This is a genomic window from Leucobacter luti (assembly GCF_004217175.1).
GTDB lineage: Bacteria > Actinomycetota > Actinomycetes > Actinomycetales > Microbacteriaceae > Leucobacter > Leucobacter luti.
Genome location: NZ_SHKI01000002.1, coordinates 637164 through 694834, shown reverse-complemented (window position 1 = coordinate 694834; position 57671 = coordinate 637164). Strand labels below are relative to the sequence as shown.

41 protein-coding genes, 1 tRNA gene and 1 pseudogene (2 of these 43 cut by a window edge) are annotated in these 57671 nt (G+C 70.8%); 20 read left to right on the top strand and 23 right to left on the bottom strand.

Annotated elements, in window-relative coordinates; translation table 11 throughout:
* The 3 genes and pseudogenes from EV139_RS16040 to EV139_RS02855 all read left to right on the top strand — a co-directional run.
* Nucleotides 1–20: pseudogene (locus tag EV139_RS16040) on the top strand (DMT family transporter); its annotated part reaches 433 nt to the left of the window's first position; the annotation flags it as partial.
* A 180-nt stretch (nucleotides 21–200) separates the two neighbouring features.
* Nucleotides 201–899 carry an ABC transporter ATP-binding protein gene (locus tag EV139_RS02860; protein ID WP_241988945.1) on the top strand — a complete coding sequence of 233 codons (699 nt, stop codon included), beginning with the start codon at nucleotides 201–203 and terminating at the stop codon, nucleotides 897–899.
* The gene (locus EV139_RS02855; protein ID WP_130452783.1) at nucleotides 896–2164 is read left to right on the top strand and encodes an ABC transporter permease; all 1269 of its coding nucleotides are present in this window, start codon (nucleotides 896–898) and stop codon (nucleotides 2162–2164) included. The genes EV139_RS02860 and EV139_RS02855 overlap by 4 nt, the downstream gene beginning before the upstream one ends.
* A gap of 36 nt (nucleotides 2165–2200) precedes the next feature.
* Here EV139_RS02855 and EV139_RS02850 read toward each other — a convergent pair whose 3' ends face one another.
* Nucleotides 2201–3235: an AraC family transcriptional regulator gene (locus EV139_RS02850; RefSeq protein WP_198677421.1), complete on the bottom strand. Its 1035-nt coding sequence runs from the start codon at nucleotides 3233–3235 to the stop codon at nucleotides 2201–2203.
* 49 nt (nucleotides 3236–3284) lie between these two features.
* On the opposite strand from EV139_RS02850, the gene EV139_RS02845 reads away from it, so the two are divergent.
* Entirely contained in the window at nucleotides 3285–5687 is a 2403-nt protein-coding gene (locus tag EV139_RS02845) for an SDR family NAD(P)-dependent oxidoreductase (protein WP_130452781.1), read from the top strand.
* Nucleotides 5688–5713: 26 nt separating this feature from the next.
* Here EV139_RS02845 and EV139_RS02840 read toward each other — a convergent pair.
* The 5 genes from EV139_RS02840 to EV139_RS02820 form a co-directional block, all read right to left on the bottom strand.
* Nucleotides 5714–5788, bottom strand: a tRNA-Gln gene (locus EV139_RS02840).
* 113 nt (nucleotides 5789–5901) lie between these two features.
* A complete protein-coding gene (locus EV139_RS02835) occupies nucleotides 5902–6357 on the bottom strand; it encodes a hypothetical protein (protein ID WP_130452780.1) in 456 nt (151 codons plus the stop codon).
* 110 nt (nucleotides 6358–6467) lie between these two features.
* Nucleotides 6468–7457 carry a universal stress protein gene (locus tag EV139_RS02830; protein ID WP_130452779.1) on the bottom strand — a complete coding sequence of 330 codons (990 nt, stop codon included), beginning with the start codon at nucleotides 7455–7457 and terminating at the stop codon, nucleotides 6468–6470.
* Nucleotides 7457–9025 carry an amino acid permease gene (locus tag EV139_RS02825; protein ID WP_130452778.1) on the bottom strand — a complete coding sequence of 523 codons (1569 nt, stop codon included), beginning with the start codon at nucleotides 9023–9025 and terminating at the stop codon, nucleotides 7457–7459. Before EV139_RS02825 ends, EV139_RS02830 begins: the two co-directional genes overlap by 1 nt.
* A gap of 187 nt (nucleotides 9026–9212) precedes the next feature.
* A complete protein-coding gene (locus EV139_RS02820; protein ID WP_130452777.1) occupies nucleotides 9213–10811 on the bottom strand; it encodes an aminotransferase class I/II-fold pyridoxal phosphate-dependent enzyme in 1599 nt (532 codons plus the stop codon).
* A gap of 121 nt (nucleotides 10812–10932) precedes the next feature.
* Here EV139_RS02820 and EV139_RS02815 point away from each other — a divergent pair, with 121 nt between their 5' ends.
* Nucleotides 10933–11856, top strand: a complete 924-nt coding sequence (locus EV139_RS02815; protein WP_130452776.1) for a LysR family transcriptional regulator — start codon at nucleotides 10933–10935, stop codon at nucleotides 11854–11856.
* A gap of 201 nt (nucleotides 11857–12057) precedes the next feature.
* On the opposite strand, the gene EV139_RS02810 is transcribed toward EV139_RS02815, so the two are convergent.
* From EV139_RS02810 to EV139_RS02795, 4 genes are all read right to left on the bottom strand, one after another.
* The gene (locus EV139_RS02810) at nucleotides 12058–13158 is read right to left on the bottom strand and encodes a Ppx/GppA phosphatase family protein (protein ID WP_130452775.1); all 1101 of its coding nucleotides are present in this window, start codon (nucleotides 13156–13158) and stop codon (nucleotides 12058–12060) included.
* An 18-nt stretch (nucleotides 13159–13176) separates the two neighbouring features.
* Nucleotides 13177–14040 (bottom strand): deoxyribose-phosphate aldolase, encoded by an 864-nt coding sequence (gene deoC / locus EV139_RS02805; RefSeq protein ID WP_130452774.1) that lies wholly within the window; start codon nucleotides 14038–14040, stop codon nucleotides 13177–13179.
* 152 nt (nucleotides 14041–14192) lie between these two features.
* Nucleotides 14193–16793: a DEAD/DEAH box helicase gene (locus EV139_RS02800; RefSeq protein WP_130452773.1), complete on the bottom strand. Its 2601-nt coding sequence runs from the start codon at nucleotides 16791–16793 to the stop codon at nucleotides 14193–14195.
* Nucleotides 16790–18223 carry a DUF2130 domain-containing protein gene (locus tag EV139_RS02795; protein WP_130452772.1) on the bottom strand — a complete coding sequence of 478 codons (1434 nt, stop codon included), beginning with the start codon at nucleotides 18221–18223 and terminating at the stop codon, nucleotides 16790–16792. Before EV139_RS02795 ends, EV139_RS02800 begins: the two co-directional genes overlap by 4 nt.
* Before the next feature lie 154 nt (nucleotides 18224–18377).
* Here EV139_RS02795 and EV139_RS02790 point away from each other — a divergent pair, with 154 nt between their 5' ends.
* The 3 genes from EV139_RS02790 to EV139_RS02780 are packed head-to-tail and all read left to right on the top strand — an operon-like array spanning nucleotide 18378 to nucleotide 22543.
* Nucleotides 18378–19460 (top strand): NADH:flavin oxidoreductase/NADH oxidase, encoded by a 1083-nt coding sequence (locus EV139_RS02790; protein ID WP_130452771.1) that lies wholly within the window; start codon nucleotides 18378–18380, stop codon nucleotides 19458–19460.
* Between the two features lie 42 nt (nucleotides 19461–19502).
* Nucleotides 19503–20786 carry a winged helix DNA-binding domain-containing protein gene (locus tag EV139_RS02785; protein WP_130452770.1) on the top strand — a complete coding sequence of 428 codons (1284 nt, stop codon included), beginning with the start codon at nucleotides 19503–19505 and terminating at the stop codon, nucleotides 20784–20786.
* Between the two features lie 26 nt (nucleotides 20787–20812).
* A complete protein-coding gene (locus EV139_RS02780) occupies nucleotides 20813–22543 on the top strand; it encodes a cation:proton antiporter (RefSeq protein WP_130452769.1) in 1731 nt (576 codons plus the stop codon).
* An 887-nt stretch (nucleotides 22544–23430) separates the two neighbouring features.
* Here EV139_RS02780 and EV139_RS02775 read toward each other — a convergent pair.
* The gene (locus EV139_RS02775) at nucleotides 23431–24081 is read right to left on the bottom strand and encodes an isochorismatase family protein (protein ID WP_130452768.1); all 651 of its coding nucleotides are present in this window, start codon (nucleotides 24079–24081) and stop codon (nucleotides 23431–23433) included.
* Between the two features lie 56 nt (nucleotides 24082–24137).
* Nucleotides 24138–24626 carry an Lrp/AsnC family transcriptional regulator gene (locus tag EV139_RS02770; protein WP_130452767.1) on the bottom strand — a complete coding sequence of 163 codons (489 nt, stop codon included), beginning with the start codon at nucleotides 24624–24626 and terminating at the stop codon, nucleotides 24138–24140.
* A 192-nt stretch (nucleotides 24627–24818) separates the two neighbouring features.
* Between EV139_RS02770 and ald the strand changes: the two genes are divergently transcribed.
* The 6 genes from ald to EV139_RS02740 all read left to right on the top strand — a co-directional run bounded on the left by ald (nucleotide 24819) and on the right by EV139_RS02740 (nucleotide 31670).
* Nucleotides 24819–25946 carry an alanine dehydrogenase gene (ald, locus tag EV139_RS02765; RefSeq protein WP_130452766.1) on the top strand — a complete coding sequence of 376 codons (1128 nt, stop codon included), beginning with the start codon at nucleotides 24819–24821 and terminating at the stop codon, nucleotides 25944–25946.
* Between the two features lie 23 nt (nucleotides 25947–25969).
* Nucleotides 25970–26476, top strand: coding sequence for a hypothetical protein (locus EV139_RS02760; protein WP_130452765.1), 507 nt, complete (start codon nucleotides 25970–25972; stop codon nucleotides 26474–26476).
* A gap of 14 nt (nucleotides 26477–26490) precedes the next feature.
* Nucleotides 26491–28083: a helix-turn-helix domain-containing protein gene (locus EV139_RS02755; RefSeq protein ID WP_130452764.1), complete on the top strand. Its 1593-nt coding sequence runs from the start codon at nucleotides 26491–26493 to the stop codon at nucleotides 28081–28083.
* Nucleotides 28084–28419: 336 nt separating this feature from the next.
* Complete coding sequence (locus EV139_RS02750) at nucleotides 28420–29919, top strand: APC family permease (RefSeq protein ID WP_130452763.1); 1500 nt, start codon at nucleotides 28420–28422, stop codon at nucleotides 29917–29919.
* Entirely contained in the window at nucleotides 29916–30527 is a 612-nt protein-coding gene (locus EV139_RS02745) for a DUF3156 family protein (RefSeq protein ID WP_130452762.1), read from the top strand. The genes EV139_RS02750 and EV139_RS02745 overlap by 4 nt, the downstream gene beginning before the upstream one ends.
* A 21-nt stretch (nucleotides 30528–30548) precedes the next feature.
* Nucleotides 30549–31670 (top strand): Zn-dependent alcohol dehydrogenase, encoded by a 1122-nt coding sequence (locus EV139_RS02740; RefSeq protein ID WP_130452761.1) that lies wholly within the window; start codon nucleotides 30549–30551, stop codon nucleotides 31668–31670.
* A gap of 122 nt (nucleotides 31671–31792) precedes the next feature.
* Here EV139_RS02740 and EV139_RS02735 read toward each other — a convergent pair whose 3' ends face one another.
* Genes EV139_RS02735 through EV139_RS02725 form a run of 3 tightly spaced genes read right to left on the bottom strand, consistent with a single transcriptional unit; the run spans nucleotide 31793 to nucleotide 37856 of the window.
* Nucleotides 31793–33025, bottom strand: a complete 1233-nt coding sequence (locus EV139_RS02735; RefSeq protein WP_130452760.1) for a pyridoxal phosphate-dependent aminotransferase — start codon at nucleotides 33023–33025, stop codon at nucleotides 31793–31795.
* A complete protein-coding gene (locus EV139_RS02730) occupies nucleotides 33022–34164 on the bottom strand; it encodes a DUF998 domain-containing protein (protein WP_130452759.1) in 1143 nt (380 codons plus the stop codon). The genes EV139_RS02735 and EV139_RS02730 overlap by 4 nt, the downstream gene beginning before the upstream one ends.
* Nucleotides 34161–37856, bottom strand: a complete 3696-nt coding sequence (locus EV139_RS02725) for a TM0106 family RecB-like putative nuclease (RefSeq protein WP_241988944.1) — start codon at nucleotides 37854–37856, stop codon at nucleotides 34161–34163. Before EV139_RS02725 ends, EV139_RS02730 begins: the two co-directional genes overlap by 4 nt.
* Nucleotides 37857–38314: 458 nt before the next feature.
* Between EV139_RS02725 and EV139_RS02720 the strand changes: the two genes are divergently transcribed.
* From EV139_RS02720 to EV139_RS02710, 3 genes are all read left to right on the top strand, one after another.
* Nucleotides 38315–39922, top strand: a complete 1608-nt coding sequence (locus EV139_RS02720) for a DEAD/DEAH box helicase (RefSeq protein ID WP_198677420.1) — start codon at nucleotides 38315–38317, stop codon at nucleotides 39920–39922.
* A 279-nt stretch (nucleotides 39923–40201) separates the two neighbouring features.
* Nucleotides 40202–41431, top strand: a complete 1230-nt coding sequence (locus tag EV139_RS02715) for an MFS transporter (RefSeq protein ID WP_130452756.1) — start codon at nucleotides 40202–40204, stop codon at nucleotides 41429–41431.
* A 77-nt stretch (nucleotides 41432–41508) separates the two neighbouring features.
* Nucleotides 41509–42567 (top strand): DUF4349 domain-containing protein, encoded by a 1059-nt coding sequence (locus tag EV139_RS02710; protein ID WP_130452755.1) that lies wholly within the window; start codon nucleotides 41509–41511, stop codon nucleotides 42565–42567.
* Nucleotides 42568–42690: 123 nt separating this feature from the next.
* On the opposite strand, the gene EV139_RS02705 is transcribed toward EV139_RS02710, so the two are convergent.
* From EV139_RS02705 to EV139_RS02695, 3 genes are all read right to left on the bottom strand, one after another.
* A complete protein-coding gene (locus tag EV139_RS02705) occupies nucleotides 42691–44079 on the bottom strand; it encodes a flavin monoamine oxidase family protein (protein ID WP_130452754.1) in 1389 nt (462 codons plus the stop codon).
* On the bottom strand, nucleotides 44072–44428 hold the full coding sequence (locus tag EV139_RS02700; protein WP_130452753.1) for a putative antibiotic biosynthesis monooxygenase: 357 nt from the start codon (nucleotides 44426–44428) through the stop codon (nucleotides 44072–44074). Before EV139_RS02700 ends, EV139_RS02705 begins: the two co-directional genes overlap by 8 nt.
* A 195-nt stretch (nucleotides 44429–44623) precedes the next feature.
* Entirely contained in the window at nucleotides 44624–46144 is a 1521-nt protein-coding gene (locus tag EV139_RS02695) for an APC family permease (RefSeq protein WP_130452752.1), read from the bottom strand.
* Between the two features lie 392 nt (nucleotides 46145–46536).
* Here EV139_RS02695 and EV139_RS02690 point away from each other — a divergent pair, with 392 nt between their 5' ends.
* On the top strand, nucleotides 46537–47895 hold the full coding sequence (locus tag EV139_RS02690; RefSeq protein WP_130452751.1) for an NAD-dependent succinate-semialdehyde dehydrogenase: 1359 nt from the start codon (nucleotides 46537–46539) through the stop codon (nucleotides 47893–47895).
* A gap of 142 nt (nucleotides 47896–48037) precedes the next feature.
* On the opposite strand, the gene EV139_RS02685 is transcribed toward EV139_RS02690, so the two are convergent.
* On the bottom strand, nucleotides 48038–49942 hold the full coding sequence (locus EV139_RS02685) for an FAD-dependent monooxygenase (protein ID WP_130452750.1): 1905 nt from the start codon (nucleotides 49940–49942) through the stop codon (nucleotides 48038–48040).
* Nucleotides 49943–50082: 140 nt separating this feature from the next.
* Between EV139_RS02685 and EV139_RS02680 the strand changes: the two genes are divergently transcribed.
* Together EV139_RS02680 and EV139_RS02675 are read left to right on the top strand one after the other, a co-directional pair.
* Nucleotides 50083–50802 carry an IclR family transcriptional regulator gene (locus tag EV139_RS02680; RefSeq protein WP_130452749.1) on the top strand — a complete coding sequence of 240 codons (720 nt, stop codon included), beginning with the start codon at nucleotides 50083–50085 and terminating at the stop codon, nucleotides 50800–50802.
* Nucleotides 50803–50979: 177 nt separating this feature from the next.
* Entirely contained in the window at nucleotides 50980–52764 is a 1785-nt protein-coding gene (locus EV139_RS02675) for a thiamine pyrophosphate-binding protein (protein WP_130452748.1), read from the top strand.
* Between the two features lie 131 nt (nucleotides 52765–52895).
* On the opposite strand, the gene EV139_RS02670 is transcribed toward EV139_RS02675, so the two are convergent.
* The 4 genes from EV139_RS02670 to EV139_RS02655 all read right to left on the bottom strand — a co-directional run.
* A complete protein-coding gene (locus tag EV139_RS02670) occupies nucleotides 52896–54026 on the bottom strand; it encodes a hypothetical protein (RefSeq protein ID WP_130452747.1) in 1131 nt (376 codons plus the stop codon).
* A 960-nt stretch (nucleotides 54027–54986) separates the two neighbouring features.
* Nucleotides 54987–56663 (bottom strand): dipeptide ABC transporter ATP-binding protein, encoded by a 1677-nt coding sequence (locus EV139_RS02665; RefSeq protein WP_130452746.1) that lies wholly within the window; start codon nucleotides 56661–56663, stop codon nucleotides 54987–54989.
* Entirely contained in the window at nucleotides 56660–57526 is an 867-nt protein-coding gene (locus tag EV139_RS02660) for an ABC transporter permease (RefSeq protein ID WP_130452745.1), read from the bottom strand. The genes EV139_RS02665 and EV139_RS02660 overlap by 4 nt, the downstream gene beginning before the upstream one ends.
* Nucleotides 57523–57671, bottom strand: the 3' end of a protein-coding gene (locus EV139_RS02655; protein ID WP_130452744.1) for an ABC transporter permease. 808 nt of this gene lie beyond the right edge of the window; 149 of the gene's 957 nt are visible here — the last part of the coding sequence; its start codon lies off the right edge, out of view; it ends in the stop codon at nucleotides 57523–57525. Before EV139_RS02655 ends, EV139_RS02660 begins: the two co-directional genes overlap by 4 nt.

Below are 57671 nucleotides of genomic sequence, written 5' to 3'. Positions count from 1 at the left end.
GCAACCGGGTACGCACCTGATTTTTTCCCGTACGTCGGGCACCTCTCGAACCTCCCGGTCGCGGCGTCACTTCGACGGCCCACCGCGTCGATTCAGCGGTTCGGCCACCCGGGTGAGGCCGCCGTGCCGATCGAGTTTCCCCCAGCTTCGACGTACGATCGTGGCATCACGGAGGGATGGCTGACCCGAAAGGACACGCTGTGGCAGCATTCGAGCTCCGTGCGCTCACCAAGGTCTACGGCTCCGGAAGCTCCGCCTTCCGCGCGCTCCGCGGGGTGTCGCTCACCACGCACCCGGCCGAGTCGCTCGCGATCGTCGGCGAGAGCGGATCCGGCAAATCAACGCTCCTCAACATGATGGGCCTCCTCGATGCGCCCACGAGCGGCACGGTCTCCCTCGACGGGGTGGACCTCACGAGACTCAGGGCCGGGGCGGCCGATCGACTCCGAAACCGCGAGTTCGGTTTCGTGTTTCAGAGCTTTCACCTCGACCCGCGGATGAGCGCCGTCGAAAACGTCACGGTGCCGCTCAGAATCGCGGGGGCGTCGCGTGGCGCGCGGGCCCGCGCCACCGCGGCCCTCGACGCCGTGGGGCTCGCGGATCGGGCCGGCACGCGGGCCGACACGCTCTCCGGCGGGCAGCAGCAGCGCGTGGCAATCGCCCGCGCACTCGTCACCGAGCCGCGCGTGCTGTTCGCGGACGAACCGACGGGAGCGCTCGACAGCGAGACCGGTGAGGCGATCACCGAGACACTCTTCGCGCTCCACCGCGGCACGGGGGCATCGCTGATCATCGTGACGCACAGTTCGGCCCTCGCCGCGCGGTGCGACCGAGTGGTGACGATCCGGGACGGGGCGATCCTCTCGGACACCGCACCCGAGGCGGAGGCGATGGCGTGACCGCGCGCGAGCTCACCACGCAGGCGCTCCGTAACGCCTTCCGCCGCCCCGGGCGGGCGCTACTCTCGATTCTTGCCATTATGATCGGCGCGTTCACCCTCACCGTCACGGGCGGCCTGGGCGCGGGCATCACCGGGTACATCGCGGACCAGGTCGAGGCGCTCGGCTCGCGAGACATCATCCTCGTCACGGGGGCACCGCCGCTCACCGCGCTCGACCGCAAATCGCTTGAGCCGTACGACGAGGCGACCGCGGCCGCTTCCCCGAGCGCTGAGTCCCGCGCACTGTCGAACCGCGATGCGCAGGTGCTTGAGGGCCTTCCGGGGGTCACCCGCGTCATCATGTCACCGGAGCTCAACCCGCAGTATTTCAAGGGGCCGAGTGGCGACCGATTCAGGTTCACCTACGGCGGGTTCGTCCCAGACAAGACGACCCGCCTCGTCGCGGGTCGTCAGCTCGACTATGCGAGCGAGGAGCCCGAGATCGTGCTCCCAGAACACGCCACCGCACCGCTCGGGTTCCCGAGCCCCGAGGCCGCGCTCGGGCGGAGCATCACCACGAGCTTCGCGGACGCGGACCACCGCGTCCACGAACTCACCGTGACCGTCGTGGGAATCCAATTGCGCTCACTGATCGGCGGCAACCAGCCCTACGCCAACGAGCCCTACGAGCGGCTGGCGGAGCGTGCCACCTTCGGCGGCGGTCCGAACGCAATGCCCGAGTGGTTCCCAATGGCAACGGTGGTGAGCAGCGACGTTGCGGCGAGCGCCGCCGCGATCCGGGCGGCCGGCCTCGCCGCCACCACCACGAGCGACACCATGGGCGACATCGAGTCGGTGACGAGTGGTGTGCTCCTCACCGTGAACGTGCTCGCCGTGATCGCGATCGTTGCGGCGCTGTTCGGCGTGGTCAACACCCTCCTCATGTCGGTGCAGGAACGCACGCGCTTGATCGGCCTGCATCGTGCCCTCGGCATGTCACGCGCGGCCGTGTTTGCGTCAGTGTCGTTGGAGGCGACCCTGCTCGGGCTCATCGGCAGCGCGCTCGCCGTGGCCCTCGGCGTGAGCGGCGGCATCTGGGCTGGACCCGCGCTGATTGAGGCCGCTGGGCTCGACCTCCCCGGTCTTGAGCTGTTCGTGTTCACCCCGGCGCAGCTCCTCACGATCGTGCTGGGCACCACCGCCGCAGCGACGGTTGCGGCGTTCGTGCCCGCCCTCCGCGCGTCACGGCTGCAACCGGTCGAGGCGCTCCGCGCCTCCGGCTAATCGGGGCCGATCCCAGGGCCGGGGCTCCGCTCGCGCTCAGCTATCTCCCCACCGGCGCTGGGCGCGGCGGAGACTTCGGTCATCGCTGAACCCGCAGGCGCGTGCAACCTGATCGGCGGACAGCTGCCCCGCGGCGAGCAACTGGCGGGCGCGTTCTCGCCGCACGCCATCGAGCAGGAGGCGATAGGTGGTGCCCCCGTCGGCGAGACGCCGGCGCAGGGTGCGCTCGCTGAGGTGAAAGTGTCGGGCCACCGCGGCGATCGGCGGGGCCTGCGCCACGCGCGCAGCGAGCAGCGCCTCGACCCGCGCGATGAATCCGTGCGACCGGTGCCGCAGCACGAGCTCCGCGTCCAGCAGCGCGGTCGTCTTCGCCCGGCAGAACGCGTCCGCAGTCGCCAGTCGACGATCGAGCACGCCACGACTCAGACGCAACCGTGACGCTGGGCGGCGGTATCCGAGATTGGCGCCGAACGTGCGGCGCGCGAGCTCAAGCTGCGTGGGCGGCGGAAATGCGAACTCAGCACTGAGTCCGGTGAGGCTGCCGGTGGCGTAGCGCAACAGGCCCGCGACGCTCGCAAACAGTTCTTCAACGACGAACCGTGAGACGCGCTCAAGCCCGGGAAGCGGCTCGGCGGTGAGCGATACCCCCGCCCGGTCCGTCTCAAGCCGCACCTCGGCCAGCGCTCCCGCGAGCGCGCGGTACCTGAGGCCGGTGCGCAGAGCGAGCCGCACGGAGTCGGCGGAGAGCATCGCGAGTCCGAGCAGGCCCCACTGGGTGATGGTTTGCCGCGCCCCGACCAGCAGGCCGAGATCCGGCACCGTGGTCTGCGCCGCGGCCACAAACGCGTGCGCCTGCGCGACCGAGATGCGCACGTCGGGGAACCCGAGCGACTCCGGGCTGATTCCTGCGCTCGCGAGCGCCGGCCCGAGGTGGTATCCGGCTCGCGTCGCAACGGTCACGGTGATACGAACCAGCTCCGCGTCGACGGCACGTCGCGCCACGGGCGCGGTGACCTCGGGATACTGGCCGCTCCGGCCCGGGCGATGGCCGAGCGCGTCCTCGTGTTGCACGGTGGACTCCTTCATTCTCGGAAGTGCACCCCCAAAGGAGGCTACAATCATGCGCCGTGCGGACGCTGACCGTCTGACCACCACCGAGCGAGGCCTCGGCCCCTCCGATCTCTCTGGTACTCCCGGCCCGTCCAAGCTCTCCGGCTCCCCCGAGCCGGTCTGCATCGTCGGCGCCGGGCCGGCCGGGCTGGCGGCGGCGCGCGCGCTCCGGGAGCACGGGGTGCCGTACCACCAGTTCGAGCAGCACGATCGGGTGGGCGGGATCTGGGACATCGACCGCCCCGGCGGTCCGATGTACGAGTCAGCCCGGTTCATCTCGAGTAAGACGCTGTCGGCGTTCACCGGCTTTGCCATGCCGAGCGACTACCCGGACTATCCCGATCATCGACAGATCCTCGCGTATTGCGAAGCCTTTGCGCACGCCGAGGGGCTGCACGACCGCATCGAGTTTGGCACCACCGTCGACCGCGTGGAGCCCGCCGACGGGGGCGGCTGGCTCGTCACCACCTCTCCAGCGGCAGGTGCCGGGCCGGCCGCGCAGACCCGGTATCGCGCGGTGATCTGCGCGAGCGGCGCGCAGTGGCAGCCGCGGATCCCCGACTCGCTCCGCTCGTTCGCGGGTGAGGTAATCCCGGCGCGGGACTACCGCGAGCCCGAGCGTTTCGCGGGGAAGCGCGTGCTGATCGTGGGCGCTGGAAACTCCGGCTGCGACATCGCCGCTGACATTGGCCCGGTTGCGGCGGGCTGCGCGATCAGCGTGCGCCGCGGGTACTGGTTCGTACCCAAGTACATCGGCGGGGTCCCGAGCGACACGCTCGACGCCGGGACCGAGTGGCTGCCCCGCCGGCTCCGGCGCGCCCTCTCCGAGCTCACACTCCGCGTGGTGGTGGGAGATCTCCGGAAATACGGGCTCCAGCGACCGGATCACCACGTCCAGGACTCACACCCGATCATCGGCACCCGGGTGCTCCAGGCACTGGGGCGGGGCGAGGTGGTTGCCCGCCCCGACATCGCCCGGATTACCGGTCGCACCGTCGAGTTCACCGACGGAGTTCGCGACACCTTCGACGCGCTGATCGCCGCAACCGGGTACGCGCCCAGCGTGCCCTACGCGGAGGAGCTCATCTCCGGCGTGGGCGAGGACGAGCTGTACCTGGGCACGTTCTCCCGTCGACACCCCGGCCTCTCAGCGATCGGGCTCGGCGAGAGCAACGCGGGCGGCTTTCCGCTGTTCGACCTCGCCGCGTCGCTCATCGCCCAGCACCTCGCCGACGGCGCACGCGACCCCGAGGCGGCGCGGCGCTTCGCCCGCCGCATCACCGACCACCACCCAGACCTGACCGGGAGGCTCACGCTCACCGATTCGCCGCGGCACCACGGCTACATCGATGCCGAGGCGTTTACTCGCGCCGTGCGGCGCACGATCACGGACATGGGCTGGCGGCGCCCTGGCTCGCCGCCGGCCCGCCCGGCCCGCCCCGCGCGTGCGCCCGGCGCGCGGGGCCCTGGCGCACGGCCCCCGGGGACCCCGGGCACCCCGGGCCCGGGTGCCCGCACGCGTCCGCCCGAGCGGCCGCCGGCCTTCGATTTTGCGGCCGCGACGATCGTGATCACCGGGGCAACCGGCGGCCTCGGGTCGCGGATCGCGCACCAGGCGGCGGCTCTCGGCGCCACGATTGTGGCCGCAGACCTCGACGGTGATCGCCTCGCCGCCCTACTCGCGGCGCTCCCCCGCGACGCCGGCCAGGAGCACCTCGCCCTCGCGGGTGCCGACCTCGGCGACGAGGGCGGCGCGGCGCGTCTCGCGCACGATGTTGCAGCGCTGCCCCGGGTGGACGCGCTCATCAGCAATGCCGGTATGTCGGTCGGTGGTGAGTTCGGCGACCGCAGCGATGCCGAGCTGGCGCGCGAGCTCCGCGTGAACCTCACGGCCCCGCTCCAGCTGCTGCGCGGGGTGCTCCCCACGCTCACCCGGTCGCCGCAGCCGCGGGTCGTGTTCATCGGCTCGCTGGGCGGCGTGATCGCGATGGGGAGCGACCCGGTCTACGCGGCAAGCAAGTTTGGCCTCCGCGGAGCGGCGCTCTCACTCGCCCTCGCGCTCCGGAAGTACCACGTGGGGGTGAGCGTGGTGCAGCCGTCGGCGATCGACACCCCGATGCTGGCGCGCGAAGCCGAGCTTGGCGCCGAGCCCTCCCAGTTCATCACGCCGCCGCAGCAGCCAGACGCCGTGGCCGCGACCGTGCTGCGCGCACTCCGCCGGCCGCGCCCCGAGCTGTACCCGCAGCGGGTCGACGGGCTCCTGGCGCGCCTGGCAATGCTCACCCCCGGCGCACTTCCCCGTGTGAGCGACTGGGCCAGCCGCCTCGGCCGCCCCGGGCTCGAGCGCTATCGCGCAGCACGAGCGCACGATACTGCGCCGCACCCAGCGCCCCGCCAACGCAACAGCCCCTGAGCTTCCGAAGAAGCTCAGGGGCTGTATGGCTGGGATACCAGGACTCGAACCTAGAATGACGGTACCAGAAACCGTAGTGTTGCCAATTACACCATATCCCAATGGCTGGATTCGGACCCTTTCGAGCCCCGCACCAAGAGATTACTTTACCCGGTCGAGTACCGGAACTCAAAACCGGGCCGGACCACCGGGATCCCGGGCGAGCCGCCGCGGCTCAGAGGTAGTCATCCGCGGTGAGCTGCCGCACCCCCGAATCGTGGAGCACGAACTGTGCACGAACCGGCGGCGCCCCGATCCCGGGCGCTCCCGGTGCCGCCATGCTGCGCGCCCACGCGCAGTCGGCGGGGGTGAATCGTTCAGCGCCGACCCGCTCGATCACCCCCACCCACGAGTCGGCACCCACCGTGGTGGCGAGCCACGCGATGCGGTGGCGCAGCACCGTGGCGAACGGCACGCGCCCCAGGTCGCTCGTGTCGCTGAGCTCGTCCGGGTCGCTCGGAACCCCCTCGAACGGCATGATCGGATCGAGGAGGCGGCGCTCGGCGTCAAACAGGAGCACCCAGAACTGGCGCTGGCTCGCCCGGCCGAGCAGGGGGTCGAGGAGCCGTTCGATCTGCTCGACGGTGTCGAAGCGCTGCTCGGGGTCGCGTGAAGGAATCGTGTGGGTCATACCGTCCACGGTGCCAGCCGCGCACCCGGATGTGGGGGCGCGGCCGGCATCTGTGGAAAACTGCGGCCTGTGAGCGACGGACGCGGCGCTCACGCGGAAGTACCGCGCGGCTACGAGGCGCCGAGTTGCTCCAGCGCCCGCTCCGCGTACTCCTCTGTTGCACGCCGCGGCACCATCACCACGGGAACTGGGGCGTGGCGCAGAATCTTCGCCGCGTGCGAGCCGAGCGAGATGCGCGCGAGCGCACCGATGCTGCTCGACCCGACGAGCAGCACCTCCGCGTCACCCCAGGGAATTGCGCGCAGCGCGGCCTCCCAGTCGGCGCCGGCCCCGAGCGCCACGTCGGCCTGCGCCGGCGGGGTTGCGAAGCCGCGGATCTCGTTCAGGAGCGCCTCGGCCCGGTCGCGGATCTCGGCCTCCCACGCGGCGATGACCTCCGCCTCGGCGTTGAACCCGATCGCGGCGCCCAGGAGCCCGCGCGGGCGCGTGTGGAAGGAGGCGATCCGGATCGCGGCGCCCGCGTCCGCCGCCACCGCGGCCGCCCCGAGCACCAGCTCCGCGGAGGTCTCCGAGCCGCTGTACGCGGCGGTGACCCGCTCAAGCCGGGCCCCCGGTGCCGCGGTAAACCCGTGCGGGGCGATGGCGACCGGGAGCTCGGCGCTCTGCAGCAAGCCCAGGCTCACCGAACCGAGCTCGATGCCCCGCGCACGGTGCGCACCGGGCGCTACCGGGTGGGCGACCGTCTCCGCGGCGTGCGCCGCACCGACGTGGTCTCCCGCAGATCCAACGACCAGCCGGATCGCGGACTCGGCCGCGCAGACCTCGAGCAGCCCACGGCGCGCGCCGGAGGACGCGTGTACCACCGTGCGCACGCGCACATCGTCCGGCACCAGCGCGCTCGCCGCGGCGAGCGCGTCACGGGCGCTCGCGGCGAGGAAGCGCTGATACTCCCCGTCCACACCTCCGCCCCCGCCGGGCCACCCCGCCGAGGTGACCGCAGCGAGTACGAGGTCGCGCGAGTACGAGCGCGCGAGCAGCACGCCGAGATTGACCGCTGCCGTGGAGCAGTGGCTCGGGGCGACGCCGACGACGATCGTCATCAGCGGTTCCCGTCGCCCCGGTCGGCAGATCCCGATCCGGATCCCGATCCGGCACCCGAGCCCGATCCGGCACCGTTAAGCGCCGCGGCGTCCGCGTCGTCGGCTTCGCTCTCCTCGCTCACGAAGCGGTACTTCCCCGGGCCGGTGAGCACGATCATGCCCGTGTCGATTTGGTGGCCGAGCACCGAGTTCTTGCGGCCCGTGAAGTAGTACCAGACGAGCACGAGGGCGGTCCAGATCGCAAACACGATAATCGTGACCGGGCGCAGGTCCTTGATGATCCACAGGCAGCCGATGATCGAGAGGATCGGCACCACGGGGTAGAACGGCACGCGGAACTTGCGATCGAGATCCGGCTCGCGGCGGCGGAGCACCATGACGGCGATCGAGACAACGAGGAACGCGGCGAGCGTGCCGATCGACGTCATCTCCGCGAGGAAGTTAATGGGCAGCACGCCGGCGAGGATCGCCACCACCACCGACACGATGATGGTGTTCGCGACGGGGGTCATGGTGCGCGGGTTGACCTTCTTGAAGATCTTCGGCGCCATGCCGTCGCGCGACATCGCGAACAGGATTCGCGTCTGCCCGTACAGCACCACGAGGGTGACGCTGAAGATCGAGATCACGGCTCCGGCGGCGACGATCGTACCGGGCCACGTGGCCCCCACGATGTTCTGCAGGATCGCGGAGAGTCCCGCGCTCTGCCCCTCGAATTCCCCGGCGGACTGCGCACCGAGCGCCGTCACCGCGACGAGCACGTAGACCGCGGTCACGATAATGAGCGCCGAGATCAGCGCGATCGGCAGGTTGCGGCGCGGGTTCTTCGCCTCGTCGCCCGCCGTGGCCACCGCGTCGAGCCCCACGAACGAGAAGAAGATGATTCCGGCGCCCGTCATGATGCCGGTGAACCCGAACGGCGCGAAGTTTGCGAAGTGATCCGCGTTCCACCCGGTGATGCCGACCGCGACGAAGAACAGCAGCACAGCGATCTTGATGAGCACCATGATCGTGTTTGCGACCACCGACTCCGAGGTGCCGCGGATCAGCAGCAGGCAGCACAGCCCGATGAGGATCACGGCGGGCAGGTTGATAAACCCGCCCTCCTCGGGGGCGTAGAGCAGCGCGTGCGGCAGCTCCCAGCCGAACAGGTTCGTCACGAGCTGGTTCACGTACTGTGACCAGCCGACCGCGACCGCCGCGGTGGACACCCCATACTCAAGCAGCAAGCACGCCGCCACCCCCATCGCGGGCAGCTCCCCCAGCGTGCTGTATGCGTACGAGTACGAGGACCCCGAGACGGGGACGCTGCTCGCGAGTTCCGCGTAGCAGAGCACCGAGAGGCCGGCCACGAGCCCGGCGATCACGAAGGACCACAGGACGGCCGGGCCCGCGATGGGCACGGCCTCGGAGAGGATGAAGAAGATACCGGTGCCGATCGTGCCACCGACACCGATCATTGTCAGCGGGAACAGCCCAATGCTGCGCTTGAGCTGGCTGCCAGATTCGCCCCCATCGCGCGGTACCGGCTTCACTCGGAAGAGCTGCTGTCTCAGTGTGCTCGTCATTTTTAGTCGTTCTCCGGACTTCATTGTCGTGCGGGCTGGAGGGCCTCGCTGGGGTGATCCGCGGTCCCGGGGGTCGGGCCGCGGAGATCCGGGGCTCCGGATCAGGCGCGGCACAGCCTGTCACTGCGCGCGCCCCGGGTTCCCCGGCGCCGCGAAATTGCAGCGCCGGGAAGCGTAAGTGCCGTGGCTACGGCTGCCGGACCACGCGGAACTGCGTGACTCCGGTGTCCACCGCACCGCGCACGTACCCGGTGGGCGATGCGGCGACGGCGTGGAGGAACGCGACCGCCTCGGCGGTGATCTCCTCGCCGGGCATCACGTTCGGGATCCCGGGCGGATACGCGGCGAGCGTGTCGGCGGAGACGCGGCCCACGGCCGCCGCCGCGGGCACAAGCTCCGTCTCGCCGAAGAAGCCCCCGCGCGGGGTGAGCCGCTGCGTGCCGGGCGCGGGCAGGGGCGGGAAGTCGGTGGCGTCCGCGTTCGCGGCGCGCTCCACAGCGGCGGCCTCGGAGTCGACCGCGGCAATGAGTGCGCTGAGCACCGCCGCCACGTCGGGCGTCTTGCCGGCACCGATCACGGCGACGAGCGAGGTGGCCGTGGACATCTCGAAGTAGAGCGCGTCTTCCTCGATCAGGCGGTTGCGCAGCCAGTGCCCGCTCACGCCGGTCGCTGACACGTCGATCGGCACGCGCAGCAGGTCGGTCTCGACGATGTCGGGGAAGCGATCAAAGTGGTCGCTCACCACGTCGAAGCGCGGGTCTGCGCGCAGCAGCTCGCGGAAGTGCTGGGCCACCTCGATCGACCGGCCGATCGCGTCCTCGCCCGTGACGAGGGCCGACCGGGCGATGTCGAGCGATGCGCGCAGAATCGCGCTCGTTGAGGTGGACGAGGTCATGCCGAACGCGCGCTCCACGAACGGCTCGAGCTTCGCCGCGAGCGGGCCGTGCCCCAGGTGCAGCATCGCCGACTGGGTGAGCGAGCCGGCCAGCTTGTGCGTGCTCGAAATGACGAGGTCGGCGCCGAGGCGCGCGGGCGATTCCGGCAGCTCGGGGTGGAACCCGAAGTGCGGACCCCACGCGCCGTCGACAATCAGCGGGGCGCCGTGGGCGTGGGCTACGTCGGCGAGACCGCGCACGTCGGAGACCGACCCGAAGTAGCTCGGCGAGATGATGTAGACGGCCGCGGCCGGGCGGCCCGCTCGCGCCGCGGCGGTCAGCGCCTCGTCGAGCGCCGCCGGCGAGACGCCGTGCGCCATGCCGTGCGCGGCGTCGACCGTGGGAAACACGTACGACGGCGTGATCCCGGCGAGGAGCACGCCGTCGCTGAAGCTCGAGTGCGCGCTGCGCTGGGCGAGTACGTGTTCGCCCAGGCCGCGCGCGGCGAGCGCGGCGGTCCGGTTCGCCTGCGACGCCCCGTTCGTGAGGAACCAGGTGCGCTTTGCGCCCCACGCGTCCGCCGCGAGATCGAGGGCCTCATCGAGGGGCGAGTGCGCTTCAAGGTCCACGCCCTCCAGCAGCATGGGGATGTCGAGCCGCAGGGCGCGCTCCCCCAGGAACGCGGCGAGCCGCTCGGCGATGCCGAGGTCGGTGCCGCCGTGGCCCGGCACCATCAGCTGCACGGGGGTGCGTGCAATGTAGCGGTCGAGCGCGTCCGCGTACGGAGTGGCCTCGTGGCGGCGCAGGCGTTCAGCCCGCTCGGCCGGAGTCTGGTCGGTTGCGGCCGCGGGGGCGGCACCGGAGTGAACGAGGTGCGCGACTTCAGTGGGCGCGGCATCGGCATAGAGCATGTCTCTATGGTGGGGCCGCACCGCGCACAAGTGAATCCCGTCCTTCCTCTGTCGTCACATACAATGTATGTGGCGGGATTCGCTTTTCGCCCACTTGATACGATATGGAATAGGTGACCCGGTGATCGATCTTCGCCAGCTTCAGGCGCTCCGCGCGGTGCACCGCACCGGCTCGGTGACGCAGGCCGCCCGAAGCCTCGGCTGGAGCCAGCCGACCGTCGACTACCACCTCCGCAACCTCGACGCGCTCGTGGGCGGTGCCCTCCTTGAGCGCAGCACGCGCGGGAGCACGCTCACCCCGGTGGGGCACCTGGTGCTCGACCGGGCGCAGGAGATCCTCACGCTCAGCGACCGGGCCCTCCGCGATGCCCGCGAGTTCACCCACATGGGACAGACGCGACTGCGGTTCGGCACGTTTCCCACCGCGGCGGCGAAGCTGCTCCCCGCGGTCGCCGGCCAGCTCAGCGACCTCAATATCGAACTCGACGCCGTACTCGAGGAGGTCGCCCCGCTCGTCGCCGACGTCAACCAGCGCGAGCTCGATGCCGCGCTCGTCTACACCGTGCCCGGCCGGGAGCTCCCGTTCCGCTCCGACATCGCCACCACCGAGGTGCTCCGGGATCCACTCCTGCTCGCGCTCCCCGAGGAACACCCGCTCGCGCACCACACTTCGATCAGCCTCGACACGCTCCTCACGCTGCACTCGGAGCGGTGGCTCCTCGGAGCAACGCAGGACGACCCGATGGACGCCGTCGTGGTCGACGCGTTCGCCGCCGCCGGCCACACGCTCGAGGTCGCGATCCGCACCGACGATTTCCAGGTCATGCTCGGCATGATCGCGGCCCGCATGGTGATTGGTCTCGTGGCCAAGCTCGCGACGGGGCCGAGCCACCCGGGCGTCGTGCTCCGCCCCATCGAGGACCCGTCGTTCGCGCGCTCCGTGCTCCTCGCCGCCCCCACGGAGGGGGCCACCGGCCAGCCCTCAACGGCGGTGCGGCAGCTCGCGGTCGCGATCCGCTCGGCGGTGACCGCGCTCGACGCCTAGGCACGCGGCCGCGCGCGGCTGGGCTGCCTGCCAGCAGCTTTCGGGGCCTTGTGGCCTGCGGGCTACCGCGCCGCGACCGTGAGGCCTGCGGCTCGCTGGGCCGCTAGCCGGCGTGGCCGCTGGGTCGCCTGGCCTGCGGGCTACTGGGCCGCTGTGCCGCTGCGCTGCGTGGCCGCGTGGCCGCGTGGCCGCGTGGCCTGCCTATCCCAGGCGGGGCAGCGCGGCCGACGGCTCTTCGGGGGTGAGCCCCGGGGCCGCGGGCGTTCCGGGGACCGCGTGGGTGCCGGGTTCCGGGGCCGCGATCGGTGCCCCGATGGTCAGCCCGGGCGTCGCGGTCCCGGACGCAGCCGCGTCCTCGACCGGCTCGGCCCCGCGTCCGTCGAGCGCGTCGATGTAGCGGAGCACGATGCCCTCGCGCAGCGCCCACGGCGAGATGGTGAGGGTGGACACATCGAACACCTTCATCGCGGTGCGCAGCACGATCGCGCCGGCCATGATCTGGTAGCCGCGCTCCGGTGTGATCCCGGGCAGGTACTCCCGCACGTTCGAGGGCATGTCGCGCAGTGTCGGCTCCCACTCGCGCAAGCCGGTGTAGTGCAGCGGGGCGAGATCGCCGGTGACCGGGTCGGCCGGGCCGCCGACGAGCCGCGCGAGCGAGCGGATCGTCTTCGAGGTGCCCACGACGCGCTTGGGCCGCGGCCGGTCGCAGAAGAGCTCGTCGCGCACGCGAGTGAACTCGGCGCGGGCGTGCTCGCGCAGCGCCGACACCGCCTCGCGGGGCGGTGGATCCTCGGCGAGGTAGTTGATCGTGGTGCGGCCGGCGCCGAGCGGCAGCGAGACCTGCACGTCGGGGTACTCGTCTGCCCCCTGCGCGATCTCGAACGAGCCGCCGCCGATGTCGAAGAGGAGAATCTCGCCCGCGGACCAGCCGAGCCAGCGGCGCACGGCGAGCATCGTGATGCGCGCCTCGTCCTCGCCGGAGAGCACGTGCAGTGAGACGCCGGTCTCGCGGGCGATGCGCGCCAGCACGACCTCGCCGTTTGCGGCCTCGCGGATCGCGCTCGTCGCGGTGCAGATCAGGTCGTCGACGCCGATCTCGTGGGCGATGCGCACCGACTCGGCGATCGCGGACACGATGAGCTGCACGCCCTCCTCCACGATTGCCCCGTCGGAGTCGAGGTAGCGCATGAGCCGCAGCACCGAGCGCTGCGAGTGGTACGGGTCGGGGCTCGCGCCCGGATGGGCGTCAACGACCAGCAGGTGGACGGTGTTCGACCCTACGTCGATGACTCCGAGGCGCATGCCCTCAGTCTAGGCCGGTCAGTACGCGGATCCCGCATCGGGATTCGCCGCGGGGTCTGCGGCTGCCCCGCCCGCCGGATCGGCCGCCGCCGGTGCCGCGGGTGCCGCCCAGCCCGCGAGGATCGCTGCGGTGCCCGAGACACCGAAGCGCGTGGCGCCCGCCGCCCACAGCTCGCGCACCGCCGCGGGCGTGCGGATCCCGCCGGACGCCTTCACTCCGAGCCTGCCGCCCACGGTCTGCGCCATGAGTGCGACGGCGTGCACGCTCGCGCCGCCGGCGGGGTCGAAGCCGGTGGACGTCTTCACGAAGTCGGCGCCCGCCGCCTCCGCTGCGCGGCAGGCGCCGACGATCTCGGCGTCGCTGAGCGCCGCCGACTCGAGGATCACCTTGAGCACGCGGCCGGGGACGGCCGCGCGCACGGCGCGAATCTCCGCCTCGACCGAGCCCCAGTCCCCCGCCCGAACGAGCCCGCGGTTGAGCACCATGTCAATCTCGGCGGCGCCGTCGGCGACCGCGGCGGCGGCCTCGGCCGCTTTCACCTCGGCGGTGTGCACGCCGCTCGGAAACCCGACGACCGTGACGATCTGGACGGGACTGCTGCGAAGCGCCTGCGTGGCCTCTTCAATGAGCGTGGGGCTGATGCAGACGCGGGCGACCCCGAGCGCACGGGCGGCCCGCAGAAACTCGTCGAGTTCGGCGGGAGTGGTGCCGGGGGCGAGGAGCGTGTGGTCGGCGGTCGCGAGGAACACGTCGGCGGTGAGCTCGGCCCGCTCCGCGGGGCGGTCGGTGGCTGCGGCGGGTGCGGGTGCGGGTGCGGCAGCGTGTGATTCGGCGTCAGCGCCGGTGCCGCGGCCTGCCGGGGAGGGTGTTGGGGCGGTCATGTGGACTCCGATCGCGTGGCTCGATACTGCTGGGTGGGTGGTGGGTCGCGCCGGTGGAATGTGTTGCCGGTGTGCGGTGTCACTGGCGGGCCAGCCGGCCGGCCCGAGGACGTCGCGGCTTGAGGACCGCGGCTGGTGCGCCGGCCGGTGCACTACCCGGCGAAGGGGCCGACGCGCTGCACGCGCACGACGGGCTCGCCCTCGGCCTCTGACGCGGCGAGGTCGACCACGCCCTCGATCGCCCAGTCGCGGTCGCCGGCGGGGTCGAGGAGCACCTGGCGGAAGCGCCAGACCCCCTCGGCCTTGGCTTCCTCGCCCCGATCGATCTCGAGGAGCGCGGCCGCACGCGCGTCGGCGCTCGTGCTGATCTCGTCGTACTCCGTGTAATAGCCGGCCAGCGCGTCGCGCCAGCGCTGCTCGCCGAAGCCGTGCGGCCCGTCGAGCTCGGCGAGCTCCCCGTAGCGCTCGAACGCGGCGGCCTGCACGCGTCGGAAGAGGGCGTTGCGCAGCATCACTCCGAACGCGCGCTCGTTCGACAGCACGGATCGCGCGGGCGGTGCGAGATCGATGCCACCCGGCGTGGTGGCGCGCTGCGCCTCGGGATCCGGGTTGGCGAGCTGCTCCCACTCGTCGATGAGGCTCGAGTCGACCTGCCGCACGAGCTCACCGAGCCACTCGATGAGCTCTTCGAGCTCCGGGCTCTTCGCTTGCTCGGGCACCGTGCGCTCGATGGCGCGGTACGCGTCGCTGAGGTAGCGCAGCACCCCGCCCTCGGCGCGACCGAGCTGGTAGAACGACACGAGGTCACGGAAGCCGAAGGCGCGCTCGATCATGTCGCGCACGATCGACTTGGGCCGCAGCTCGTAGTCGCGCGCCCACGGCACTTCCTTGAGGTACTCGTGGAAGGCCTCGTCGAGCAATTCCTTGAGCGGCTGCGGGTGCGTGATCGCCTCGAGCAGCTCCATGCGCTCCTCGTACTCGATCCCCTCGGCCTTCATCGCGGCGACCGCCTCGCCGCGGGCCCGGTGCTCCTGCGCGCGCACGATCGCCCGCGGGTCCTCAAGCGTGGCCTCGATGATCGAGATGACGTCGAGTGGGTAGGTCTCGGACTCGGGGTCGAGCAGCTCGATCGCGGCGAGCGCGAACGGGGACAGCGGCTGGTTGAGCGCGAAGTTCGCCTGGAGCTCGACGGTGAGGCGGAGCAGGCGCTGGCCGCGCTCGTCCTCGTGAATCTCAACGATGCCGCCGTTGCGCAGCGTGCGGAAGATCGAGAGTGCGGTGCGCGCGTGCGCAAACTGGGCGGCGCGCGGCTCGTGGCTGTCGAAGATCAGCATCTGCATCGTATTGAGGGCCTCGCCCTCCCACTCCTCGCCGCGACCGATCACGCCGAGCACCATCGCGTGCGTGACGCGCATGCGGCTCACGAGCGGCTCGGGCTGGGAGGCGATGAGCTTCTCAAACGTGGCCTCGCTCCACGCCACAAAGCCCTGGGGCGCCGACTTCTTCTTGACGGGCTTCGCCTTCTTGCCGCCCTTGCCGTCTGCCGCTTTTGCCGCCGCCTTCGCGACGGCCTTCGCGTTCTCAATCTCGTGCTCGGGCGCGAGCGCGATCACGTCGCCCTCGGTGTCGTACCCGGCCCGGCCGGCGCGGCCGGAGATCTGGTGGAACTCGCGGGCGGAGAGGCGGCGCATCTTCTCGCCGTCGAACTTGGTGAGCGCCGTGATCACGACCGTGCGGATCGGCACGTTGATGCCGACGCCCAGGGTGTCGGTGCCGCAGATGACGCGCAGCAGCCCGCGCTGCGCGAGCTGCTCGACGAGCCGACGGTAGCGAGGCAGCATGCCGGCGTGGTGCACACCGATGCCGGAGCGCACGAGCCGCGACAGCGTGGTGCCGAAGCCGGTGGAGAAGCGGAAGTCGCCGATCGCGGCCGCGATCTCGTCGCGGCCCGCGCGATCGACAATCTTGATCGATGCGAGCGCCTGCGCCTGCTCGACCGCGTGCGACTGGTTGAAGTGGACGAGATATGCCGGGGTCTCGCGATCAGCGATGAGCTGCTCAACCACCTCGTGCGCCGGGGCCACCTCGTAGCTGAAACTCAGCGGCACCGGTCGCTCAACGCCCGTGACGAGGGCGGTGTCGCGGCCGGTGGTGTCGCTGAGGTCGGCGGCGAGCTCGGTCACGTCGCCCAGCGTCGCCGACATGAGGAGGAACTGCGCGTCGTGCATCAGCAGCAGCGGCACCTGCCACGCCCAGCCCCGGTCTGGATCCGCGTAGTAGTGGAACTCGTCCATGATGACCTGAGTGATCCCGCCGGTCTCAGGGTTGTCGACGTTCTTGTCGCGGATCGCGAGGTTCGCGAGGATCTCGGCGGTGCAGCACAGGATCGGCGCGTCGGGATTGATCGACGAGTCCCCCGTGATCATGCCGACACGCTCGGCCCCGAAGACCGAGACGAGGTCGAAGAACTTCTCGCTGACGAGCGCCTTGATGGGTGCCGTGTAGACGGTGCGCCGCCCCTCGGCGACCGCGATGAAGTGCGCGCCGATCGCGACCAGCGACTTGCCGGTGCCGGTGGGGGTCGCGAGGATCACGTTGCTGCCGAGCGCGATGCCGAGCACCGCCTCCTCTTGAGCCGGGTACAGGCGCAGGCCGCGCTCCTCAAGCGCCCACTCCTCGAACGCGGCGAACGCGTCCTCAGCGCCGCCGGAGCCGTTCGCGTGTGCGGCGTCGAGCGCCTGATGCAGGCTCATGTGTCGGCATTCTCCTTCTGGGTGGGGGTCGTCGGTGCGTCGCCGCTCTCGAGTTCGGCGAATTTCGCCTGCATCGTCGGGTTGCCCCGCGTGAGCTTCTTCACGGTGACCCCCTGCGCTTTGTCGTTTGCGAGTCGCAGGTTGTTCTCTGACTTGAGCAGTTGCTCGCGCACCTTCTCCATCTCGCGAATGGAGGTGTCAATGCGCTTGATCGCTTCCTTGAACTGGGTGGAGGCCAGCTCGTAATTGCGCCCGAACGCGCCCTTGAACGCGTCGAGTTCGCTCTCAAAGTTCGTGATGTCGATGTTCTGCGACTTCACGAGTTCGAGCTCCGACTTGTACTTCAGCGAGTTCATCGCCGCGTTGCGCAGCAGGGTGATGAGCGGGATGAAGAACTGCGGCCGCACCACGTACATCTTCGGGTAGCGATGCGACACGTCAACGATACCGCCGTTGTACAGCTCGCTCTCCGGTTCCAGGAGCGAGACCAGCACCGCGTACTCGCACCCCTTCTCACGACGGTCCTTATCGAGCTCCTTGAGGAAGTCCTCGTTCTTGTGCTTCGTGGCGGTGCCGTCCGCCTCGTTCTTCATCTCAAACATGATCGACACGATCTCGATCCCGGCGAGATCGTGGTCGCGGAAGATGAAGTCGCCCTTGCTCCCGGTACTCGCGTCGTTGTCCTTTTCGAAGTACGCGTTCGGGAACGCCGTGGCACGGATCTGGTTGAACGTGGTCTCGCAGTGCTGCTCGAGCGTCTCGCCGATCATCTTCGTGGACAGTCGCGCCTTCATGTCGCGCAGCCGCTCGATCGCGTCGTCGCGATCCTTCAGCTGCACCTCGTAGCGCTCCTTCAGCGACCGCTCGGCGAGCTGCTTCTCAAGCTCGGAGCGGTCGAGGCCGCGCCGCAGCTCATCCCGCTCCTTCTCAACGGCCCCAACCGCCTCGGTGATCTCGAGCTTGCGCGAGAGCTCAAGCCGGTCCAGCTCGGCACGCGCGCGCTGCAACTCGGCCTCGCTCGCGGCCGCGCGCTCCTGCATCTGGGCTGCCAGCTTCGCCTCCGCGAGCTCGACGGCTGTCTGCTGCTCGCGGCGCGCCTGCTCAAGCTCGCCCGCCAGCCGGTCGCGATCCTTCTCGACGGCTCCGCGCGCCTCGGCAACCGCGAGCTGCTGCGCCGCGGCGCTCGCGTCGAGCTTGGCCTGCAACTGCTGAATCTCGGTGTCTTTGACCGCCGCGGCCTTCTGCATCTCGCCGGCGGCGTTCGCCTGTGCGAGCTCCACCGCGCTCTGCTTTTCGCGCTCCGCGAGCTGCAGCCGCTCGTGCAGCTGCGCCTCGAAGTCGCTGTCTCGCACCTGCTTCAGAATCTCCGCGTACCCGGCCTCGTCCACCGTGAATGCTTTCCCGCAGTGCGGGCACTGAATCTCGTGCATGAGCGCCTCCTTCGTGGGTCGCGGCCTGTGGCCATGACTAACCCTGGCACAGGCCACTGACATTCAGGGTGCGGCGGGCCGGGAACGCCCCCGCACGCCGCAACGCACTGTCATACCCGGCGCGCACCGCCGGGCACGGAGATACACTGGCGAAATGGCAGATCCGCACCTTTTCCGCCCGTTCGAGCTTCGAGGCGTTGCGGTGCGCAACAGGCTGTGGGTGTCGCCCATGTGTCAGTACTCAGTCGCGGCGGAGGACGGGATCCCACGCGACTGGCATCTCGTACACATCGGCGCGCTCGCCCGGGGCGGTGCCGGGCTGGTCACGGTCGAGGCGTCCGCGGTACTGCCGGAGGGCCGGATCTCGCCGCGCGACCTCGGCCTCTGGTCTGACGCGCACACCCCGGCGTTCGCCCGGCTCGCAGAGATCGCGCACGCACACGGTGCCCGGATCAGTGTGCAGCTCGGCCACGCCGGGCGCAAGGCGTCGAGCCATCCCTGGCTGCCCGGGTTCCCGTCTGGCGGACAGTCCGTCGCCGACGGCGGGTGGCAGACCGTCGGCCCGTCCGGTCTCCCGTTCGGGGACTACCCCGCGCCGCGCGCGCTCACGGGCGACGAGCTCCCCGCGATTGTGGCGGCGTTCGTCGCCGCGGCGGATCGCGCCGTCGCCGCCGGCTTCGACGCCGTCGAAGTCCATGCTGCGCACGGCTACCTCCTGCACTCGTTCCTGTCCCCGTTCTCGAACCGACGGGAGGACGAGTACGGGGGTCCGCTCGCCGGCCGCGCCCGCCTGCTGCGCGAGATCGTGCGCACGATCCGCGACCGGCACCCCGACCTCCCCGTCATGGTGCGCGTCTCGGCAACCGAGTGGGTCGACGGCGGCTTCGACCTCGCTGAGTGCGGGCAGCTCGTCGAGTGGCTCGCGGCGGACGGCGCCGACCTCATCGACGTGTCCTCCGCGGCGAACCTGCCGAGCGCCCCGATCCCGGTGGGGCCGTCGTACCAGGTGCCGCTCGCCGCAGCCCTGCGGAGCGGACCGCTCCCGGTGGGTGCGGTGGGGATGATCACCAGCGCGGCGCAGGCCGAGAGCGTGCTCGCCACGGGGCAGGCCGATATCGTCTCCCTGGGACGCCCGCTGCTCGCCGACCCGCAGCTCCCCCTCCGCTGGGCGCACGAGCTGCGCGCACCCGGCGCCGCGGATCTCGTTCCCGGCCCCTACCACCGCGCGCGCTTCTAACCGGCCCCGGCCGTTGTCCGAGGCCGGGTCTACACTGACCGCATGTCCGCGATACTGAGCCCCGCTGCGCTGCTCCCACTGCGCATGCGCGCGCTCGGGCTGCACCGCGACGCCGCCGACGCGACCGCTGCGCCCGGGCACACGGCTGCGCCCGGGCACACGGCTGCGCCCGACGCCGCTCCGGCACCCGGATCCGCAACCGCGCGCGTCGCGGCAACCGCGCGCCAAATGCTCGCGATCCAGGGCCAGGACTGGCGCTCGGCACGGTGGGCGCTCGGGGTGCGCACGCCAGGCACCACCGTCTCCGACGTGCACGCCGCGTTCTCAGCGGGCGCGATCGTGAGGTCCTGGCCAATGCGCGGCACGCTGCACATCGTCGCCGCCGAAGACATCGGCTGGCTGCAGGGCGTCACCTCACACCGCGTTCTCGCCGGGGCCCCCAAGCGCCGCGCCACGATCGGGCTCAGCGAAGCCGCGCTCGAGCGGCTCGTCGGGGTCTCGCTCGACGCGCTCCGCGGCGGCACCGCGCTCGACCGCGACGGGCTCTCAGCGGTGTGGACCGAGGCGGGTATCGAATGGCAGCCGGGGTGGCGGTACCACGTGATCTGGTGGCTCTGCCAGAACGGGCTCACCACGTTCGGCCCGGTGCGCGAGTCCGGGGAGCCGCTCCTCGTGCGCGCGGACGAGTGGATCACCGCTCCGCGAATCCTCACGGGAGACGAGGTGCTCGCGGAGTGCGCCGCGCGCTACACCGGAGCCCGCGGGCCCGTCTCCGAGCACGACCTCGCGTGGTGGACGGGGCTCACGCTGCGCGAGGCGCGCCGCGCCTTCGATCTCGCGCGCCAGGCGGGGCGGGCGGCGCCGCTGCGCCTGGGCGACGCGAGCGGCCCGCAGCTCTGGGCCACGCCAGCGGCCATCGCCGCGGCAGCTGCTGGTGTGGGTTCGGCAGGGGGCGATCCCGACGCCGCTGCGAGCGTGGCGGGCACGGCGGGCACCCCCGTCGGGCCCGGCGACACCTGGCACCTCCTCCCCGCCTTCGACGAGCACCTGCTCGGCTACACAGACCGCGCCGCGCAGCTTGATCCGGCACACTTCGATCACGTGGTCCCCGGCCGCAACGGCATGTTCATGGCGACCGTTGTCAAGAACGGTCGCGTGCTCGGCCTGTGGCGGCGCGGGTCGGGCGCGAAGGGCGCAATCACCGCGACGCCGCTCCCCGGCACTCGCCTCAACGCGCGTGCGCTTACGCCGCTCGTCGCGGACTGGAGCGACTTCCACGAGATCGGCCCACTGGCGGTTGATCTGCAGAAACGCACCGAGCCGTGATTCGCAGCGCGTGAGAAAGTAGAGCCATGGAAGTCGCGCTCATCGCTGTTATCGCCGTCATCGTGCTCGTGGGCGCTTCCATCCTGGGCGGCAGGATCGGTGTCGCGGCCCCGCTCGTGCTGGTCGTGACCGGGATCGGGATCGGGTACCTCCCGTTCGTGCCCCTCGTCGAGATCGACCCCGAGGTCGTGCTGCTCGGCGTCCTCCCTCCGCTGCTCTACGCCGCCGCGGTCAACGTGCCGCTCATCGATTTCCGGCGCAACCTGCGGCCCGTCGTCGGCCTCTCGGTACTCCTCGTGGTGATCACGGCGGTCGTGGTCGGCGCGGTGCTCCACTTCGTCGTCCCGACGATCCCGCTGCCCGTCGCGATCGCGCTCGGCGCGGTGATCAGCCCCACCGACGCCGTCGCGGCGACCTCGATCGGTAAGCGGCTCGGCATGCCGGATCGCGTGGTCGCGATCCTCGAGGGCGAGAGCCTCGTGAACGACGCGACCTCGCTCGTGCTCCTCAAGACCGCGATCGCCGCGGTCTCCGGCAGCTTCGTGTTCTGGGAGGCCGCAGGGTCGTTCGCGTTCTCGGTCACCGTCGCGATCGCGGTCGGCGGGCTCATCGGCGTCATTACGGTGTGGATCCGCTCGAAGCTCCATAACCCGGTGTACGACACGATGGTGTCGTTCGCGGTGCCGTTCGTGTCGTTCATCCCCGCCGAGGCAATGGAGGCGTCTGGCGTGCTCGCGGTCGTCGTCACCGGGCTCTACACCGGGCACCACGCCTCACGGCGCTTTAGCGCGACGGCCCGCATGAACGAGCGGCTCAACTGGCGCACCGTGCAGTTTGCGATGGAGAACGGCGTGTTCCTCGTCATGGGGCTGCAACTCCACGCGCTCGTGGAGCACGTGGGCGAGAGCCCCCTGCGCCTTGAGCACGTGCTCCTCATCTCGGTTGCGCTCGTCGCCGTCCTGATCGTCTGCCGTGCCCTATTCATGGTGCCGCTCATCGCGTCAATGCGCGGCTCGCTCGATCGCTTTGAGCAGCGCAGCAACGGGTTCACGAGACTCGCGCGGCGTGCGCAGGACTCGGTCAACACCGACGAGCGGCGCCTCCAGCGCGTTGAACGCCTGGCGAAGCGCACCCAGGCGGACCTCGAACACGAGCGCTCGCAACGGCTCGGCTGGCGCGACGGCGCCGCGCTGTCGTGGAGCGGAATGCGCGGCGTGGTCACGCTCGCGGCGGCGCAGTCGATCCCCGTGGGGATTCCGTATCGCGCGCAGATCATTCTGATCGCCTTCGGCGTCGCAGTGATCACGCTGCTGCTGCACGGGCTCACGCTGCCGCTCGTGATCCGCAAGCTCTGGCCCAATGGTTCCGGCGCGGGGGCAAGCACGAGCGAGCTGGTCTCGCTGAAGGGGGATCTGGTCGAGGCCGCAGACGCCGCGATTGACGACGCGATCGCCAACGGGGCGGAGGATCAGCCGCCCGTGCCCGAGGCCGTCGTGGAGCGTGCGCGGGCGAACGTGCGCAACGGCCTCGCACCGATCACGCTCACGCACGGGGCCACGGGCGCGATGGTGCTGCCCAGCGAGGAGACCCCCGCGCGGGCGTTCGTGCGGCTCAGCCGGGTCGCGCTCGAGGCGCAGCGCACTGCGCTCCTCGACGAGCGCGCGATCGGCCGCTACAGTTCGCAGGCGCTCCGCGCCGCCGAGCTCGCCCTCGACGCGCACGAGACGCGCCTCACCCCGCCCGGCAGCCACGCGTAGCCGGTCCCCGCCCCGCGCGCGCCGCCGCGCCCGCACCTGCCTCGGCACCGCCACGTCTCGCGCCCGCGCCCGCGCCCTTCTGGCCCGGCCACGCCCCGCCCCACCGCCGAGTGGAGCCAAACCACCCCTTCGTGCCACCCGAAGGGGGCTTGTGCGCACACTCGGCGGGCGCTGCGCCCACGCCACCCCGTGCCCCGTGCCCCGTGCCTGCGCCCGCACCCGCGCCCGCGCCGCGCCCGCGCCCGCGTAGCCACGCCCCGCCCCCACCGCCGAGTGGAGCCAAACCACCCCTTCGCGCCACCCGAAGGGGGCTTGTGCGCACACTCGGCGGGCGCTGCGCCCATGCTGCCCGGCACCCTGTGTCCCGTGCCCCTTGCTCCGTGCTCCGTGCTCCGTGCCCCGGGCTCCCACGGGGCACCCTGGGCACACCTCGCCACCTGCCCCGCACCCGCGACTGCGCCCCGCAGCCCCACCCCACCCCACCGCCGAGTGGAGGCAAACCACCCCTTCGCCACATGTGAAAGGGGGATTTGCCTCCACTCGGCGGTGGCCGGGGCGGGGTGGGAGGCAGGGCGAGGCGGGGTGGGAGGCAAGGGCGGGGCAGGGCAGGGCAGGGCGCTGACATGCATCGCCGACACGACTCGGCACAGCACGGCTGCCGCCGAGTGAAGCCAGATCTCCCCTTGGCGCCATGCGAAGGGGAGATTTACGCACACTCGGCGCGCGGGCGGCGCTGGCGCAGGCGCAGGCGCGGGCGCAGGCGCAGGCGCAGGCGCAGGCGCGGGCGCGAGCGCGGGCGGCGCGCAGGCGGCGCAGGCGCGAGCGGCGCACGCGCGGCTCGCGCTACACGCCCGCACCCACACGCCCGCACCCTCGGGGCGCGCGGCTCAGCGAATCTCGACGCCGGCCGCGGCGAGCTCGCGGAGCGCGGCGGCGGAAGTCTCGGGGGCGACGCCCGCGATCAGCCCCGTGTGGAGGCGCACCGAGATCCCGCCCGCGAGCGCGTCGAGCGCGGAGGCGCGCACACAGTAATCAGTGGCGATCCCCACCAGGTCGATCGCTTCGACGCCGCGCTCCGCGAGCACGTCGGCGAGAGAGCGCCCGTCGCCGGCCACGCCCTCGAACGCCGAGTAGGCGGGCTCACCGGCCCCCTTCCGCACGTGCACGTCGATGCGGTCGAGCGGCAGCGCCGGGTGATACTCGGCCCCCGGTGTGCCCTGCACGCAGTGCCGGGGCCAGGTGGTGACGAAGTCGGGGTCGGCGCCCGGCGCAGCGAAGTGGCCGCCGTTGTCGGTGTCGGCCTCGTGCCAGTCGCGGGAGGCCACAACGAGCCCGTAGCCGCCGAAAGACGCAACCGCATCGGAAGCCGCAGCACCCGCAGCACCACTGGACGCCCCCGCAGCGGGACCGGACGAATCAGTCGCCCCGACGAGCAACTCGGCGATTCCCGCGGCAACCGCGTTGCCACCCGCGACTCCGAGGGCGCCGCCCTCCGTGAAGTCGTTCTGCACGTCTACGATCAACAGCGCTCGAGTCATTGCCTCTCCCACATCGCGGGGGTCCCGGCAGGCGCGAGGGACCCGGTTCGTCCAGCCTACGCCGAGCGCACCGGGTTCTGGTGGTGGCTGAACACGATGCTCGTCCGCGTGGCCGAGACCGCGGGGTGCGCGGAGAGGTGCTCGACGACGAAGTCGCGGACGTGGTCGGAGTCGCGCGCAGCGAGGTGAATGATGAAGTCCTCGACCCCGCCGAGGAAGAACAGCTGCATCACCTCGGGGAGCGCGCGGAGCGCGTCGCTCATCTCGGAGATCTGCTGCCGCGCGCCCGAGCGCACCGTGACGCTGATGAGCACCTGGAGGCCGAGGCCCATCGCGCGGGGGTCAACACTGGCCGTGAAGCCGGTGATAATTCTGCGCGAAACGAGGCTCCGCACACGCGCGATGCAGGTGGAGGCCGCCACGCCGACACGCTCGGCGAGTTCGGCGTTGGTGATCCGACCGTTGGATTGCAGCTCGTCGATGATCTTGCGGTCCACCTCGTCCAGATCCATGTCTGGGCGCAGATTCTTCGATCCATCGGTCATTGGCCACCGCTCTCACTCGCAGGAATCCCATTGAAACAACTAATTCCGAAGAGAATTCACCTTTTCACTACTGATTACGAATATACTGCACAATTAGTTGATTCCACCGCATCGTACGACGTATGTTCATGTTGTAACTGCGGGAACTCATCTTTACCACTCAACATTCCGCAGATTTCTTTGGAGCATGTCATGCGCGTCGGTATTCCCACCGAGATCAAGAACAACGAGAACCGCGTCGCCATTACTCAGGCTGGCGTCTTCGAGCTGACCCGCCGCGGGCACGAGGTACTCGTGCAGGCCGGCGCAGGTCTCAACTCGGCTATCACCGACGCGGAGTACGCCGCGGCCGGTGCAAAGATCGTGGAGGGCGCAGACCAGGTGTGGGCTGACTCCGACATGATCCTCAAGGTCAAGGAGCCCATCGCTCCCGAGTACGCCAAGATGCGCAAGGGCCAGGTGCTCTTCACCTACCTGCACCTCGCGGCTGACCGCACCCTCACGGACGCCGTGCTCGCCTCGGGCACCACGGCGATCGCGTACGAGACCGTGCAGCTCGCTAACCGCGGCCTGCCGCTCCTCGCCCCGATGTCCGAGGTCGCTGGCCGCCTCTCGGTCCAGGTCGGCGCATACTCGCTGATGAAGGCAAACGGCGGCCGCGGCGTGCTGCTCGGCGGCGTCACCGCGACCCGTCGTGGCAAGGTCGTCGTCATCGGCGGCGGCGCCGCCGGCGAGCAGGCCGCGCGTATCGCGTACGGCATGGGCGCTGAGGTCACCGTCATCGACATCGCGATCCCCCGCCTCAAGCAGCTTGAGGACGAGTTCAACGGTCGCATCCAGACCCGCACCTCGAACGCGCACAACATCACCGAGGCGCTCAAGGACGCCGACCTCGTGATCGGCTCCGTGCTGATCCCGGGCGAGAAGGCCCCCAAGCTCGTCACCGACGAGATGGTTGCACAGATGAAGCCGGGCTCCGTGCTCGTCGACATCGCGATCGACCAGGGCGGCTGCTTCGAGAACTCGCGCCCCACCACCCACGACGATCCCACCTTCGCCGTGCACAACTCGATCTACTACTGCGTGGCGAACATGCCGGGCGCGGTCCCCGAGACCTCGACCGCTGCGCTCACCAACGCCACCCTCCCCTACGTCGTCGCACTCGCCGACAAGGGCTGGGTCACGGCGCTCAACGCCGATCAGGCGCTCGCAAAGGGCCTGAACGCGCACGACGGCGTGGTCACCTTCAAGGGTGTCGCCGACGCGTTCGACGGCCTGCCGTTCTCCACCGTTGAGGACGTGCTCGCAGCCAACGCGTAAGCACAGGGCGTACTCTGGATCTTATGGATCTGAAGTTCACTTTCGGAGGGGCATCACCAGATCATCACGATCACGGCGATGCCCCTTCGGGCGTTTCCCTGCCCCTCACCGCGAAGCCCGTTTCGCTCGGCCCCACGAGCAGCGTGCTCGAGATCACCGCGCGGCGCGCGGACTCGGGTATCGTCGCCGAGGCCGTCTCCGGCGATGGCGTCACCTACGCGCGCGCGGAGGTCGCGCTCCCCGCGGGCCCCGGTGCGGACGGCGCCGACGCGGCAGACACCGACAGCGCTGACGCGGGCGCGCAGACTGCCGCCGCGGCGAAGGCCGTGCGCTCCGCGATCTCGCGCGTGATCGCGGGGCTCGACGGGCCACTCGCCGACGGCGTCACCGGGCTGGTGCTAGACCTCGGGGCCGACGCCGCCGAGGTGCTCACGGCGCTGGGGATCGACCCCGCGGCGCCCGTCGTTGACGCGGCCCTGCAGCGGCGTGCCGGTATCGCGATGGGCACCCCGGTCCGCATCGCCGCGTAACGTACGCTGGAGCCGTGTCACTCAGCCTTCGCAAGCTCCTGCAGAACCCGTCGCTCCGCCTTCGCCTCGTTGTCGGCGGCGAGGATCCGGCCACCCTCGAGCTCACGCTCGATCGTGAGTTCGAGTGGCTGCACGCGACCGACATGATCGATCCGACCCCGTTTCTGGGGCCCGCCGAGGTGATCCTCACGCTCGGCTGGCAGTTCCCGGTGACGCGATCGGCGGATCCGTCGGTGCCGGAGGTGCGGGTGCCGCAGGAGCGGCTCGAGCGCATCTACGAGGACTACGCCTCGCTGATCGCCGCGCACGGGGTGATCGGGGTCGGTTTCGGCAGCGACGTGCTCCACCAGGGCATTCCGCCGCAGCTCGCCGCGGCCTGCCGCAGGCACGGCCTGATCCTGTTCGACGTCCCCTACGAGATCTCGTTCATGGACTTGCTGCAGGAGGCCGCGCGCGTGCTGCAGCGCGACCAGACGGAGCGCTACACGCGGTCACTGCGCGCCCAGAAGGCGATCGCGAACGCCGCCACCCGCCGCGATGGGCTGAGCGCCACCCTGCGGGAGACGGCGCGGCAACTCGGCTGCGGCGTGGCCCTCTACGATCCGCTGGGCCGCCCGGTCACCCTCGTCGAGGCCCCGGACGGGCCGCGGGTCACCGCGGCGGAGCTGACGCCGATCGTGCAGCGCGCGCTCGAGAGCAATCAGCGGTTCATTTCGACGCAGGTCACCCCCGAGGTTGAGGCGGTGCTCCAGATGCTCGGGGAGCCCGGTGAGCCGAGCGGCATGCTCGCGCTGACGCTCAGCCGCGGCTTCGACGACGTCTCGCGCAACGTGCTGTCGAGCGTGCTCGCCCTCGTGAGCGTCTCGCTGCAGCAGAACCAGGCGCTCGCGACGCTGCACACCACGCTGCGCGAGGCGCTGCTGCAGCTCGTGCTCTCGGGAAACGTCGCGGTAACTCGCCACCTGGTCGAGAGCGTGTGGGGGCCGCTGCCCACGCCGCCCCTGGCCACTCTGGTGGGGATCCCCCAGCACTTCAACGCCGAGCGGATCATGCCGGCGTTCGAGTCGCTGCAGGCGTCAGCTGATTTCCCGGTGTTCTTCGCGCAGTACCGGGGTGACGCCGCGGTGCTCGTGCGGGAGGCGGACGCCGAGCGGCTACTGGCGCAGCTCGCCCCGTTCGGCCTGGTCATCGGCCGGTCCCGCGCCGAACGCTGGGAGGGGCTTGAGCTGGCGCTCGACGAGGCGAAGCGCGCCGCGGACTTCGGGCTGCGGCGCGGCGCGGGCCCCGAGGGGCTCGTGACGGGCTTCACGGAACTCTGGCGCGAGGGGGTGTCGGATCTGATCGACGCCTCGGACGCGGCGCACATTGCCCGCCGGTTGCTCGGTGCGCTCGCGTCGCAGGACGCCGAGCAGGGCACGGAGCTGCTGCCAACGCTCCGCACCTGGCTGCGTCACCACGGCAGGCCGCTGCCTGCCTCGCGGGAGCTCGACGTGCACCGGCACACCCTCGCGCACCGGCTCGCGCAGATCGCTGAGCTCACCGGATCCGACCTCGACGACTTCGAGGTGCGGGCCGAGCTCGCGATCGCGCTGCGCTACCTGCAGTAGGCGCACCGCTCGGCCCACGCGCCCCGTGCTCGCGCGGCCCACGCTCCCCGCGCCCCGGCGCCCCGGCGCCCCGGCGCCCCGGCGCCCCGGCGCCCCGGCGCCCCGGCGCCCCGGCGCTTGGGACGCTCATCGACGGTCCAGCCGCGTCCCATTCCCGCCAATCTGTCGAGTTACTGCGTTGCGGATCGACTCTTTGACACCACCTCTCGCGCAGCTTTCTTCACAAAATGGTGTTTTTGCTCCCCCCTTTGGCCATTCCGGCCCATGCGGATCGCCCGAGGCCCCTGGGATGCTGACTGTGTCCCACCAACCAGCGTGGCGCAAAGGAGCTCATGCATGTCGAATCCAAAACTCAAACGGAGCCTCGGCTTCGGCGCGGCCTACGCCGCCTCGACGGGCCTGGTCGTGTCGGGTACCGCAATGGTCTCGCTCGGCAACGGCTTCGGAACCGGCGGTCTGGCCTTCGCGATCCCCGCGTTTATCGGCCTGATCATCATCACCATGGTCGCGATCTCCTACGGTGAGCTCGCTTCGATGCTGCCGGGCGGCGGCATGGTCGGCGAGTACACGCTCCCCGCGCTCGGCCGCCTCATGGCGATCATCGCGGTGCTGGGTGGCTACCTCGTGCTCGTCTCGGCAGACGGCGGCACGCAGCTGCTGGTCGCCGGCGATTCATTCGAGTCACTCACTGGCTTCCCGGCCGCCGCGTTCTCGTTCGGCCTGCTCGCGATCCTGCTCGTGCTCAACATCTCGGGCGTAGACATCTTTGCCCGCGTTCAGATCCCGGTCGTGTTCGGGATGATGGGCATCCTCGCGATCATGGGCGTCTCGGGGGTGCTCGGCATCACCGGCGCGACGCCGGTCGACAACCCGGTACTCAACACCGACTGGAGCACGCTCGCTTCGATGGGCGCGGTCGCGATCTGGCTCTACATCGGCATGGAGTTCGTGGCACCGCTCGCCGAAGAGGTCAAGAAGCCGTGGAAGACCATCCCCCTCGCGATGATCATCGGCGTGACCACGATCTTCATCGTCGACGTGCTGTTCGGCTGGGGCGCAACGCGCTACGCAGACCTTGCCGAGATGGCCAGTTCCTCGATCCCCCACGTGGTTGGCGCGACCGCGATCTTCGGCGCCACCGGTGGCCTCATCATGACCGTGGTCACGATCCTCGCCTCGTTCTCCACGGGCAACTCATACCTGGCCGCGATCCCGCGCATGCTCTACGGCCTGGCGAACGAGGGCCTGCTGCCGAAGTGGCTCTCGCGCGTGAGCCGCCGCACCCGCGTCCCGTGGGCCGGAATGCTGGTCACCGCCGGCGCAATGGCGTCGGTGCTGCTCTACTCCACGTTCACCGACGGCGGCATCGATCTGATCCTCAACCTGATCAGCATCGCCTGCACCACCTGGCTCATCAGCTACATCATCGCTCAGGTCGACGTGATCGTGCTGCGCCGCCGCTACCCCTCGGCTCGCCGTCCGTTCAAGACGCCGTTCTACCCGGTGCCGCAGGTGCTCGGTATCGCCTCGTGCGTCTACCTCATCGCGTTTATCGTGCCGGAGATGGAGCAGCGGCTCGTCGTGTGGGGCAGCGCAGGCGTGATCCTCGCCGCGATCGCACTGTTCGCGATCATCTGGCTCAAGCGCAACCGCCTGCCGCTGTTCACCCCCACGGACCTGATCCACACGCAGACGAACATCATCGTGCGCTCCGAGAGCCTGGGCGAGGGCTTTGAGGCGGCTGAGACCACCGATGACGCGAGCTCCACCGACGAGTTCGCCGCGGACGGCGTCCGCGACGCAGCCCGTGCCACCGACGGGCGGGATCCGCGATGACCAACTTCGGTTCGGTCACCACGGCACCCGCCCGCCGGGCGCGGGTCCGCACACACCCGCTCGCTGGTTCCGGCCCAATCGTTGACCGCGCTCGGCAAGCGCTGCGGTACACCGCGGCACAGTTCGGGACCGTGGTCGCCCACGACCAGACCTCCGTCACCGCGCGCGCCGCGGACGGACTCGAGGTGGTGCTCAGCTACGAGCCCGGAAACTACGTGTTCTCGCGGGTGTACGCCCTCACGATCACGGCGCAGCTGCCGGCGGCGTCAGGGGTCCCGCGCGGCGTGAAGCTCAGCCACCGCGGGGCCCCGCGGGGCGGCACCTTCGTGGCCGACCGCGGGGCCACCCCGCGGTCCGCAGCGCTGACGCGGCTCAACGAGGCCGTCGCCCCACACCTCGGCACCGTGGACATGGTGCGCGCCAGCACCTCGCACGACGGGGCGCGCACGCTCACGCTCAGCCCCATGGGCGGGGCGTACGTGTGGGTGCTCATTCCGCCAGTGTTCAAGGCGACCGCGTTTCCGGCCGGAGAGCCGGATCGACTGCTCGATCTCATCCGCGCGGCGCAGCGTCTCGGCTCGCCCGCGTCTCACTCCCCCAGCGTCTGAGCTGGTCAGAAAGGAACCGTTATGTCCACGATCCCCGTGCGCGCCGCAGTATTCGTCGGCCCGAACGCCCCGCTCGAGATCCGCGAGCTGCAGATCTCCGACCAGCCCGGCCCCAACGAGGTGCTCGTCAAGCTCGCCGCCTCGGGCGTGTGCCACAGCGACCTGCACGCGCTCGACGGCGACTGGGAGACCCCCGCCCCGCTCGTGCTCGGCCACGAGGGCGCGGGTGTGGTGCTCGCGGTCGGGTCCGAGGTGACCGACCTTGAGGTCGACGACCACGTGATCCTGTCGTGGACCCCGTCGTGCCAGAAGTGCGAGTTCTGCGTCTCCGGCAACCCCGTGCTGTGCCAGCTCGCCAACGAAACGGCGTACCAGCACGTGTTCTTCGACGGGAAGCCGCGCCTCAGCGACGGCGAACAGGACGTCAAGAGCTTCCTGGCGGTCGGCTCGTTCGGCGAGTACGCGATGGTGCCGGCCTCGGCCGCGATCCGGATCCGCAAGGACGCCCCGCTCGCTCAGGCCGCGCTCGTCGGCTGCGCCGTGACCACCGGGATCGGCGCCGTCACGAACACCGCCGGCGTTGAGCCCGGCAGCACCGTGCTGGTGGTCGGCTGTGGCGGCGTCGGCCTCAACGTGGTGCAGGGCGCGCGCCTCGCCGGCGCGAAGCAGATCATTGTCGCCGACGTGAGCAACGAGAAGCTTGAGCTCGGCCGCACCTTCGGCGCGACGCACGTGATCAACAGCCGCGAGGTCGACCTGCTCGACACCGTGCGGGAGCTCACCGGCGGTCGCGGCGTCGACTACGCGTTCGAGGCGATCGGCCTGCCGTTCACGATCGAGGCGTGCTACGAGGCGATCCGCCGCGGCGGCACGGCGGTCGTGGTGGGCCAGGTGGCTGACGGGGTGAAGATCTCAATCGACCCGTTCGTGATGAGCGACCAGGAAAAGAAGCTGATCGGGTCAAACTACGGGTCAAGCCGCCAGTCGATCGACTTCCCCAAGATCATCGACCTGTACATGGAGGGCCTCGTCGACCTCGACTCGATGGTCACGGACCGCATCACCCTCGACGGCGTCAACGACGCGTTCGCGGAGATGCGCCAGGGCCGCGGGATCCGCTCGGTGATCGAGTACGGGGCGTAGCGGGCGCCCCGATCCCGGGTTCGCGCCGGGAACTGTGCAGCGCGGCCGCCGACTCTCGGCGGCCGCGCTTCGCGCTGTCGGGGCCTCGCCGCGCTGTCGGGGCCTCGCCGCGCGGTCTGGGCCTAGCCGCGCTGGAAGCGAAGGATCCGCTCGAGCGCCTCGGCGACGGCCGGCTCGCCTGCCGCGTACGACAGCCGCACGGCGCGGTGGCCGGCGGCGGGGTCGAAGTCGGTGCCCGGCACCACCGCGACGTCTGCGCCCTCGAGGAGCGCACGCGCGTACGCTGACGAGTCGCTGAAGCGTTCGAGCTGCGGACCAAGCTCGGAGTAGTAGTAGAACGCGCCGTCAGATGGCGCCGCGACGCCCCAGCCGAGCTCGGGTTCCGCGTCGAGGATGAGGGCGCGGGCGCGGGCGAAGCCGCCAACGATCTCGTCGCGCTCAGCGTAGCTCTCGGGGGTGAATGCGCGCATGGCGAGCTCCTGCGCCGGGGCCGGCGGCGAGAGCGCAAAGTTTGAGGCGAGTGCCTCGACCGGCCCGACGAGCGCGGGCGGCAGGATCGCCCACCCGAGCCGCCACCCCGTCATCCCCCAGTACTTTGAAAATGAGTTGATCACCACCGACTCCGGATCGAGCTCCCGCAGCGTAACCCCGCGCGGGTCCGCGGCGCCCGGCTCGGGGAACGTGATGCCGTGGTAGATCTCGTCGCTGATGATCCGCACCGTGTTTGCCACGCACCAGTCGACGAGTGCCGCGATCGCCGGCCGGTCGAGCATGGTGCCGGTCGGGTTCGCCGGCGAGGCGAGGATCAGCCCGGCGAGCGGTCCGTGCTCGGCGACCGCGGCCGCCAGGAGCTCGGGCGTGGGCTGGTACCGGGTCTCGGGGCCGGTGGGGATCTCGATGACGTGCACGCCGAGGGCGGTAAGGATGTTGCGGTAGGCCGGGTAGCCCGGGCTCGCGAGCGCGACCCGGTCGCCCGGGTCGAACGCCGCGAGGAACACGAGCTGGAACGCTCCCGACGATCCGGTGGTGACCGCCACCGAGGCCGGGTCCACCTCGATGTTGTACCAGGCGCGATAGTGCCCGGCGATCGCCTCGCGCAGCGGGGTGGTGCCGAGCGGTCCCGTGTACCCGGCTGGCTGGAGCGTCCCCGGCGCGGGGCGCGCGCTCGGCTCGCCGGCGCACAGGGAGACCACGTCGTGGCCGTCGGCGCGGCGGCGCGCGATCTCGTCGGTGATGCGCATCACCTCGAAGGCGGGGATGTGCGAGCGCGCGGACGCCGCGAGCGGCGCGATGCTGGGTGCCTCCCCGAGCCTGCGGGAGGGCGGAGTCTTGAACGGGCCGCCGAGAGTGGTCATGCTTCCACGTTAGCGGGCGCGGGGACGGATGCGTCGAGGTGCCGCAGAAAGATGATGAGCCAGGCGAAGATGATCCCGGCGGCGACGAGCTCGAACGCCGCGAGGTTGTAGTACTGCACCGGCCAGAACAGCACCGCGGAGAGCGCGATCCCGATCAGCGTGACGTCGGAGAACAGCATGAACGCGCGCGAGAACCCGTCGAGCAGCCAGCGCAGGCCGATGAGGATCACGCCGAAGATGACGGCCATGCCCGTGGCGAAGGTGTTGTGCACGATGAGGTTGACGTTGACCGGGACCAGGCCCACACCGGCGAGGCACACGCCGATCCCCACGAAGCCCCACTCGACGACGGTGACGTTGCGCGTGCGGCTGCGCGGCGCGGCACTCGCCCAGGCGTCGAGCGCGGGCGCCATGAGCGAGCCGAGCGAGGCAAGCAGCAGCCCGCCCACGATGAGGGTCGAGTTGAAGATGATGCCGCTCACCCCGGCCCCCACGCCGAGCTCGCTGAAGTGGAGGCGCCACCACTCGGCCTCACTCGTGGTGAGCATGGCGACCACGATGCCGCCCGTCATGAACACCGCGAACAGGGTGGACAGCCGCGAGGTGGTGACGTCGCCGCCGGAGAGCGTCGCCGCGTACCCGGCGGCGGCGCCGAGCAGCACAACGATCATGGTGCTGGTGAAGACGTCGACGTTGAGCCCGGTGAAACCGCGCACGATGATCGAGATGGTCACGCCGACAAACAGCAGGGCGATGCCGGCGTGCACGAGCCCGATCGCGAGGATGTTGACGATGCGCTGCGCCCGCACGGCGCCTCGGGGCCAACCGGGGATCGCCGGGAGCGGGGATCGGACGTGCTCAACGGCCGCCGCCACGGCCGCGACAACGCCGGCGAAGGCGAGCCCGATGCTGCCGGGCGACACGGGGCCCCAGATCTGCACTGACCCGTGGAACGCGATGAGCCCGATCGCGGCGCCGACCACGGCGGCGATGACCGCGGCGGTGAGCGCGCGCACCTCGCGGCGGGCCGCGGCAGTGTCGCGCACGCTCTCCTCCCCCGGGTACAGCAGGCGGAAGATCGCGTCGACGGCGCGGTGGGTGCGCCCGGCGAGCGCGCCGGGCTCGGGTGTGGTGCTCATGCGCTCAGTGTATGTGCGGCGCCGGTTTCCGTGGGCTGATCAGGTCGCGTTGCCCGCTCGACGAGCCGCAGATAGCCGGCCAGCGCCGTGAGCCCGTCGCTCGAACCGGGGAGTCCGTCGCCGAGCCGATCAGAGGACACGAGGTGCGCGGACCACTGCGCGCGGCTGATCGCCACGTTGAGGCGGTTGCGCATGAGCAGGAACTCGAGCCCGCGCGGTACGTCCTCTGGGCTCGACGCCGCGAGGGTGACGATCGCGATCACGGCCTCCTGCCCCTGGAAACGGTCAACGGTACCGACTCGGATTCCGCCGAGCCCGGCGGCGGCGAGGGCCGCCGCGACGCACTCCACCTGCGCGTTGTAGGCGGCGACCACGATCACGTCGGCCTGCGCGAGCGCGCGCGGCGCGGAGCCGGGTTCGTGGAGGCGCCCGCCGAGCGCCGCCGCCGCGACCCGCACCACTTCGGCGGCCTCGGCCTCGGCACTGGTGGCGTTGCCGCGGTGCGCGGTGGGGTGCCACACGAGCCCGGCCGGGCCGGCACCCGTGACCTCGCGCTGTGCTGCCGAGGCGTGAGCGTGCAACCGCCCTTCGTACGACAGCTCAGAGACCACCGCTGCGAGCTCCGGGCGCATGCGGCGCGTCTCCGCGAGGAAGTAGCCGAGCTGGGGCGGGAGCGTGTCGTGCCCGGCGAGGAGCCACCCGAGCGCGGACGTGTCCACGGGCTCGGGGTGGCTCCCCTGCGACACCTGGGGCAGCTGCTGCGGGTCGCCCAGCAGGAGCAGCCGGTCGGCGGCCACGCTCGCGGCAATGGTGGGCGCGAGCGAGAACTGCCCGGCCTCGTCGATCACGAGCAGGTCGAGGCTCTTCCGCGGGAAGCGGTCGTCGTTGCTGAAGTCCCACGCCGTTCCGCCGACCACGCTGCCGCGACCCGCCGCGCCGTGCTCGCGGATGAAGCGCTGGTGCCCGTCTTTGCCGAGCACCGTGTACGGCGGCGGCTCACGATCGGGGTCGAGCTTGCCGCCCTGCGGCACCTTGCCCACGAGCCGCGGGTCGAGGCCGGCGGCGACAACGCCCTCCAGCACGTTCTCCACGACCCGGTGCGACTGGGCGACGACACCGATCCGCCACCCGTCTTCCTCGACCAGCCGCCGGATCACCCGCGCGGCCAGGTACGTCTTGCCGGTGCCAGGCGGCCCCTGCACCGCGAGCGCCGAGCGGTCAAGCAGGCGGAGCGTCGCGGTGACCGCGCCGATGGTGCGCGCGGCCTCGTCGCCGCCCGCCGCCGCGAGCGCTGCCGCCGATTCTGGGGCGATGAGTGGGCCGCCGTCCGTGAGCCGCGGTGGGACGCGCCGCATGATGTCGACCACCGGGTCGGCGAACGCCGTGCCGCGGCTGAGCGCGTTCGCGAAGTGGCCGCCCCACTCCTCGATCGCGGTGACCTGCCGGCCCGGCTTGGGCGGTGCCCCTGGCGTAAGCGCCACGGGGAGCACGTCGTACGGAGCGGCGTCGCGCGGCAGAAACTCCTCGACCGTGACCCCGTCTTCGTGGCGCTCGATGATGCGCACGGTGCGCTCGACCCGGGCCCCCGGCGCCGAGCGGGGCGCCGCGAACGGCGCGGGTGCCTCGTACACCACGAAGGCCTCGCTGCCCGGCTTGAGCGAGCTGCCCGGCGCCACCTCGCCGCGCAGCCGGAGCCACCGCCGCTCCACCCGCGCGCGCTCGGGCCGGTGCCAGTCTTCCGCGACGGCGCTCAGCCCGGGGTCGACGACCACGACGTCTCGCGTGTGCGCCCAGTCCTCAATCGGGTCGGTGAGTCGCGCGAAGTGCGCCCACCAGAACGATTTCGCCTCGCGCGCGTGGTAGTCGATCGCACTGCCGGCGAGGGCGGCCGCGGTGCGGTCGCGGGGCTCGTCCGCCGTCTCGGCGAGGCCGGACAACGCCGCGCCGAGCGGGCTCACCGTGAAGCTCTGGCCGGGGCCGGCGTCAAGCTGCGGCGGCACGGTCGCTACGCCGCGGGCCGCTGCGAGCTCGCGCAGCCAATCGCGCAGGCGCAGCGTCGACACGCAGTCATAGCGGTTGTAGTCGGCGATCGCGTCGAGCCGGGTCTGCCCGGCCGCGCGGTCACCCGGATCCGCGCTCTGCAGGAGCTCGACCGCGTCGGCGTACTCGGTCACTGACTGAGTGGCCGAGGTGACGCCGTCCTCAGCGCGAAGCTCGGCCCCCATGTACAGCGGCTCAAGCTTCTTGATCGAGTACGAGCGCGAGCCGACGAGCAGCGCGCGGCGCACGATCGGATAGAGGTCGACGAGCACGTGCTCGCGCAGCAGCTGGTCAACTTCGGCCTCGCCCACGCCGTGCCGCGCCGCGATGCTGAGCAGGTGGGTGCGCTCGTACGCCGCGTAGTGATAAATGCGCATGGCCGGGTACTCGGCGCGGCGCGCGGCGACGAGCGCGAGGAAGCGTTCAAGCGCCGCGCGCTCGGCCGCGAGGTCGTGGGCCCAGAGCGCGGTGAACTGCTCTCGCGCATCGACGAAGCCGAAGAGGTAGTCGAGCCCCCAGCGCGCGGTGCCCTCGGCGCCCGGTTCTCGGAAAAACGGGTCGCCCTCGAAGTCGAAGAAGAGGTCGCCGGGACTCGGCGTTGGGATCGCGGCGAGCGCCGCGGGGTCGACCACGCGCACGGGCGGCACCGCGCCGGGCCCGGCGGCCAGGGCAACGACCTGCGCCTCGGCCTGGGCAGCCAGCCGCGCGAGCACCGCCGGGGCGACCCCGGGCACGGCGAGCGCGCCCGCTCGAACGCCCGGCAGGGCGGCGGCGACCGCGTCGATCGTGGTGAGCCCGGCCGCGCGCAGCGCGTCTCGCTGCGCGCCGCGGATCCCGGCGATGAGGAGCGGATCGCGGGTGCGCGCGACCTCGGGCTCACACACCTCGCAGCGACCGCACGCGAGCGTGTCCGCGGCGCCCCAGGCGATGGGGGCCGCGGACTCGCGCGCGCCGTCAGCGCCAGTGGCGCCGGCGCGTTCGAGCAGGATGCGGTGCAGCCGGGAGCGGCGCGCGCGGAACACCGGGGCGATGTCCGCGATGCGGTGCGTTGACCTGGCGCCGTCGCCGAGAATCAGGGTCGCGACCGGGGCGACCGGGACACCGATCCGCGCAAGCTGCTCCGCGTATGCCGCGAGCTGCATGAGCGCTGACACCTTTGCCCGGCGCGCGAGCTTGGTGTCCTCGACCTCGTATTCGCCCTCCGGGGTGAGCCGCAGGAAGTCGGCGAAGCCGATGAATCCGAGCTCGAGATCCGAGCCCGTCTGGGCCCGCAGCTCGGGGTCAAAGAACGTCGCCTGGAACACCACCGCTGCTCGCCCCCGCAGCGCGGTCTCCGTTTCGGCCGCGACAGCGCGCAGGTCGGCCTCCCGCATCGAGCTTGGGCGCCGGATCTCGACAACGCCGCCGCCGGCGCCGAGCGTGCCGGCGCCGAGCTCCGCGCGGTACGCGGTGAGCGTGCGTTCCTCGTGCGCGTCGCCGAGCAGCGCGGCGCGGGCGAGCATCGGGTCGTCATCGGGGGGCACCTCGACGTCGCGCCCGAGCTTCGCGTCAACCCGCCGCAGGAACGCGAACTCGCACGCGCTCGCTGCAGTGAGATCGCTGGCGCTGGTGACGATCCGGTGACCGCCGCCCGCTCGCTGCTGTATGAACACGCGCGCTCCTCTTTCAGGTGGCCCGCCTGACCCGAGGGAGGCGGTGGGTATGGGTGTGACGCTATCGTGTGCCTCCGACATTGGCTCGGCGTGCCGCGCGGCGCGGCACGCCGAGCGCGGGAAGGGGCGGCCGAGATCTGAGGCGCGGATCCGGCGCGGAGGCACCACGGATCCGGCGCGGACCGGGAACCGAGCCCGCACGGATCCGGTACAAGATCCTGCGGATTTGCTCGATGATCGGGGAACTCGCGGCTCGGACCGCTAGAGTGGTGGGTACAGGGCGTGATCAACCCGCCCCGCGTCGCTGACTTTCAGTCGCCCGCCCAATGCTGGCGTGCCACCAGAACTTTCGCGGCGAACGAATGCGCGGTCCCGTGCACTCGCCGAAAACCGCAGCTTCGCTCCTCACCTGGCCCATCGAGGCCGAATGCGCGCTGCACGTATGCAGAAAGGTCCCCGTGACCGAGACCACCACCCCCACGTTCATTTCGCTCGGCGTGCCGGCGCCCATCGCCGACGCGCTGGCGCGCAACGGCAAGACTGAGCCGTTCCCCATCCAGCGCGACACCCTCCCGGACACCCTCGCTGGCCGCGACGTGCTCGGCCGCGGCCGCACGGGCTCCGGCAAGACCATCGCCTTCGGCATCCCCCTCGTCGCGCGCCTCGCACCCGACGTGGTCGCCAAGCGCCGCCAGAGCCGTCCGCGCGCGATCGTGCTGGCTCCCACCCGTGAGCTCGTCACACAGATCGCCGAGACCATCAAGATGCTCGCCGACCCGGTCGGCGTCAAGGTGACCACCATCTTTGGCGGGATCCCCCAGCGCCGCCAGGAGCTCGCGCTCGAGGCGGGCGTCGACGTGGTCGTGGCCGCGCCGGGTCGTCTCGACGACCTGATCAAGCAGGGCGTCATCTCGCTCGACGGCGTCGAGGTCACCGTGCTCGACGAGGCCGACCACATGGCCGACATGGGCTTCCTCCCCGTGGTCACCCGCATCCTGAACAAGACGCCGAAGGTGGGCCAGCGCCTGCTGTTCAGCGCGACCCTTGACAACGGGGTCGACAACATCGTGAAGAAGTACCTCCACGATCCCATCCTCCACTCGGTTGATTCCGCCGAGTCGCCCGTGCCGCAGCTCACGCACCACGTATTCGAGGTCGCGGGCAAGGACCAGAAGGACGCCCTCATCGAGGCGCTCGCCTCCGGTACCGCGCGCCGCATCTTCTTCACCCGCATGAAGCACCAGGCGAAGCGCCTCGCGAAGCAGCTGACCGCCGCGGGCATCCCCGCGGTCGAGCTCCAGGGCAACCTCTCGCAGAACGCCCGCGACCGCAACCTCGCTGAGTTCGTCGCCGGCGACGCGAAGGTGCTCGTGGCCACCGACGTCGCCGCGCGCGGCGTGCACGTCGACGGCGTAGATCTCGTGGTGCACATCGATCCGCCCGTGGAGCACAAGGCATACCTGCACCGCTCGGGCCGTACCGCTCGCGCCGGCAATGAGGGCGACGTGGTCACCCTCGTGCTCCCCGAGCAGCGCGGCGAAATGCGGCAGATCATGCGCGCGGCAAAGATCAACGTCACGCCCCGCAAGGTGAACCCGAGCGCGGCGAACGTCGATCCCGAGGTGCTCGACCTGATCGGCGAGGTCGCACCCCGCGTCGACCCCCGCGAGATCGAGCGCCGCCGCACCGAGGCGCAGAACGCGCAGCAGCGCGCCGCCGGGCACTCGCCGGCAGGACAGGGCAACTCAACCGGCGCGAACGCGAAGCGGAAGCGCTCACGCGGCGGCCGTGGCCGTGCGGCGGGCGAGGGCCAGGGCGCGCCGCAGGGCGGCCGGAGCGGCCAGGGCCGCGGCGGCGAGGGCCAGGGCCGTGGCGGCCAGGGTCAGGGCCGTGGCGGCCAGGGCGGCGAGGCCGGAGGCGGCCGCGGCCGCGGCGGCCAGGGCGGCCAGCAGGGCCAGCCGCGTCAGCGTTCGCAGGGCGGCGAGGCCGGGGGCGGCCAGCGCCGCGCCGGGCGGCGCGCGCAGGGCGGCGGCTCGGTCTACTCGACGAGCACGCCGGGAGCGTAAGCCACTCGCCGCGCCTCACGCGCGACGATACACACCGCGGCGGGGCGGGAGCACACAGCGTGTGTTCCCGCCCCGCCGCGGTGTCGTTTCGCGGGGTCGTGCACGTCAGGCCGCGGAGCGACCCGCGCGGGGCGCTCGCCTCGCTCACGGCGCGCACCGACCGCATCCCTACCCCAACCGCAGATCACGCCACGAAATCCGCAGTTTCACACAATTCAGTCCCACGAATCCGAAGCAAGACCATCGCCTTTCGTGCGAATTCGGCCCTATACTCGTCTGATGGGCATTTATCGGGAGCTGGGTCGCAACCCGGGTGTATTTCGGGTTCTGATCTCGCAGCTCACGGCCCGATTCCCGTTTGGGATGCTCTCGATCATCCTGCTGCTGCATATCCAGCAGGCATACGGCGACTACACGTCCGCGGGCCTCGTGCTCGCCACGCAGAGCGTGGGCCAGGCGATCTCCGGGCCGATGAGCAGCCGGCTCATGGGGCGCGTGGGCATGCGCCCCGTGCTCGCCGTCACTTCGCTCGTCTGCGCGAGCCTGCTCTTCACGATCGCGGTGGTGCATCTGCCGCTCTACATCGTGGCCGGCCTCGCCCTCCTGGTGGGCCTCTCCACACCGCCCGTGACCCCCGCCGTGCGCACCCTCTACCCCAGGCTGGTTCCCGGCAAGCAGCTCTCGGCGCTGTTCTCGCTCGACGCCGCGGCTCAGGAGCTCATCTGGGTGCTCGGCCCGGTCGTCGCGGTGTTCGTCACCTCGCAGTTCGGCACCACCGCCGGCCTGTTCGTCGCGGCGAGCTTCATGATCCTCGGCGGCGCCTGGTTCATTCTGAGCCCCGCGATCGGCAAGGTGCAGCTGCCCCCTTCGAAGCGCGGGTTTGGTGCTGTGCTGCGCCACCCCACCGTGGTGATCTCCACGGTCGTCGGCTTCTTCTTCGTGGCCTCGTTCGCCGCGATCGAGGCCGGGATCGTCGCGGCATTCGCCGGGTCCGCGGGCGGGAGCGGGCACGGCAGCATGGAGTCGGGAATCGTGCTGGCACTCTTCGCCGGCGGCTCACTGGTGGGTGGCCTCCTCATTGGCCACCGCGAGCTGAGCCCCTGGTCGCTGCTGCTGCGCATCCTCGTGGTCCTCGCGGGCACCCTCGCCTGCCTGGTGAGCCTCAACATCTGGTGGCTGGGGGCCGTCCTCTTCCTCGGCGGGCTCGGCACCGCACCGGCATTCGCCGCGATCTCGAGCATCGTCAGCTCCACGGTCAAGTTCTCGGAGACCGCCGAGTCGTTCGGCTGGGTCGGCACCGGTCAGCTCGTGGGCGTGGCGAGCGGATCCGCACTCGCGGGGATCGCGATCGACGTCGCCGGCGCGCACGGCGCGATCGTCGTGTCCTCGGCGCTGCTCGCGATCTGCGCCCTCGTGGCCCTGGGCACGATCCGCTGGATCCCGGATCTGCGCGGCCGCACCGCCGAACCGCCGCCCGAGACCGGCACCGTCACGATCCCGCTCAACTAGGCCGGGCGCAGCGCGTTCAGGAGAGTCGCAGAATATTCAGGTGGTTCGCCGCGCGTTCGCCGCGCTATGGTCATTTCATGAACCGACGCCGCACCCTCGCCGTTGCCGCAGCGAGCGCCCTGCTGCTCGCACCGCTCTCAGCGTGTTCCGCACTCACCGGCCCGCTCGGCGCCAGCAGCAGTAACTCAAGCGGCCCCGTGGACGCGGGCGCGGCGCTGCCGGATGTGGCGGGTGGGGCCGAGGCTGGATCCCAGTTCACGGAGCAGCTTGACGCCCCCGGCAGGGAGGGCGTCGTGGACCGCTCGGTCATCCGCACGGGAGACCTGTCCCTCACCGTCTCAGACGTCGGGGCGGCGTCGGATCAGGCGGCGCAGATCACCGTCGAGCTCGGTGGTTCGGTCGAGTCGCAGCTCACGGAGGCCGCGACCGGCACTTCCCCAGCGAGCGCCACCCTCTCACTGCGCGTGCCGGCAGACTCGCTCGACGTCGCGCTGACGCGGCTCAGCGAGGTCGGCACGGTCGTCTCCCAGAGCAGGTCTGCCACCGACGTGACCACTGAGCACGTGGACCTGCAGGCGCGCGTCACGGCGCTTGAGGCGTCGGTGGAGCGCCTCACGAAGCTGATCGACGGCGCTACGTCCACGAGCGACCTCATCGAGGCGGAAGCCGCGCTGTCCGACCGGCAGCAGGAGCTCGACGGCCTGCGGGCGCAGCTCACGTCGCTCGAGGGCAGCGTCGACGAAGCCACGATCTGGGTCTCACTCACCACGCCGAGCGTGCTCCCCGGCGGTGGGCCCACCACGTTCTGGGACGGTCTCGGTGCGGGCATCGCGTCGCTCGGGGCCGCCGCAAGCGGGGCCGTCGTGGTGCTCGGCATCTTGCTCCCCTGGCTCGTGCTCGCCGGGATGATCGCTGGCGCGATCGTCTGGATCGTCCGCGCCACGCGAACGCGGCGCGCCCGGCGCGGGCCCGTCACCGCGAGCAGCACGACAGATCCCGCATCCGATTCGACGCCGACGCCGGATCCGGGTCAGACCCCGACCCCGGATCCGGAACCCGGCGGCGAGACTGGCCCGGCGGCGGCCGACAGTGTCACGACGCCCCCGACCGACAGGACGCCGGAACCCCGTCAATAGCCCGCGGGGCCGGTCGGATACTCGCGGTTGCTCGCTCCGGGGTCCGCTGCGGCGGCGTCCCCTGCGGCGCGGCCGCCCGCCACGCGGTCGCCGGTAACGCGGTCGCCGGTGGCCGGTCGCCCGCTAGGCGGGCAAGGCGGAGACGACGGACGCGATGGGCACGCTCGCGCCGAGGATCCGTTCCGCGGCGCGATGCCCGGAGCACAGTGCCGCAGTGATCGTCGCCGGGTCGTCCTGCCAGGTCGCCTCTCCGGCGAGGTGCAGCACCCCGCCGATCGGAGTGGCGAGCAGCGTGTGATCCTCGGGCAGCGAGCCGAGCGTCATGTACGCGTACGAGCCGCGCGACCGCTCGTCGTCCTGCCAGTGGGTGAGGTGCGCGGCGGTGGGCTCGGGAACGGCGTCGCCGTAGAGTTCGCGCAGCGCGTCGAGTACCGAAGCAACCACGCGGGCGTCGTCCCAGCCGCGGATCTCACGGGCGCAGGGCCCGGCCGCGAACGTGAGCAGCGTCGGTTCGCCGTGCAGCGCGGTGAGGTCGTACCAGGAGTGCCACCAGGCACCCGCCTCACCCTGCCGGCGAATTGCATAGACGTCCTCGTCCCAAAACCGCTCGGGGAACCGCAGGAAGATCTTCTCAAAGGCGTTCATCTCGAGCCGATCGAGCGCGCCGGCGACCGGCTCGGGGAGCGCCGGCTCGATGGCGAGCGTCCCGGCCTTGAGTACGCCGACCGGCACGGTCACCACCGCACGGGCCGCCGAGAACGTGGCGCCGCCGGCGGTCGCTTCAACCCCGCGCTCGGACCAGACGAGCCGGGTCACAGCGGTGCTGAGGCGCACGTCGAGACCGGCGGCAATGCCCGCGGCAAGGCGATCGTAGCCGTCTGGGAAGACCACCTCGTCGCCCTCGGTCTCGTCGTCGTCGAGCCCGTGGGCGTCGAGATCCGCGATCCACGCGCCGTACTGTTCCTCCGTGCGGTGCCGCAGGTACTCGCGGACGCGCTCTGCGCGCTCCTCGGCCCACCCGAGGCGGGTGAGCGCGGCCTCGGCCGCATCAGCGTACGAGGCACCGCTCGGGAGCGCGGCAATCACCTCGGGGAGCAGTGCATCGCAGGCGGCGACGTCCGCGATAAACGCGTCGGCGGCGGCCTGGCTCAGCCGCTCCCCCGCCGGCCCGTAGTACGCCACCGGCCGGCCGCCGGCCTGGAAGCTCCCCATTGTAAACTCGACGTCCCGCATGCCGAGGGCGCGGGTCACCTCGTGCACGGGGCTCTCGGTGATGCCGTGGATCCAGGATGCGCCGAGGTCGGTGGTGCGGCCGTCCAAACGCTCGGTGTGCAGGCGTCCGCCGATCCGATCCCGGGCTTCGAGCACGATCACGCGCTGGCCGGCCAGGGCGAGCAGCCGCGCCGCGGTGAGTCCGGCTACGCCGGCCCCCACAACGATCGTGTCGGCCGTCTCGGGGCTCGGGGCATCTGCCGGGGTCTGCGTCTCGGCGGGACCGTCTGCGCTACTCATTCTCCCAGGATATGCGGCCGGCCGGCACCCGGGCGGTTCCCGCGCCAGGCTGATCCGGCACCGATTCTGCGAGGCGGTCGAGGGCTTCGCACAGGCAACGCTCGTGCCTGGCGCGGCCCGGGTGGCGCAGCAGCCAGGGCTTCAGCACGCGCGTCACGAACGGCATCATGATGCACGTCATCAGCGGCGCCATGATGCTCACCACGAGCAGGGAGCGCGCGGGCAGCGCCACGTCGCCCCACCACGGGAGTGTGGTGATCATCCACGAGGTCGTGATGTTGACGGGCAGCATTCCCAGCCACACCGCGCACACCTGCTTCCAACGCACCGGGCCCGTTGAGATCCTCATGCCGCAAGTTCAGCACCGCACAGTATCGCCGAGGTTTCAGCACCCGGCCGCGGCCGTAACGGGTGTGTGACCGTTGAGTTTCGGCGGCCGGGGCGACGGGCCGCGGGGCGTCGCCGGGCACCGGGCCGCGATCGGCGTCGCGGGGAGGCGGGCCGCGCGTCGCTCACCGGGGTGAGCAGCGCGCAGCATCACGGCCTACTCGTCGGGGACGAGCACCTCGGTTTCGCGATTCAGGCTCTCGCCGCGGAAGAACGGCCGCGAGCTCGGCCGCAACCACCACAGCCCCATGAACACGAAGCCGATCAGGATCGCTCCGACGCCGATCACGAAGGCGCCGCCCACGCCGAACAGCACGGTGTAGCTGTAGTCCACACTGATCATGTCGATCGCGGACTGCACGAACGCGTACCCGAGCAGCAGTCCGCCGAGCGCCGGCAGGATCCCCCGCATCCAGAGGTTGCGCGCGCTGTCGCGCAGGGTGTCGCGGAAGTACCAGACGCAGGCAAACGAGGTGATCGCGTAGTACAGTGCGACCGCGAGCCCCATCGAGGTGAGCGAGTCTGCGAGCATGTCTTCGGACAGCAGCGACATGCCGACGTAGTAGATGATTGCCGCGATCCCCATCACCGTGGTTGAGAACCACGGCGTCTTGAACTTGGGGTGCAGCTCCGCGAACTTCGCGGGGAGTGCCCGGTAGACCGCCATGGAGAGCGTGCCGCGCGCGGTCGGCAGGATAGTGGTCTGAGTCGACGACGCGGCCGAGAGCAGCACGCCGAGCAGCAGGAACCAGCCCCACGGCCCGAAGAGCGCCCCGCCGAGCACGGTAAACACGTCGTCGAGGTTCGCCTCGTTGGTGAGGCCGAAGCCGGTGTCGCCGAAGCCCGCGAACATCATCACCGCGACCGAGACGCCAACGTAGAGCACGATCAGCACAACAATGCTCGAAAGCGCGGCGCGGCCGGGGGTCTTGCGCGGGTTCTTCGTCTCCTCGTTGAGGGCGAGACACGTGTCCCAGCCCCAGTAGATGAACAGCGCGAGCAGCACCGCCTCCATGAAACCTGACCAGGAGGTGAGCTGCGCGGGGTTGAACCAGTTCCAGTCGAACGCGACCGAGCCGGCGTTGCTGCCGTCCGCCGCGTGCACGAGCGCGAGCACGCCGAACAGCACCATCGCCACGATCTGGAGCCCCACGAGCACCATCTGCAGCCGCTCGCCGATCTGCACGCCGATCGTGCTGATGAAGGTCATGATCGCCATGAACACGACCGAGGTGCCGATCACGATTGCCCGATTGTCGGCAAACTCCTGGTTGCCGAGCAAGAGCCAGAAATACTTGCCGGTGATCTCACCGACGTTCGCGAGCACCATGATCGACGCGACCGCGACGGCCCAGCCACCGATCCACCCGGTGACCGGACCGAAGGCCTTCGTCCCCCACACGAACGTCGTGCCGCAGTCGGGCATCTCCCGGTTGAGTTCCTGGTACGCGAACGCGGCGAACACCATCGGGATGCACGCAACGATGAACACGAGCGGGGCCTGCGCCCCCACTGCGAGGATCACGTACCCGAGGGTGGCGGCGAGCGAGTAGAGCGGCGCGGTGGACGCGAGCCCGATGATCGTCGAGCCCACGACGCCGAGCGCCCCCTCGTTGAGGCCCTTCCCCACGTGGATGTGCCCCGTTTCCGTGGCGTTTGGCAGTGTGTGCTTCGTCATTGCAGTTCATCTCGATTCCGGCGGCGTCGCCGTGCGCTGGGGACCTCACGCGCATGCCAAAACGACATTGTCATGCTCACTGACATTCTGCACCATCGCGGCGGCGCCTGACGATTCGCGTCCGCCGCGCGGCGCCGAGCGCGGGAGCGCGCCACCCAGGACCCTCCCAGCGGTCGCACTGGCGCCGCTCATAACCGCTGCTGCGCGCCACCGATCCCACTCACATGCAACGGATTTCGCAGCCTTTTGCCCCAGACAGTGTCGATATCGGCAGCATAGTCCGGGTGGATCAGCGCGAATTCGGCGCGTGCCGAGCTAGTGCCGATCACGCCAGTGTGGGAGACTGGAAGGCGTCACTATCCCCGACGAAGTCACTAAGGAGTGAGTCATTTATGAGCACGTTTGCCGTCATTAACCCGGCTACGGGCGAGACCGTCGCCGAATACCCCGACGCGACCCCGGAGGAGATCGAGGCCTCACTGGCCGCGGCACAGCAGGCCTACACCGACTGGGCGCGCAAGACGACCGTCGCCGAGCGCGCCGCGCTCGCACAGCGCGCAGCCGAGCTCTTCGACGAGCGCAAGGACGAGCTTGGCGCGATCATCAACCGCGAGATGGGCAAGCCGCTCGATCAGTCGATCGGCGAAGCAGAGTTCTCGGGCGCCATCACCGCTGCATTCGCGAAGAACGCAGAGAAGTGGCTCGCAGACGAGGAGCTCGAGGTCGAAGACGGCCTGAAGAGCTTCTTCCGCTTCCAGGGCACCGGCGTGATCCTCGGCATCATGCCGTGGAACTACCCGTACTACCAGGTCGCGCGCTTCGCGGTGCCCAACCTGATCCTCGGCAACACGATCGTGCTGAAGCACGCGGCGCAGTGCCCCGAGTCCGCACTCGCACTCGAGCAGCTGTTCCTCGACGCCGGTTTCCCCAAGGGCGCCTACGTCAACGTCTTCGCGACGCACGACCAGATCGCCGACATCATCGCTGACGACCGGATCCAGGGCGTCTCGCTCACTGGTTCGGAGCGCGCCGGCGCCATCGTCGCAGCCCAGGCCGGCAGCGCACTCAAGAAGTGCGTGCTCGAGCTCGGCGGCTCCGACGTGTTCCTGGTCCTCGACACCGACGATCTCGACCACGCGGTTGAGCACGCGGTTGGCGGGCGCATGGAGAACACCGGCCAGGCCTGCAACGGCTCGAAGCGCATCGTCGTCATGGACAAGTACTTCGACGAGTTCAGCGAGAAGTTCAAGGCTGCGATCGCCGGCCAGTCCTACGAGGCGGGCGACTTCGGTCCCATGTCGTCTGAGGCAGCCACCAAGAACCTCGCCGCACAGGTGAAGAGCGCGATCGATCAGGGCGCCGAGGTGCTCGTGGGCGACAACACGCCCGAGGGCAACCTCTACACCCCGTCGGTGATCACCAACATCACCCCGTCGATGGACGTGTACAGCCAGGAGCTCTTCGGCCCGGTTGCGCAGCTCTACAAGGTGTCGAGCGACGACGAGGCGATCCAGCTCGCCAACTCCTCGCCCTACGGCCTGGGCTCCGTCGTGATCTGCGACGACCTCGACCGCGCCGAGCAGGTGGGCAACCAGCTCGACGTGGGCATGGTCTTCATCGGCGGCGCTGGCCTTGAGGGCGCTGACGTGCCCTTCGGCGGCGTGAAGAAGTCGGGCTACGGGCGCGAGCTCGGCCGCGTCGGCATGCTTGAGTTCGCAAACAAGAAGCTCTTCCGCTTCGCTGCGAAGTAAGCCGCAGCGGGGGCGACCCCGCGCATAGTCGAAGGGCCCGGATCCGCATGGATCCGGGCCCTTCGCGCGTGTGCGGACCTGCCGCGAGCGCGGGAGCACCGCCGGTGCGGTGCTCCCGCGTGCGGTGCTCCCGCGTGCGGTGCTACGGAGTCACGAACAGCGGTTCGAAGAAGGCCGCGACCGCCTCGGGCGCGCTGAGCGGCAGGACCGCCGACACATACTGGTCCGGGCGCACGATCACCACGGCGCCGTCGCGGCTGATCTGGCGCTCGTCGAAGATGTCGACGTCGGGCTTTGCCGCGTAGATCTTCTCGTAGTCGATCATCTTGAACGGCCCCGACTGCGGGAGGAACAGCTTCGACACCCGTGAGATGTCGACACCGTGGTGCTCCTGCTGGAACACTGCCTTCACGTCGAAGATCGAGTCGATATCCTCACCCAGCGGTGTGAACCGCTGCAGCGGCGACGCGGTGTTGGCGAGCAGCCACTCGGCCCAGCGGTCGAGCTGCTCCCCCGAGGCGTCTGCGAAGGCGTACACGCGGAACCGGCCGTCGGCTCGGTGGTGGTGGCCGAGGTGCACGTCAACCGCATCGGCGACGCGCGTGGTGGACACCGACTTGAAGCGCTTCCCGATCGGGAATCCGGCGGCGAGAGCCTGGTGCTCGGCGCCTCCCGTGAGCACCGACTCCGTGTACTCGGTCATGAAGCCGGCCGGGAACTCCGCGGTCTGCACGTAGAACTCCTCGAGCTGCGACGGCGAATCGAACTCCTCGGGCTTCTTCGCCATCAGCGTCGACCACTCCTTGTCGAAGTCGATCAGGTTCTTCGCGGTGACGCGGCGCTCGTCCGAGTAGGTCTGCAGCAGCGACTCCGGGCTCCGGCCCTCAAGCACGTACCCGAGCTTCCAGCCGAGGTTCCAGCCGTCCTGCATCGACACGTTCATCCCCTGCCCGGCCTTCGCGCTGTGCGTGTGGCAGGCATCGCCCATGAGGAAGACGCGCTGCTTGCCGTCTGGCGAGGTTTCTGCGTCGTCGAAGCGGTCCGTGAGGCGGTGGGCCACCTCGTAGACGCTGTTCCAGGCGACGTTGCGCACGTCGAGCGTGTACGGGTGCATGATCGCGTTTGCCTGCGCGATCACGTCCTCGAGCGGAGTGTTGCGCACCTTGCCGCCGTCGTGCTCGTCAACCTCACCGAGGTCCACGTAGATGCGTGCGAGGTGGTTCCCCTCGCGGGGAATGTGCAGGATACTGCCGGCCTCGGAGTGGATGATGCACTTCTTGCGGATGTCCGGGAAGTCGGTGACCGCGAGCACGTCCATGACTCCCCAAGCGTGGAACGCCTGGTCGCCGGAGAGCGAGCCACCGATCGAGCGACGCACCTTCGAGCTCGCGCCGTCGGCGCCGATCACGTACTTGGCGCGCACCACGACCGTGTCGCCCTGCGCCGCGTCGGCCGTGGCCGCCGCGTTGATCCCGGCGCCCGTCTGCCCCGTCACCTTGCGCAGCGTCACCGAGACCGGGTACTCGCCCTCGCCGACCTCGAGGTCGACGAACTCGTAGCCGTAGTCAACGTCGCCGCGCGCGGGTGCGCGGCGGGCGTACTCGGCGAAGTAGTCAATCACCCGGGCCTGGTTCACGATCAGGTGCGGAAACTCGCTGATCCCGTTCGGATCGTCCGGGGTGACGGAACTGCGCACAATGTTCTCGGGGTGCGCAGGATCCGGACTCCAGAAACTGGTCTCCGTGATCTGGTAGGCCTCCTGAATGATCTGCTGCGCAAACCCAAACGCCTGGAACGTCTCGACGCTGCGCGCCTGGATCCCGTCGGCCTGCCCCAGCACGAGGCGCCCGTCCCGGCGCTCGACCAGCCGGGTCACGACGTTGGGGAACTGCGCGAGCTGTGCAGCGGCGACGATGCCCGCGGGCCCCGAGCCAACGATCAGCACATCAATTTCGCCGGGAAGATCCTCCGGACGATCCAGGCCGATACCTGCGGCGGGCTGAACTCGAGGGTCGGTCGAGACGTATCCGTGGTGGTGGAACTGCACTGTTTCTCCTCACTTGCCGGGCTCATTCCCGGTTGCGTTCGTTATTTGAACGCAAAGTTTGAATATCGCACACTCAGGATAAACCGCGGCGCGCGTTCGCACAACATCAGTCGGCACCAGTATCCGCCAGAATGGAGCGTATGACCTCGACACGAGAGCCCAGCGCCCCGGCGGCCGGCTCCCAGACCCTCTCGCGCGGCCTGCGCGCGCTCGAGCTCCTCGCCGAAGCGGAGACTCCCCTCACCATCACCGAGCTCGCCGATGGCCTCGGCGTGCACCGGTCGAACGCGTACCGGATCCTGCGCACCCTGGAGCAGCACCGCTTCGTCGCCCGAGACCCGGCCGGGAAGATTCGGCTCGGCCCCAAACTCACCGTGCTCGCGCGCGGCGTCGCGCCGGTGCTGCACACCGCGGCGATGCACCCGGTGTCCGAGCTGGCGTACGCGCTCGGGATGACCGCCTTCATTACGGTGCTCGACGCCGACGAGGTCGTGACGCTCGTGTCCGTCGAACCGTCGAACGTGTCCGCGACGATCGCGCGCAACCCGGGAGTGCGGCACCCCGTGGACCGCGGCGCCCCCGGCCACGCGATCGAGTCGAGCCTCACCGCGGCCGAGCGCATCGCGGCCTTCGGCGACACCGCGCTCAGCGAGGCGGCGGCGCTGGCGCAGGGCGATGGCTACGCGGTCAGCCGCAACGAGGTCATCGACGGGGTCACCGCGATCGCCGTCCCCCTGCGGCTCGAGGGCGAGCCGCCCGCTGCGATCGCCGTGGTCCACTTCAACCTCCCTGATTCGATCGAGAGCGTCGTCTCCGCGCTGCAGGCGACTGCGGACCAGATCGCACAAAACTACCGATAGCCCCCTTCCTTCCGGCGCGGCGGCACCCACTAAGATGGAACAGTCCAGCCCGGTTGGGAGTTTCTCCGACCCGGCCGGCTAAGGCGCGCGAAAAAGGGGCGCTGCTGCCGCGGCACTGGTGCCGCGGCGAGACATACACGGTTCCCAATCCACTCATTTTTTGCACAAGGATCTGTGATGTCCACTCCCCCCGCAACGCTTACCCGCACCCTCGCCGAGGCGCTCGCCCGGCACGCCGAGCACAGTTTTGGCCTCATGGGCAACGGCAACGCACACCTGATTGATAACCTCACTGCGGCCGGCGTCTCGTATACCGCCGTGCGGCACGAAGCCGGCACGGTCGCCGCCGCCGACGCATACTCGCGAGTCAGCGGCAAGCTCGCGATCGCGACGACGACGTACGGCGCCGGGTTCACGAACACGCTCACCGCGCTCGCCGAGGCCACGCAGGCTCGCACCCCAATGCTCGTTGTCGTGGGCGACGCACCGAGCTCCGGCCCCCGCCCCTGGGACGTCGACCAGGAGATGCTCGCCGCGGCGCTCGGCGTCCGCACCCACATGCTCTCCGTCACGAACATCGACCGCACCGTCGAGCGGGCGGTCTCGTACGCGATGCGATTCCGGCGGCCCGTGGTGCTCGGCATCCCCTACGACCTGGTAAACGCCCCCGCGGTGCTCCCGGAGCCGGCCGCAGCAGCCGCCGGGATCGACCTCAACGACCCGGCGGTGCTCGCCGCGCTGAGCGCGTCGGTCGCCGACACCGCGATCCCCGCCCCGGAGCCCGCTGAGCCGGACCAGATCGCTGGTCTCCCGGCCCACCAGCTGCAGGCGGCGGTGCGCGCGCTCCTGGAGGCCGAGCGTCCACACATCATCGCGGGCCGGGGCGCTCACGTCTCGGGGGCCGGCACCGAGCTCGGCCGCGTGGCCGAGGCCCTCGGGGCGCTGACCTCCACGACCGCGCTGGGCCGCGGCATCTTCCCTGCCGAGCAGTACGACCTCGGTGTGACCGGCGGGTTCGGGCAAATCCCCGCGATGGAGACGATCGCGAAGGCGGATGTGGTGCTCGTCGTGGGCGCCGCGCTCAACCAGTTCACGATGCGCTTCGGCGATCTTTTCGGCGCGGGGACCACCGTGATCCGGATCGATAACGAGCAGGTGGCTGCTCCGAAGTCGAACGAGCCGATCACGCACCTGCTGCTGCAGGGCGACGCGCGCGCGACGCTCACGGCGATGCTCGGCCCGCTCGAGACCGCTATCCCGCGCACCGCCGGCTGGCGCACGCGCGTCGCTGGCCTGGAGGCGGGCGGCGAGCTCCGCGTGCGCGCGGACGGGCTCGCCGAGCACCCGGACGGCGTCTGCGGCGACGGCAGGCTCGACCCGCGCGCGGTCGCCGTGCGCATTGGCGAGCAGCTCCCCGCGAGCCGCCACGTCACCACCGATGGCGGGCACTTCATCGGCTGGGCGAACATGTACTGGCCGGTCGCCTCACCAGAGCGCATGGTGATGGTGGGCACCGCCTACCAGACCATCGGGCTCGGCTTCCCGACCGTCGCCGGCGTCGCCGCCGCGGCCCCGGGCACGACCACGGTGCTGAGCACGGGCGACGGTGGCGGCCTCATGGCTCTCGCCGACCTTGAGACCGCAATCCGCACGTCCCCAAGCTCTGTGATCGTGGTGTGGAACGACGGCGCCTACGGCGCAGAGGTGCACCTCTACGGGGTCATGGGCCTCGACGAGGGCCCCATGCTCATCCCCGACGTCGACTTCGCCGGGGTCGCGTCCGCGCTCGGCGCGCAGGGCGTGCGCGTTGAGTCGCTGAGCGACCTCGACGCGCTCGGCGCGTGGACCGCCGCTGGCGCGAAGGGAACGATTCTGCTCGACTGCCGCGTCTCTCGCAGCGTGGTCGCCGAGTACCAGCGCGAGATCCAGCGCGTCAACGGGCTCGACGTTCCCGAGGCCTAAACTGCCGGTGAGTTCATACTGATCCTCCTCTCCTGCGTCCCGCGTGTCCTGGGACGGGGACGGGGTCGAGGTCGGTAGGCGCGTCGCCGAGGTGCACCCCGGCGACGCGCTGGCGACCCGCACGCACTTCGCTACCCCGCGTGGGCGAGCACTCGCGCGGTGCTCGGACTATGCCGCCGGGCGGGCTTCCCTGGAACCGGCACGCCATGCGCGGTGAGGAATCGCGCGAACGCGGCGGAGGTGGTGACCTCGGCCGCGCCCCAGCGCACGCCCCGCCAACGCTGAGTGCCCGCGATCCAATCGTGGCGACGCTTCTCGGCGTACACAATTTCCGCGGCGCTCTGCCCACCCCGAAGCGCTGGATCCGTGTACTTCGACTTGCCGTCGCACTCGCCAAACACTCCGTACTCGCGCATGAGGAGATCCACGAAGAGGCTCCCGCCGTCCTCTGCGAGGACCTCTGCCTGCGGTTCAACCTCGATCCCGAGTTGCAGCGCGCGCAGCCGGCTGACGCTTTCGAGCGGGGAGTCGGCTCTCGGATCCGCGAGCTCGGCGAGCGCCCGAACCGCGGCAATGCCGCGCCCTCGGGGCAGACGTTCCGCACGATCCAGGAGACGAGCACGCCAGGCTTCCCAGGCTGTGGCGTCGATCTGCCGCCCGCCGCGTCCGGACCGCACCTCCGCACGGAGGGCCGCGTCGGCGCACGCGAGCGCAACGACGAACGGCTCAGTGCGCGCGAGGTCGAACAGTGTTCGTTCCCAGCCCGTGAGGTGTACCCCGGCGATTCGCACGCACTCGGTGGGTGAGAGTCGATTCCGGTGTCTGACGACGTATCTCGACCCGGTTCCGTGCGCCCCGACCGGCACCGTGATGTGCACGGTGAGCTCGCGCGGCACCCCAGGTCCCGGCCGCCGCACCCCTGCGCGGTTGGGACCGCGGGGTCGCTCGGACACCATCCAGTGAGACCAGGCGGGGAGGCCGAGCAGGGTCGCTGCTGAGCGATGCGAATAGACCGGTGGCGCCCACTCGCTCCGCGTGGACGCCACGATGGCCGCGAGCTGGCGTTCCTCTGGCGCAGCAGCGGCCCAGGCCTCGGCGGGGGTATACCAGCCCCGCCGGAGCCGGATGTGGCTCGGCGGGTTGGCTCCCTGGCGCGAAGCGTGGTTGCCGGCCAACTCTCGCCAGTTCTTTTCCGTGGGCGACAGTGTGCTGGCGTGCACAACGCTGGGTGAGATATGGCTGAGTCGCTGTTCGAGATTCATGGGGAAATTCTCGCCGCGGCGGGTCCTCGGAAACCGCCCGGTCGGCGGATTCTGGATAACTCGGAGATCTCGGCCGGCGCACCACGCCTGTGGAGGGCGCGCGTCGTCCGAGGATCGCGTCGCACCACCGAGTGGGCGGGCGCGGAGGCGGTGCCGGGGGGGGGCTGGCGCGGGTGCGGGCGGGCGGCCGGGCGCTGGCGCGGCCGGGCGCTGGCGAGCGTTGGCAGGGGCACGAGTGGAGGATCCGCGCACGAGCGTGCGGCTTCACTGCGGTCGCAAAGCCGCACACTCGCGACGGAGCCGCACACTCGTCGGGGGGGGAGGGAGGAATCCAAAAGAACACGAGTTCGGGATCGTGGCAGCGGGGCTGACGCCCCGGCACCGCGCGGGCGGGGCGGGGGCGGGCAGCTGGCGCTGACGCGAGCGCTGGCAGGGGCACGAGTGGAGGATCCGCGCACGAAGGTGCGGCTTCGCTGCGGTCGCGAAGCCGCACGCTCGCGACGGAGCCGCACACTCGTCGGGGGGGGGAGGGGAGGGAGATCTAAAAGAGCACGAGCTCGGGATCGCGTCGCACCATCGAGTGGGCGGGCGCGGAGGCGGTGCCGGGGGCTGGCGCGGGGGCGGGGGCGGGGGCGGGGGCGGGGGCGGGGGCGGCCGGGAGCTGGCGCGCGCGGGCGAACGCTGGCGCGGCCGGGCGCTGGCAGGGGCACGAGTGGAGGATCCACGCACGAGTGTGCGGCTTCGCTGCGGTCGCGAAGCCGCACACTCGCGACGAAGCCGCACGCTCGTCGGCTAGGGCGGCAGGGACAGCAGCAGCAGCAGCAGCAGCAGCAGCAGCAGTGACAGGGGCCGGGGCGGCGGGGCCAGGGCCAGGGCCGGCGCCGGGGGCGACACCCCGACACCCCGACGCCGCGACACCGGGGCGGCGCGAGCGCACGCGCCACGCCCCACCCCGCCCCGCTACGCCCAGGCGGGCCGGGGCACCGAGTCGATCAGCGCGCGGGTGTACTCGTGCTGAGGGCTGCCGAGCAGCACCTCCGTGGGGCCGGCCTCCACGATCTCGCCGCGCCGCATCACGACGGTCTCGTCGCACACCCGCCGCACCACGCCGAGGTCGTGGCTGATGAACAGGATCGTGATCCCCCGCTCCTCGCGCACCCGCGCGAGGAGGTCGAGCACCTGTGCCTGCACGGAGACGTCCAGCGCGCTGGTCGCCTCGTCCATGACGAGGAGGTCGGGTTCGACCGCCAGCGCCCGCGCGATCGCCACGCGCTGCCGCTGCCCGCCAGACAGCGTGCGCGGCCGCGCCGTCGCGTGCTCCTCGCGGAGCCCGACCGACGCGAGCAGCTCGAGCACGCGACGCTGCGCCGCGGCGGCGTCGAGCCCGGTGTGCAAGCGCAGCGTGTCCTCGACGGCGCGGCCGACGGGGATGCGCGGGTCAAGCGACAGGTACGGATCCTGGAACACCATCTGCACGCTTCGCGCCCGTTCAAGCCGCTCGGTGCGGTCCTTCGGCGGGGCGGTCCGCTCGCGGCCGGCGATCCGGATCTCCCCCGCGTCCGCCCGTTCGAGCCCGATGATCAAGCGCGCGAGCGTCGACTTGCCGGATCCGGACTCCCCCACCACCCCGAGCGAGCCCCCGCGCGGAATCGTGAGCGCCGCGTCACGCACGGCGTGCACTGCCTCGCGGCCGCGCGGGTGGTAGGTCTTCGAGAGTGCCACGACCGAGACCATCGGCCCGCCAGCAGCCCCGCCCGGCGCAGCCGCACCGGCCGCGGGTGCCTCAGCCACAGCAGCACCAGCAGCCACACCCCCGGCCACGGGTCCCACACCAGCACCAGCAGCAGCAGCCACGCCCCCGCCCACCTCGACGCTCGGCGTCGCGGCGATCAGGCGCTTGGTGTACTCGGCCTCGGGTGCCGTGAAGATCTGCCGCGCGCCGCCCTGCTCGACGAGCTGCCCGCCGCTCATCACGTATACGCGGTCGCAGATCGACGCGGCGAGGTTGAGGTCGTGGGTGATGAACAGCATGCCCATGCCCCGCGCGGCCCGCTGCTCCTGCAGCACCTGGATGATCTCGGCCTGCGTGGTGACGTCGAGCGCGGTGGTGGGCTCGTCGCAGATGAGCAGCTTGGGCGAGCTGGTGAGCGCCCCGGCGATCATGACGCGCTGCAGCATGCCACCCGAGAACTCGTGCGGGTACTGGCCGAGGTGGTCCTCGGGCCGCGGCAGCCGGACGGCGCGGAGCAGGGAGACTGCGGTCTCGCGCGCGGCGCTCGCCGATACGCCGTGGCAGAACCGCAGCGCCTCGGTCATGTGGTCGCCGATCGTGCGCATGGGGTTGATGCCGGCGCGCGGATCCTGGAAGATCATCGCCGCGCTAGTGCGGCGCACCCCGAGGAGCTCGGGCTGTGTGGCGCGCAGCACCTCGTGCCCGTCGATGGTGACGCTCCCGGCGGTCGTCGCGCCGTCGGGCAGCAGGCCGAGCACCGAGCGCGCGGTGAGCGATTTCCCGGATCCCGATTCGCCGACCAGGCCGACCGTCTCACCCTCGGCGACCCGGATCGAGATGCCGTCGAGCAGGCGTTTCCCCGTGGGGAGGTCGAGCGTCAGTTCGTTGATGTTGAGCAGTGTCATGCTGACACACCCCCTCCGATTCGTTCCGACAGTTCCTCGCCGATGATGTTGACCGCGACCACCACGATCACGACGGCGACGGCCGGCACGACGGCCGGGAGGAAGTGCCCGCCAGCGATGCCGGGCTGCGCCTCGTTGATCATGGCACCCCAGTCGGCCGCCGGGGCCTGCACTCCAAGTCCGAGGAATGAGAGTCCTGCGAGCTCGGCGAGCACGTACCCGAAGTTGAGCGTCGACTGCGCGCCCACGATGGGAAACACGTTCGGCAGCACGCGGCGCAGCGCGATCCACGCGCCGCCGAACCCTTGGACGCGGTAGGCGGCGACGTACGGTCGGTTGCGCTCGGCGGTGATGAGCGACCGCGTGAGCCTAGCGACGTAGGGCGCGTAGGCGAGGCTCATGGCGATCACGGGTGCGACGAGCCCCTTGCCGAACAGCGCGACGGCCATGATGGCGATCAGCAGCGCGGGGAACGCGAAGACCACGTCGAAGGCCCGGCCGAGGACGGCGTCGATCCAGCCGCCGCGCCACCCAGCGAGGAGGCCGAGCAGGATCCCGACCACCGTCGAGAAGATCACCACGAGCAGCGGGCCGAGCAGCGCGGTGCGCGCGCCCCAGATCATGCGGCTCAGGATGTCGCGGCCGAGGCCGTCGGTGCCGAGCCAGTGGGCGGCGCTGGGGCCGCCGTTGAACGCGAGGAAGTCGACGGCGTCTGGGTCGTAGGGCGCCACGAACGGCGCGAACGCGGCGGCGAGCGTCACCGCGGCGAGCACGGCCGCGCTCGCGAGAAACAGCCAGCTCGAGCGGCGGGCGCGCGGGGCGCGCATGACGCGCACCGCTGTGGTGGGGTTCGGGACAGTCATCGCGCATCAGCTCCTGCGGCGGCACGTGGGTCGATCAGGGGTTCGAGCAGGTCGACGATCGCGTTGACCACGACGAACGCGGCCACGACGAACAGCACGATCATCTGCACGACGGGGAAATCGAGGCGGTCGACCGATTGCACGA

What these genes read in the sequence shown, in the direction of transcription:
- EV139_RS02785 (WP_130452770.1), top strand. Translation starts at nt 19,503, where the DNA reads ATGTCCGCGATACTGAGCCCCGCTGCGCTGCTCCCACTGCGCATGCGC.
- EV139_RS02810 (WP_130452775.1), bottom strand. Translation starts at nt 13,158, where the DNA reads ATGCGCCTCGGAGTCATCGACGTAGGGTCGAACACCGTCCACCTGCTG.
- EV139_RS02800 (WP_130452773.1), bottom strand. Translation starts at nt 16,793, where the DNA reads ATGAGCCTGCATCAGGCGCTCGACGCCGCACACGCGAACGGCTCCGGC.
- EV139_RS02675 (WP_130452748.1), top strand. Translation starts at nt 50,980, where the DNA reads ATGTCCACTCCCCCCGCAACGCTTACCCGCACCCTCGCCGAGGCGCTC.
- EV139_RS02825 (WP_130452778.1), bottom strand. Translation starts at nt 9,025, where the DNA reads ATGACGAGCACACTGAGACAGCAGCTCTTCCGAGTGAAGCCGGTACCG.
- EV139_RS02705 (WP_130452754.1), bottom strand. Translation starts at nt 44,079, where the DNA reads ATGAGTAGCGCAGACGGTCCCGCCGAGACGCAGACCCCGGCAGATGCC.
- EV139_RS02700 (WP_130452753.1), bottom strand. Translation starts at nt 44,428, where the DNA reads ATGAGGATCTCAACGGGCCCGGTGCGTTGGAAGCAGGTGTGCGCGGTG.
- EV139_RS02665 (WP_130452746.1), bottom strand. Translation starts at nt 56,663, where the DNA reads ATGACACTGCTCAACATCAACGAACTGACGCTCGACCTCCCCACGGGG.
- EV139_RS02680 (WP_130452749.1), top strand. Translation starts at nt 50,083, where the DNA reads ATGACCTCGACACGAGAGCCCAGCGCCCCGGCGGCCGGCTCCCAGACC.
- EV139_RS02790 (WP_130452771.1), top strand. Translation starts at nt 18,378, where the DNA reads ATGGCAGATCCGCACCTTTTCCGCCCGTTCGAGCTTCGAGGCGTTGCG.
- EV139_RS02695 (WP_130452752.1), bottom strand. Translation starts at nt 46,144, where the DNA reads ATGACGAAGCACACACTGCCAAACGCCACGGAAACGGGGCACATCCAC.
- EV139_RS02760 (WP_130452765.1), top strand. Translation starts at nt 25,970, where the DNA reads ATGGATCTGAAGTTCACTTTCGGAGGGGCATCACCAGATCATCACGAT.
- EV139_RS02750 (WP_130452763.1), top strand. Translation starts at nt 28,420, where the DNA reads ATGTCGAATCCAAAACTCAAACGGAGCCTCGGCTTCGGCGCGGCCTAC.
- EV139_RS02845 (WP_130452781.1), top strand. Translation starts at nt 3,285, where the DNA reads ATGCGCCGTGCGGACGCTGACCGTCTGACCACCACCGAGCGAGGCCTC.
- EV139_RS02775 (WP_130452768.1), bottom strand. Translation starts at nt 24,081, where the DNA reads ATGACTCGAGCGCTGTTGATCGTAGACGTGCAGAACGACTTCACGGAG.
- EV139_RS02770 (WP_130452767.1), bottom strand. Translation starts at nt 24,626, where the DNA reads ATGACCGATGGATCGAAGAATCTGCGCCCAGACATGGATCTGGACGAG.
- EV139_RS02690 (WP_130452751.1), top strand. Translation starts at nt 46,537, where the DNA reads ATGAGCACGTTTGCCGTCATTAACCCGGCTACGGGCGAGACCGTCGCC.
- EV139_RS02715 (WP_130452756.1), top strand. Translation starts at nt 40,202, where the DNA reads ATGGGCATTTATCGGGAGCTGGGTCGCAACCCGGGTGTATTTCGGGTT.
- ald (WP_130452766.1), top strand. Translation starts at nt 24,819, where the DNA reads ATGCGCGTCGGTATTCCCACCGAGATCAAGAACAACGAGAACCGCGTC.
- deoC (WP_130452774.1), bottom strand. Translation starts at nt 14,040, where the DNA reads ATGACCGCCCCAACACCCTCCCCGGCAGGCCGCGGCACCGGCGCTGAC.
- EV139_RS02830 (WP_130452779.1), bottom strand. Translation starts at nt 7,457, where the DNA reads ATGACGATCGTCGTCGGCGTCGCCCCGAGCCACTGCTCCACGGCAGCG.
- EV139_RS02740 (WP_130452761.1), top strand. Translation starts at nt 30,549, where the DNA reads ATGTCCACGATCCCCGTGCGCGCCGCAGTATTCGTCGGCCCGAACGCC.
- EV139_RS02795 (WP_130452772.1), bottom strand. Translation starts at nt 18,223, where the DNA reads ATGCACGAGATTCAGTGCCCGCACTGCGGGAAAGCATTCACGGTGGAC.
- EV139_RS02660 (WP_130452745.1), bottom strand. Translation starts at nt 57,526, where the DNA reads ATGACTGTCCCGAACCCCACCACAGCGGTGCGCGTCATGCGCGCCCCG.
- EV139_RS02670 (WP_130452747.1), bottom strand. Translation starts at nt 54,026, where the DNA reads ATGAATCTCGAACAGCGACTCAGCCATATCTCACCCAGCGTTGTGCAC.
- EV139_RS02780 (WP_130452769.1), top strand. Translation starts at nt 20,813, where the DNA reads ATGGAAGTCGCGCTCATCGCTGTTATCGCCGTCATCGTGCTCGTGGGC.
- EV139_RS02710 (WP_130452755.1), top strand. Translation starts at nt 41,509, where the DNA reads ATGAACCGACGCCGCACCCTCGCCGTTGCCGCAGCGAGCGCCCTGCTG.
- EV139_RS02835 (WP_130452780.1), bottom strand. Translation starts at nt 6,357, where the DNA reads ATGACCCACACGATTCCTTCACGCGACCCCGAGCAGCGCTTCGACACC.
- EV139_RS02745 (WP_130452762.1), top strand. Translation starts at nt 29,916, where the DNA reads ATGACCAACTTCGGTTCGGTCACCACGGCACCCGCCCGCCGGGCGCGG.
- EV139_RS02735 (WP_130452760.1), bottom strand. Translation starts at nt 33,025, where the DNA reads ATGACCACTCTCGGCGGCCCGTTCAAGACTCCGCCCTCCCGCAGGCTC.
- EV139_RS02730 (WP_130452759.1), bottom strand. Translation starts at nt 34,164, where the DNA reads ATGAGCACCACACCCGAGCCCGGCGCGCTCGCCGGGCGCACCCACCGC.
- EV139_RS02820 (WP_130452777.1), bottom strand. Translation starts at nt 10,811, where the DNA reads ATGCTCTATGCCGATGCCGCGCCCACTGAAGTCGCGCACCTCGTTCAC.